The following is a 54802-nucleotide window of genomic DNA, read 5'->3' on the forward strand; positions in this document are numbered from 1 at the left end:
TTTGATAGCATTTATTGCAACAAAGGAGACTGACTATGGGACTGAAACGGACGGACGAATTCCGCGCTGATGCGGTGCGGATCGCGCTGACGAGCGGGCTGACGCGCAGGCAGGTTGCATCCGATTTAGGTGTTGGCCTGCCCGGCAGTCGCCGCTTGCGGCGATGAGAGGGGGGCGATCCGGGCACTGAAGATGGCTATCGCCTTACGACAGCCACCAACAGGCTGCATCCACCATACGGATCGCGGCAGCCAATACTGTTCGCACGACTATCAAAAACTCCTGCGCCAGCATGAGTTCCAGGTGTCGATGAGCGGCAAAGGCAACTGCTATGACAACTCCGCTGTCGAGACGTTCTGCAAGACGATCAAGGCTGAGCTGATCTGGCGCAGGTCGTGGCAGACGCGCAGAGATGCGGAACTGGCCATCTTCCAATACATCAACGGTTTCTACAATCCGCGAAGGCGGCACTCAGCCCTCGGCTGGAAAAGCCCGGTCGCATTCGAAAGGAAAGTGGCTTAAACGAGCACCTGGGGCGGCACGAAAACGGGACAGGTCCACGACCCCAAGTCATCATCACAGCAGTCGCTAGAAAGCTCGTTACAATCGCGAACGCACTCCTAAAATCTCGGCAAAACTGGTCGGCTCAGACCGCCTGAGAAATACAGTTGCTAGGTCGGGTTCATCGGACGCTTACGGGAAAGGCGTTGCAATCGCCTTTCCAGCGCCAGTTGAAAGCGGGTCACGATAAGAACGGCTTTGCCTTCATGGTATCGGCAATGGGCGCCCCCAGCCGGTCCAGAACAGTCGGTGCCAGTTGCAACTGGTCGATCACCGCAACCGGTTCCGGCCCGTCGGCATCCCCGAAGTAATAGAGCGCCGTTTCCTGTTGCAACTCGCTGCGCCCGCCATGATGGCCACGCTCGTCCTGGCCGTGATCTGCGGTGACGATCACGTCATACCCCAACTGGCGCCACCGCGGGATGAACGGGGCCAGCATCTCGTCCATGACAAAACAGGCATGATCCATTTCCTCGCATTCGTGGAAAAAGCGGTGCCCCATACTGTCGAGCGTGCAGGTGTGCAAAATACCGTAATCCAGACCGAAGCGCAGACACAGATTGGTCAGTGTCGCGAACAGGTCGACATCCGACGGCGTCATCTGGTTGGCATGGCCATACCCGGTCATCGAATGGAACCGGCCATGATTGATGGTCGTGCTCTCGGGTTCGTCATATTCGATGTCGCGGACATAATCGAACGGATGACGGTTGAAGAATTGCGACCAAAAGCTGTGCGTGACCGCGCCGGTGACACCGCCTGCCTGGCGCACCTGGCTAAAGATGTCCTTGTGGTTCAGACGAAACACGTTGCCGTTGCCGGTACAGCCGTGTTCCTGCGGGGTGACGCCGGTATGGATCGAGGCATAGCAGCTTGCCGAAGTCGAGGGCAGCACCGCGCGCAGCTTCCACACCCGCGCCTCGCCGCTGTCCACCCAGCCTTCGAGATTGCCGAACAGACGGCGGAAATTCCGGTACGGTACGCCGTCCAGAATGATCAACAGCAATTTGCGGTCCATCGCGTGCTCCGTTGCGAGGGTCAGTTTTGGCCGAGACTAGCGAAGAGCGGCGCACAGGCCTGCCAGTTCACGCCCCGAATGGTAAAATCCCGACCTCTGCCGTCAGGCAAAAGCCGGGATTAACGTTTTTCGAAACGGGATCAGTTCCCCGCGCTCTCCATCTTGCGATGCGCAACCACTTCTTCCAACCAACCCAGATGCATCTCGGGCACCGAGCTGAGCAGCAGATCGGTATAGTCGTCAAAGGGCGGGTTCAGCACCTGCGATTTCGAGCCATAGCGGACAACGCGCCCCTGATACATCACCGCGATACTGTCACTGATGGCGCGCACCGTCGCCAGATCGTGGGTGATGAACAGATAGGCCACATCCTCGATCTTCTGCAGATCCAGCAGCAGTTTCAGAATGCCGTCCGCCACCAGCGGATCAAGCGCCGAGGTGACCTCGTCACAGATGATCATCTTGGGCTTGGCCGCCAGCGAGCGGGCGATGCAGACCCGCTGTTTCTGGCCGCCCGACAGCTCCGCCGGATAGCGGTCGATGAATTTTTCGCCCAGTTCGATCTCGTCCAGCAATTCGATGACCCGCTTGCGCTTTTCCGATCCGCGCATACCGAAATAGAACTCCAGCGGCCGTCCGATGATCGTACCCACAGTCTGGCGGGGGTTCATCGCGACATCGGCCATCTGATAGATCATCTGCAACTCACGCAGATCCTCGCGGGATCGCCCGGCCAGATCACGCGACAGCTTGCGTCCGGCAAAAGTGATCGAGCCATCGCGCGGCGGCAACAGCCCGGTGATCACCCGCGCCAGCGTGGATTTGCCCGAGCCGGATTCGCCCACGATCGCCAGCGTCTGCCCGGGATGAAGCTCGACATTGACGTTGTGCAGCACGTCGAAATTCAGCCCCTTGTACCGCGCGGTGATCCCGTCGACGGTCAGCACCGCTTCGGGCGTGGGCTGTTTTTCCTCGTGCTCGATGGAGCGGACCGAGACCAGCGCCTGGGTATACTCCTCCTGCGGGTTGTTGATGATCTGGTCGGTCGAGCCATATTCGACCGTATTGCCCATCCTCAGCACCATGATCTCGTCGCTCACCTGCGCCACGACGGCAAGGTCGTGGGTGATGTAAAGCGCCGCCACGCCGGTATCTGCGATGGCTTCCTTGATCGCCATCAGAACGTCGATCTGGGTGGTCACATCCAGCGCCGTGGTGGGTTCGTCGAAGACCACCAGATCGGGTTCCGGACACAGCGCCAGCGCGGTCATGCAGCGCTGCAACTGGCCGCCCGAGACCTGGTGCGGGTAACGATCACCGATATTGTCGGGATCGGGCAGGCCCAGCTTGGCAAACAGTTCCCGCGCGCGTGCTTCAGCCTGCTTGCGCGAGAATTTCTTGTGCTCGACCGCCGCTTCGACAACCTGATCCATGATCTTCTTGGCCGGGTTGAACGATGCCGCCGCGGATTGCGAGACATATGTCACCTCGCCGCCGCGCAGGTTGCGGATGTCACCCAGGGACGACTTCATGATATCGCGCCCGTTCACCCAGACTTCGCCGCCGGTGATTTTGACCCCGCCCCGGCCATAGGCCATCGAGGCAAGGCCGATGGTGGACTTGCCGGCCCCGGATTCCCCGATCAGCCCCAGCACCTTGCCGCGTTCCAGGTCGAAATCGACCCCGTGCACGATTTCGATGTCATGGGGCTTTTCGCCCGGCGGATAGACAGTCGCGCCGATTTTCAGGCCACGGACCTTGAGAAGTGGTTCGCTCATCCCCGGCCTCCTTTCAGCGATGTGGTGCGGTTCAGCACCCAGTCGGCCACAAGGTTGACCGAAATGGCCAGCGTCGCGATGGCGACTGCGGGCCACAGGGCCGCTCCGATGCCATAGACGATGCCGTCCTTGTTTTCCTTCACGATGCCGCCCCAGTCGGCCAGCGGCGGCTGCACGCCCAGTCCCAGGAAGGACAGGGTCGAAATGAACAGCACCATGAAGATGAACCGCAGGCCGAATTCAGCCACCAGGGGCGACAGGGCATTCGGCAGGATTTCCCGGAAGATGATCCAGACCCGGCCCTCACCACGCAGCTTTGCGGCTTCGACATAGTCCATCACGTTGATGTCCACGGCAACGGATCGCGACAGGCGATAGGGGCGCGTCGCATCCAGAAGGCCCATTACCAAAATCAGGATCGGGACGGTCACGGGTACGATTGCCAGCACCACCAGCGCCAGAATCAGTGTCGGGATCGACATCACCAGATCGACTGCCCGGCTAAGAACCTGATCGGCCCATCCCCCCAGAACCGCTGCCAGCAACCCCAGAGAGGTTCCGGTCGCGAAACTCAGGATCGTCGCCGCCGCGGCGATGAAAATCGTCGTGCGCCCGCCATAGATCATGCGGGTCAGCAGGTCGCGGCCGATATTGTCGGTGCCCAGCAGGTGCTCGGCGCTGGCGGGTTCCCACACGTCGCCCACAACCTCGGCCATTCCATAAGGGGCGATCAGCGGCGCCGTGAACGCCACAAAGAAATAGAGGCCGGTGAAGAACAGGCCGATCAGCGCCGAAAGAGGAATATTCTTGATCATTTCGGGTGCCTCAATCTTGGGTTGGCAAGGATCGACACGATGTCTGCCACCATGTTCAGGCCGATATAGACGGCAGCGAACACCACGCCGCAGGCCAGAACAACCGGCACGTCGCGCTTGGTCACCGCATCCACAAGGTATTGCCCCATGCCGGGATAGACGAACACCACCTCGACGACGACAACACCGACCACCAGATAGGCCAGGTTCAGCATGACGACGTTCACGATGGGCGAAATGGCGTTCGGAAACGCATGCCGGGCGATGACCTGAAAGGTGGACAACCCTTTCAGCTCGGCCGTTTCGATATAGGCCGACTGCATCAGGTTCAGGATCGCCGCCCGCGTCATCCGCATCATCTGCGCCAATACCACCAGCGTCAGAACCAAGGCGGGCAGCGCAATGGCGTAAAGCCTTTCACCGAAAGACATGGAGTCGTTGACCATCGCCAGCGACGAGAACCATCCCAGTTTCACCGAGATGAAATAGACCAGCACATAGCCGATGAGGAATTCGGGGATCGAAACCGTCGTCAGGGTGACGGCAGAAATCAGTTTGTCAGGCCAGCGGTTGCGATACCGGACGGCCAGCAGGCCCAGAAAGATCGCCAGCGGAACCGATACGATCGCCGCTACGCAGGCCAGAAACAGTGTATTCCCAAGCCGCTTGCCGATGCTTTCGGCGATGTCCAGCTTGTTGGTCAGCGACTGGCCAAGGTCGCCTTGCACGATGCCGCCCAACCAATCGAAGTACCGGGTCAGGGCAGGACGGTCGAGGCCCATTTCCTCGCGCAGGTTGGCGAGGGATTCCGGGGTTGCGGACTGGCCCAGGACGGCTTGCGCGGCGTCTCCGGGCAGGGCTTCGGTCAGGCCAAAGATCAGGGCCGAAGCGCCAATGAGCAAAAGGAGTCCCAGCGCAAGGCGCTGGGAAACCAGTTTGATGATCGGGTGCATTCTGAGGAACCCGAGTCAGGCGAACCACATCTTGCGAGTCGCCTGACCGCCCATCAGTTCATCATATGGGTCAGCTTCCCAACCGGCCAGCTTGTCGCTGACACCGTCAATGAACTGGTTGAACATCGGACAGATCAGGCCACCCTCTTCGTTCAACAGACGACCCATTTGGGAATAGAGCTCCTTGCGTTTGGCGGTGTCGAGCTCGCCCTTCGCCTGGTTCAGCATGTCGTCGAATTCCGGCCGCTTCCAGCGCGTGTCGTTCCAATCGGCTGTCGAAAGGTACGCGGTGGAATACATCTGGTCCTGTACCGGGCGCCCGGTCCAGTAAGAAGCGCAGAAGGGCTGCACGTTCCAGACCTCGGACCAGTAGCCATCGCCCGGTTCGCGCTTAATTTCCAGTGGGATACCGGCCTGCGCAGCGGATTGCTGGAACAGTGCTGCGGCATCCACTGCGCCCGGGAAGGCGACTTCGGAGGTGCGCAGAATGATCGGTGATCCATCATGGCCGGATGCCTTGTAGTGTTCGGCTGCCTTGTCGAGGTCGAACGCACGCTGCGGGATCGTATCGTCAAATAGCGGATAAGCCGCGTTGATCGGGATATCATTGCCGACGCTGCCATAGCCCTGAAGGATCTTCTCGACCAGCTCTTCGCGGTTGATGGCGTATTTCAGAGCCAAACGAAGTTCGTTGTTGTCGAATGGTGCCGTGTCACCGTGCATGATAAAGACATAGTGCCCGCGCCCTGTCGTAGGTTGCACCGTCAGGCCCGGTGCGCGGCTCAGAAGTCCTGCAACCTTGGGTTCAACCCGGTTGATCAGGTGGACCTGTCCGGATTGCAGCGCTGCCGTGCGTGCGGTGGAGTCATTGATGGCGATAATCTCGACGCTGTCAAAATGGCCGTTATCAGCCCAGTAGTTCTCGAACTTTGTGAAGGCGTGACGCACACCCGGCTCGTCTACTTCAAGCTTGTACGGGCCGGTTCCGATGCCTGCGCCCGGGTTGTCCATGCCGCCATCCGGCTGAATGATCAGGTGATAGTCGGCCATGAGATACGGCAAGTCGGCGTTCGGGTTGTTCAGGGTGACAGAGAACGTGTCTCCATCGGCCTTCATCGACTCGATTTCCTTCATGATGCCCAAGGCGCCCGACTTCGAATTTTCGTCCGAATGGCGCTGCATGGTCTTCAGCACGTCTTCGCTGGTCAGGGTCTTGCCGTTGTGAAATTCGACTCCCTGACGGATCTTGAAATTCCAGACCTTGGCATCTGCGCTGGCCTCAACACTTTCGGCCAGACGCGATTCAATCGAACCGTCCGGTGAAACCACCACAAGGGTGTCGCCGAACTGGCGGCCGTTAAGAGCGGGCACCTGGCTCGCATAGGATGCAGGGTCGAGGGAGTTCGTCGATTCGCCACCAATGGAGCCGATTTTCAGATCGCCGCCCTTGTTCGGTCCCGCCGCCTTGGCCGCATTCGCAAACATCGTGCTGGCCATGGCCGCCGAGACGCCAAGCGCCGCCGCTTTCCCCATGAATTCGCGGCGGGTCAGCTTGCCCGCGGTCACCTGACCGGTCATGTGAGTGAGTTGTTCGTTCATAAGTATCTCCCAATTGAGCATTCTGTGCCATTCGCTGGCGTTTTTTATTGACGGACGAGTCAATGTAGGCGGAATATCGATCCTCCGGCAAGCACTAATCTTTCGTCCTGCCTGCTGTTAGATGTCATTTATTGTGGCGTTATCTCCGTGTTGTCTTCCTCTTTCATGGAACCTCTGTGCGGCTTCATAGGCTTTCTTCGTGATGCCAAGATGAAAACTGCCTGAATTCCAGCGTTTTTTCCTTGGTCCGGCATAGAAGGGGTGAATGCGCAATCCCACGTTTCGGAAAATGTGCCATCAATTTCCGGTGAGGCGAAACAGGGAAGGGATGATTTGCCCGTAGGTTCCTCGTGATGCCGCTGACGCAGCCACTATATTCATGAATGCAGTTCCCGGCCAGTTCGGAGTGTCCATGATTCACCTGTCGGAATCGTCTTGCAGACAGCCGTCGCCACTCAGGTCGCGCGATGCCCGATGCAGGAGTTTTCTCGATTTCACGCTGAAACGCGTTGCCGGTGGTCATCCCCGAACTCTGAGAGGCACGTCGCCGGCCTGAAAGGGGATTCGCGCCAATCTATGCCCTGATTGCGACCAGCAGGTCCATGACGTTGGTGCCGGTCGGCCCGGTCTTCAGCAGCGCCCCGCATTGTTCCAGATAGGTTCCGCTGTCGGCCCGCTCCAATGCCTCTGCCGCGCCATCACCCCAGATGTTGCCGTCGACGATGGCTCCGGCGGCGTCGGTCGGGCCGTCCGTGCCGTCCGTGCCGCCAACAACCACGGTGATCCCGACACACCCCGCGATCTCGCGGGCCAGCGCCAGGGCCAGCGCCTGATTCCGCCCGCCACGCCCCGGCTGCTCGGGCAGCATCACTGTCGGTTCGCCGCCAAAAATCATCACGCCACGGGCCATGTCTCGGATGCGCGGACCAAGGCTGGATGCCAGACGCCCAAGTTCATCATGCAGGGCCTCTTCATTCGCCGCCACCGCAAGGCCCAACCTTTCGGCGGCTTGCGCAGCCGCCTGCCGCGCATGCGCGTTCGATGCGATGACGCGGGTGCTGGCCTCGTATCCGCAGGATTCGGGCAGGGCGCCGATGCCCGAACCGATCACCATCAGATCATCCCCCGGAACATCCGAAATCGCCAGAACGTCGACCCGCGCGCCCTTGAACCCAGACAAAAGCCCGCCGCCCTTGACGCGGGACATCGTGCGGCGCTCGGCATTCATCGCCCCGATATCCAACCCGGTCGCCAGCAGACGCCTGTTCAATGCCGAGAGGTCATCCAACGTCTTCCCGGGCACCAGATCCTCGGCCAGGGACGAGGCGCCGCCCGAGACCAGCAGCAGCAACCGCTCTGTCGGCGCCATCTGCTCCACCGCCTCGCGCAATGCCCGGCCACCTGCCAGGCTGCGGACATCGGGCACCGGATGCGAGGCCTCGATCAGGTGCACATGCCTTGGCAACCTGTCGCCATGGCCATCCTTGGTAACGACCAGACAGGGCAGGTCTCCGAACCGGTCCAAAGCGGCCCGCGCCATCGCGCCCGCCGCCTTGCCGACCGCCAGAATCCGGTCGGGCCGTGCCATGTCCGCAAGGGCGGTTTCGGTCGCCTTGTAGCCTCCGACCGCATCCACACCGGCCTGCCAGATCGATCGCGCCGTTTCCCGTGCCTTGTTCATATGTCCATCCAGATCGTCACCGGGCCGTCATTGACCAGTTCCACCGCCATATCCGCCCCAAACTGCCCGGTCTCGACAGGAACGCCGTGCGAGGCGATTTTTGCGGCAAAATACTCATACAACCGCTCTCCCTCGTCGGGCGCGGCCGCCGCAGAGAATCCGGGCCGGTTCCCGCGCGATGTATCGGCCGCCAGCGTGAACTGGCTGACCACAAGGGCCGAGCCGCCGATATCCAGAACCGAGCGGTTCATCTTGCCTGCCTCGTCCTTGAATACGCGCAGCTTGGAAATCTTCGCGGCCAGCTGATCCGCCTGCGCCTCGCCGTCGCCCTGCATTGCGCAAACCAGTATCATCAGGCCCGGTCCGGTCTTGCCGATCACCGCGCCATCGACCGACACCGCCGCCCGCGTCACACGTTGGATCAAAGCACGCATTCCATCTCCTCCAATTCGGGTGCCTCCGCGCCCGGACGCGCGACGCTCAGGCTGGCGGCCCGGATACCGGCGCGCAGCGCCCCGCGCAACGCGTCACCGCTCAGACCGAGCGGCGTGCGCAATTGCCGCCGCCAGTACACATACGCCAGAAACCCCGCCGTGAATATGTCGCCGGCACCCACCGTGTCGCTCACCTTGACCTCGGGCGCGGCCTCGCTGAGCTCGTGCGGGCCCAGTCGCACGGTCGCCCCCCGCGCGCCATGGGTCCGTATCATCAGTTGTTCCGCGCGCAGCGGGGGCAGGGGGCCGAACCAGTCCAGATCCTCGTCCGACACCTTGACCACATGCGCGGCCCCGATCAGCCGCGCCAACCGCGCGCGATAGGCCTTGTCGTCGGTCACAAGGCCGGGCCGGATGTTCAGGTCCAGCCAGATCAGCGGCCCCCGGGCCGTCTGCGCCAGCCCGGCGAAAACCTCGGCAGACGGCGCGTGGATCAGGCTCACGCCCCCAAAGACCATGGCCCCGACATCATCGGGCAGATCGGGCACCTGCCTCAGCCCACGCCCGGCGCTGCCGTCATCGAACAGATCGAACCGCGTTCCATCCGGCAAAGGGTGCGCCAAGGCAACGGTGGATGGCGCATCCAGCCTGACCGCAAACCCTGCATCGACCCCCTCGCGCCGCAGATGCGCCCCAAGCCGCTCGCCCATCGGGTCGGTCGAAAGTGCTCCGAAAAACCCGGATGAAACCCCAAGTCGCGCCAGTGCCACCGCCGTATTGACCGCCGCCCCGCCGGGAACCGGGCGAAACCCGTCGTCCCCGCCTTCAAGCCGCACCGGAACAAGGTCCAGCACCGCCTCGCCGCAGCACAGGATCAAGGGGCCGCTCATCCGCGCCAATCGACAAAGTCCTCCACCCCCGCACGAGGCGTTCTGAACGCGTTGGCGGGGTGATCGGGGTCCGGATAGCCAAAGGAAATCGCGCACAGAACCAGCCGGTCGTCGCCGATGCCGAAATACCGGTGCAGGAACGGCCCGTACGAGGCGACCGCCGCCTGCGGAATGGTCGCAACCCCCAGGGCCCGGGCGGCCAGGGCAAAGGCCGTCACGAACCCGCCGCAATCCATCGCGCCATAGCCCCCAAGCTCCGCCGGGCTTGACACGATCGCACAATGCGGCGCCCCGAACAGGGCGAAATTCTCCATCATCTGCCGGGCCGATCCCGCGCGGTCGCCCTTTTCCACGCCGACCGCTTCATACAACGCCCAGCCGCAGGCGCGGCGACGGTCCAGATAGACACCGGAATAAGAACTGGGAAACGGCAGGTCAGGGGTGACGGGCGCGGTTTGCGCCTCCTGCTGCAGGGCGGTGCGAAAGGCTTCGGTCTCGTCGCCCGAGGTTATGATGACCTGCCAGGGCTGCGCATTGCACCAGCTGGGAACCTTGCGCGCACTGTTCAGTATCTGCTCGATATCCGTTCGCGGCACCGGGTCCGGGCGAAAGGCGCGGCAGGAATGCCGCTGGGCCAACAACTCATCCAGAACCGCCAATGTCATGCGCCGCACCCCCTTCATGTCGCGGCGCAGAATGGCCGCAGATTCGCTTCGGCGCAAGCGGACAGTCCTGCCGGATCTTGAGGCGCATCAAGGCGCAACCCGGCGCTTTGTGCGATAATCCGATAAACGCAAAATGGAGGACTGAACATGGTTGAAAAATCCGATCACGCGGGCCTCTGGCCCTCGCTTTATGACCCGTTCCGGCACTTCGGTGCAAAACTGGCCGACTGGCTCAGCCCGGCGACCGAGGCATCGGGCAACGACAATGCCTATGACATATCGATGGAGCTTCCGGGCGTGTCGGACGAGGATATCGAACTGACCGTCGAAGAAGGCGTCGTCACCGTCCGGGGCGAGAAAAAAACCCACGAGGAGAAAAAGGGTGACACCTGGTACTTCTCGGAACGTCAATACGGCGCTTTCCGCCGGTCCTTCCGGTTGCCTGATGACGCCGACGCCGCCAAGGCAAGCGCCAGGATGAAAGACGGTGTGCTGCATGTGACAGTGCCGAAAAGGCCCGCTGAAAAAGCCGAAACGGCGAAAAAGATCGAGATTTCGCGCAACTGACGGCTGGCGGCAAGGCCAAAGGTGAAACCCGGGCATTGGCGGTATTCCCTGCCAATGCCCTTTACATGGGAACACGCCGTTTCACTGTTGGCCGGTTGCCGTCAGATAGCCGATCCCGGCGGCGACAAGCAGGCCCAGAAGAACCGCGATGGTGATCTTGATCGCCGACCAGGGGCGTTCTCCCTGAACCTGCCCTGTTCTGCCGTTGATGACAAAGCGATAGGTCTGGCCGCGATATTTATAGGCCGCCATCCACACCGGCAGCAGAATATGTTTGAAGGTGACGTCGCGCACATCGGTTTCGATGCCGTGGATCCGCTGTCGGTCGCCGCCTATGTCGAATCTGACGTCGCGTTCGATCACGCGCGCCATATGGGCCCGCGCCTCGGCGTACCCGTCGGCCAGCCCGACGGTATAGGCTTCGGCCCGATAACCGGCCAGGTATTCGGGCTGATAGGGTTCCAACGCAGGCAGGTCCCACGGCTGCAGCGCGTCGGTATAGCTTTTGGGCAGGGATGTGGACGCCAGCACCAGCACGTCGTCAAAGAACCGCGCAACGCGCCCGGATCTGGATGACCAGCGTACTTTCTGAACCTGCTGCTGCACCCGCTTTCCATCCCGCATGACGGTACGGGTTTCGTAATAGACGTCTCCGCGTTCACCCCGATAAGCCGATTTCGTGTCGGCATCGAACGTCCAGTAGGGAACGTATATCCCCTCCATCCGGCGGCCTTTTCGCGCGTATTCCTTCAGGCCGCTGGGGGCGAACCACAACCGGCCCAGCCAATCCGACATGGCCTTGTGCGCCGTGCGCTCATCCAACGCAAACGGCAGCACGCCGCGCGGCTTGATATGCCGGTGAATACCGGTTCCCGTCACGACCGGCGTCGCGCAGAACGGGCATTCGGCGGCGTGGGTATCCGGATCGAACTCGACCTGGGCGGCACAGTTGGGACAGGCCAGCACCCGCGTTTCTTCCATCTCTGCATCGGGCAGGCGTTCGGCCAGGGCCACATCGAAATCCAGTTCGCGCAAGCTGGCCCCGCCCCAGGGACCGGCGCCGATGGCTTCGGAATGGCCGCAATGGTCGCACACCAACGCCCCTTGTTTCGGATTGAACCGATAATCCGCCCCGCATTGCGCGCAGGGAAAGCGATGCTCCTGCACGGCAGGACCAGAGGTGTCGGTTGGCGGGGGCGGTGGAGCAGCGGTCATGGGTCAGGCCTTTGCCTTTGTCATCCGGGTCATGGTGCAGTCCTTTCTGGCGGCCTGGTGCCAGATGGCGACGACGGCGTGAAGCAGCGCCATCAGCATCACGGAAATGCGAGCCACCTCAAACGAACTGCCCGCCAAGGGTCCCGATATGCGTTGTACAATTCGCACAACTACCCCCTCAAAATCAGTACAAAATGAACACTTCGCAGCTACGCATCTGGATGTTGCTTCCGTCACGCACCCGGCGGCGGGGGTGGCAGGACGGTGAAAAGCTGTGCCAGTTCCTGCACATCTTCCGCCCGTTTCCAGCCGTCCTGACCTGCAGTCCAGACATAAGTGTCGCGCGTGATCTCTCCATTCGCCGCCATCCGTCCCAGCCTGGCCTTCGAGAACGGCCCAGAGGTCTCTCCATTCACCGCGACATGCCAGACATGTTCGACCGGAGGTGGCGGCGGCGGAGCCGCTTGCGCAGCTGCGGCAGGCGCTCCCCATGGGCCGCGCGGCTGGCTGGTCGCCATCTGCTGCGCCATCGCCATACCCATTCCCATGCCAAGACCGGCGCCCATGCCGCCGCCCTGACCGGGATTGCTGGCCGCTGCGGTCATCGCTTCGGCTGCCGAATACTGGGTGAACTTGCCCAGATCACCCGCCAACCCCATCGACGTGCGCTTGTCCAAAGCGGCCTCGACAGCAGGTGGCAGCGAGATGTTTTCGATATAGAATTCAGGCATTTCCAGGCCATAGGCATCCAGAACCGGCGACACTTCGGCAGCGATCAGCTTGCCCAGATCGGCGGTGTTGGCCGCCATGTCCAGAACCGGAATTCCCGAGCCTGCGATCACTCGGGAAAATTCCTGAACGATGATGTTGCGGATCTGAAAACTGATCTCGTCCATGGTGAATTCGCCATCGGTACCGACAATTTCCACCAGGAACCGCGCCGGGTCCTTGACCCGAATTGTATAGGTGCCAAAGGCGCGAATGCGGGTGGGACCAAACTCCGGATCACGCAGCATGATCGGGTTCTTGGTGCCCCATTTCAGATCATTGAAACGCGTCGTGTTGACGAAATAGATCTCGGATTTGAAAGGGCTTTTGAAGCCGTGATCCCAGTGCTGCAAGGTGGTCAGGATCGGCATGTTGTTGGTTTCCAACATGTACAGGCCGGGCGTGAACACATCCGCCAGTTGCCCTTCATGTACAAACACCGCCGATTGCCCCTCGCGCACGGTCAACTTGGCACCGTACTTGATCTCATGCCCCTCACGCTCGAACCGCCAGACCATTGTGTCGCGAGTGTCGTCCACCCAATGAATGACATCGATGAACTCACCGGTCAGAAAATCGAAAATTCCCATGGGTTTTCTCCTGTCAAAGCTGTCAGAGCGGCTGCCCCATCAATTCTCTTGCAATATCCTCGGTCACTGGGCGTGCCTCAGCGGCGGTCATGCCCGGCTTCAGCCGAGGATCGTAAAGCATCATCAGTAACTTTTCGTCGTGACTGGTCAGCAGGGCGAACTCGTCATCATCATTGAAAATTGAGGGCCGCGCGGCAGGGCTGTCATTGGGCAGTCCGAGGCCCTGCGCAATCTCTTCGTGAATACAACTGAGCCGCACGAGGTCGGGATGCTCCGCCCGTATCAAAGCGACAGCACGCGTGTAAGTGTGGCTTGACCCGCCGCCGGCGGACGCGAAGACAAAGCAATAGAACGCGCGGGGCAGATCGTTGAACAAATCAAGCTGAGCCTGTCCAATATTCGGGATCAGTTGCCGCAGCCGGTCTTGAACATAGGCCGTGTCATCGTCACCTGCGATGAAGACATGGAAATTGGAGTTCTGGTCAGTGGTGGAGATCGGATGACCCGTGACGCGTGAAAGCCGCGCAGCATAGGATTTCACCCGCGCACTGTCCTTCTGTCTGCGCTCGGGCGGAACGCTTGGGCCATAGTCGACACTGATCCGGACCGAATCGACCCATCGGTTGAGACGCCCGCTGGTGCGGCGAGGAGTGCTCGAGACGCTCTGACCGGAATACTCGCTGTAGAACGCAATGGTTTCGAAATTCCGGACAAGATCTTGCGCATCATAAGGCGTATCCGGGCCGCCGCCATCCGTGCGCAGCAACCCCCGCGTCAGCAGATCGCCTTGCACCTTTTCATAGTACCGGGCCAGGTCCTGGCTTTGTGCCGAGGGTGGGACATAGGCGTTGGCAGGAGGGGCCGACGTTGCCGGGCGTTCCTGCGGTACTGGTAAAGGCGGCCCATCGACATCGCAGCCAACCAATGCCAACAGGGCGCAGATTGCTGCGCTCGAATTGCCAAATCTGAGCCTTTGCGCAATCAAGTGGTTCAGCCCGGAACTGCGGTTCCGGCGGCGTCACCCATGCCGTCCTGCCGGGCCTTGGCGGCGGCCAGTGTATCTCGCAACTCCGCCTCCATCTTTTTCAGTTCTTCCTCGGCTGCGGCGCGCTTTGCCTTGCCTTCATCGGCAATCTGCAGGCTTTCCTGAATCGTGCCGACCAGATCGGCGTTGGCCTGTTTGACTGCCTCGATATCAAAAACACCGCGTTCCATTTCCTGCCGGATCATCTTGTTGCTTTCGCGCAGGTTGGCGGCGTTGGCAGTCAAAAGTTCGTTGGTCAGATCATTGGCCTCGCTCACTGCCGCCGCCGCCTCGGCGCTTCGCTGTATGGTGACGGCTTGCGCCAGTTGCGTTTCCCAAAGCGGGACAGTGTTGACCAGCGTCGAGTTGATCTTGGTCACCAGCGACTTGTCGTTTTCCTGGACCAGCCTGATCGAGGGAAGCGACTGCATCGTCACCTGCCGCGTCAGCTTGAGGTCGTGCACACGGCGTTCAAGATCGTCACGTGCGGCTCGCAGGTCGCGCAATTCCTGCGCCTTCATCACCTGTTCACTTTCGGCTGCGGTCTCGACCCCGGCTGCAGTTGCGGGAATGTCTTGGCTGTCAAGTTCGGTCAGCTTTTCTTCGCCTGCTGCAATATAGAGCGCCAACTCGTCATAGAACCCAAGCGTCTTTTCATAGAGCAGGTCCAACGATTTAATGTCCTTGAGCAATGTATGTTCGTGTCCAAGAAGATCGTCGGTTATTCGGTCGATCTGGCTCTGGACCTCTTCGTACCGGGCGGTGAACTTGGCGAGAGGCGCGGCGCGGCCCAAAAGCTTTTCCCACCATGACCGTTCGCGACGCACGTCCAGTTCGCTAACCGAAAAGCCGCGAATTGTGGTCACGATATCACGCAGGCTGTCGCCTGCCGGACCTACGTCCTTGTTGCGGACATCTGCCAGCATCGATTGGCTGATTTCCTGCAACTCTGCCTGGGCGCGCGATCCGAACGAGACGATCGAATTGGTATCAGCCATGTCGATTTCGCCCATCCGCTTGCGAATCTCGGCACCAACCGGCGCGTCGGCAGTTTCCAGTGAAACGGCTTCGGTCTGGGGTTCAGGTAGGGCGACAGCCGTGACTTCCTGCACCAGTGCTTCGGCTTCTACAGCTTTGTTTCTTGTGGCATCGGACATGAATCGCCTCCTCAATCAATCAAACCGGTCACTCCGGCCGGACACCTTCGCGCTTCAAACGGTCGCGCAGAACTTCAATTTCGACTGTCAAATCGCTGTGGTCATCCAGCAGCATCTTGCGGGTGCGCGCGGCAAAATTCTGTTCCAGATCGTCCAGCAACGCCGCAAAATCGGCCAGGGCGCTGGCGTCCCGTGTTCTCGCGTAGACATCAGCAAACTTGGCGGTCGCATCGCGCGCGCCGCGCAAATAGACAGTCAGGTACTTGCGTGCGCCCGTGAGGTCGCGGGGGTCATCCTCGACCGTCCGGAACAATTCTCGAGCGGTGTCCTGAAAACGTTCGACACGCGCTTCGATCTTTCGGTCGCCTGCGCGTTTGATGGCGTCGGACATATCCTGCAGCAGTTTTTCCGCATCGCCAACAACTCGCGCAACCCGGTCCTGTTGAAAGGTATCGACGCCCTCCATGCCCTTGTCCGTCAAGGGATCGACGCCGAAGGACACAGAATGAAGCACTGTTCCGACAAGCCCGTAGAGCAACGGGGCCAGCACGCTGATTTGAGAGGCAGTACCGACATCAAGATAATCGTTGCGAAAAGCGGCGAGACCCACGCCAAGCCCGGTCAGAACACTGGCAAATATTTTTCGTGGAATGGCCGGGCGGCGGGCTGCACGGCGGTCGTGATACGCGGCTTCGGCCCGCAACCCTTCGCGCAAAAGGTACGCGGCAGCCGTCAGAATTCCAGCCGCAATTAGACCCATGGTCAGCCCGATTGCCCCGTCGTTAAGCGACAGAAAAACCAGCGGGATAGCCGGAACGAACATCACATTGGCCCGCGCCCCGGCAGGATCCACACGCGCGCCGTCGAACTGTCCGCGTTGCGGGGGATCGTCGCTGCCAGATGCATCCGGGCTGTATTTTCCGCCAAAGCGCTGGGCCATCGCCTTACAGCCCTCCAAGCCAGCCGGTGCACACGCCAAACAACAGCACAATCAGCGCTGCATAGGCTATTTTCTGCAATCCGGTCTGAGACATGGCGTTCCCCAAATTACCACCGACAAATGGGAATCTAGTGGATGCTCAGCCGGGACGCTAGGGGGAAGGTTGCGTCAGTCAACTCACCGGCGGGGTTTGCCGCCGGGGGCAGACCGATTTCTTTGAGGGCGAGCGGGCCGTTGCACCGGGTCGGCGGTCTTGTCGGTTTGATCTAGCCCCAACTGATCGCGCATGACCCTGCGTCGAACCTCCTCCACCTCGCCGGGCTTGAGGCTTCCGAGTTGAAATGGCCCGTAGGACACGCGGATCAGCCGGTTCACGGAAAGCCCGATATCCTCCATTGCGCGGCGGATTTCGCGGTTCTTGCCTTCGCGCAAACCAACCGTCAGCCAGGCATTTGCGCCCTGCTGGCGATCCAGTGTGACCGTCATGGGTTGGAATCTTTCGCCTTCGATCACAAGCCCTTGGCGCAGCGGTGCGAAATCTTCATCCTTCGGGCGTCCGTTGATCCGCACCCGGTACTTGCGCAACCAGCCGGTGGAGGGCAATTCCAGCTTGCGCTTGATGCCGCCATCGTTGGTCAACAGTAACAACCCTTCAGAGTTCAGGTCGAGCCGCCCCACGCTCATGACACGTGGCATGTTTTCGGGCAGTTTGTCGAAAATAGTCGCGCGCCCCTTTTCGTCGCGGGTCGTGGTCACCAGTCCGGTGGGCTTGTGATATAGCCACAGACGCGCCGGTTCAGCCTCGGCGACAGGATTACCGTCAACCGTGATCCTGTCCTTGCCGGACACGTTCAGTGCTGGACTGTCGATGGTCTTGCCATTGACCGTCACGCGGCCCGCTTCGATCATGCGTTCGGCCTCGCGGCGCGAGGCAACACCGGCGCGGGCAAGGACTTTGGCGATCCGGTCGCCGGGAGGAGGGGTTTTGCTCATGCCACCGGCCATAGCGCATCCCGACGACTTGCGAAAGCCGGGTTTGTGAGGCAGTCAGAGGCATGGAATTCAGATCGTATATGAGTCAGGCACTTTCGGAAGCGCGCGCCGCCGCCGAGCGCGGCGAAGTGCCTGTGGGCGCAGTGATCGTATCGCCTGAAGGCCGGGTTGTCGCCAAGTCCGGTAACCGGACGCGGGAGTTGAGCGATCCAACGGCACATGCGGAGATTCTTGCCTTGCGGGCGGCCTGTGTAGACGCGGGCTCTGAACGGCTGCCCGGTCACGATCTGTATGTGACACTGGAACCCTGTGCAATGTGCGCTGCGGCATTGTCGGCAGCGCGGATCAGGCGCGTCTACTATGGCGCTGCCGACCCCAAATCGGGAGGCGTGGCACACGGCGCAAGGGTGTTCTCTCATCCGCAGGCGCATCATAAGCCTCAAGTTTATGACGGAATATCCGCGGCAGAATGCGAAGCTTTGCTGAAATCATTTTTCGAGCAGCGAAGGGTGGATTGACGCGCGCTTCTTCGCGCCATTTGAGCCGTGCATTCGTTTTTTCATCTCCAATTCAGGCGATAAACCGTCTGCTGTCCTCCGAACCCTTTGAGATGCACCGATTTTGGAACACCAAATTGCAATTCCGCGTCAGTCCCCGCCAGCAGGCGCGTCACATCTGAGACATAAATTTCATTCGGGCCGCTCAAGTCGGTCACGCGTGCGGCCTTGTTCACAACCGTCCCGAAAAAATCCTCGTCTCTTTGTATGACGTCTCCTGAATGGATGCCGACCCGCAGGCCAAGCGCTGTGTCTGACGGAAAAGCCGTGTTTTGCCTTTGCAAGGCCACCGCCGCCCGCGCAGCATCGTGAACGGATCGAAAGATCGACATCGTTCCGTCGCCCAGGGATTTCACCAGCCGCCCGTCGTGCTTATCGATCACGTCCCGGGCCAACTGCAAATGGCGATGGATCATGTCTGCCCAGTTGTCATCTCCTATCTGCTGCGCGATCCGGGACGAGTCGGCAATGTCGGTAAACATCACCGACGCCGCGCCTTCGCTTTGATCCAGCGTGAAGCCTTTCCTCGCCGCCGCAACGAGTGCGTTGAGCGCCTCATGTTCGATGCCGATCTTTTCCAGATTGGATTTCGAGTTCGACACATGAAGCTGGATCATCTTCCAAACGCCATTCTCGAGGTGCAGCACGAAAGTAAAACGGTGCAGAGATGAATTGCCGTTACTGGCGAATGTCAACGTGGCATGGCAATGGGCCCAGCCGATATTCCCGCACTCGAAGGCTTCAAGGCTGTGTTCCTCCCAGTCATAGCGCGGAATCTCGTCGACATGTTCGGCGAATCCTTTGCGGAATAGTTGCCCCGACCAGGCTTCGTCGTCTGCCGTTCCCTGGTACCTCAAATGCTCGGAAGCAGACAGCATGTTCGCCAGCGTGGCGCCGTCACGGTTCTGAACGGCCTGGTGCCAGCGGCGCACTACCGCCATCAGTTCCGGAGAAGGGGAGAGCGAGCCAGACATGTCGTGACGGTGTCAGGTTTCTATCGCTCGCATGACCTCGGGTTCGATCACGGTCACGCTAGGCAATCCGTCAACCAAATCCTGCGCGGATTGCTCAAGGATCGGGAATGTTTTGTAGTGGCACGGAATCACGGTCTTGAAGCTGAAATACCGTTTGGCCGCATAGGCGGCCTGTTTCATGTCCATGGTGAAATGCCCGCCAGCGGACAAGATGCCGATATCGGGTTTGTAGTAGTCGCCCATCCATTCCATGTCCGCCATGAGCGCCGTATCGCCTGAATGATACAGCGTCTGACCTTCGGCCATGATCATGAAACCCACCTCGCTGCCGCCGGTGCGCAGGCCCTCGGGAGTAGAAAATGTCGATGAATGAGAGGCGGGCACCATCGCCACTTTGACCGAGCCAAGCTGCACGGTCCCTCCCTTGTTGAAACCGATGGTATCGATGCCTTCGGTCTCGCCCCAGAATCCCATCAGATCGTATTGCCCGACAACAGGTATGCCCAGCTTCCTTGCCAGAGGCAGGACATCCACGACGTGATCGAAATGCGCATGAGTCAGCAGGATATGCGTGGCCCCGGCGACGGCTGCTTCGTGATGTTCTTCGGGGAGCGAGGGGTTTCCGGTCAGCCACGGATCGATCAGAAGAACCTGCTCTCCCGTTTCGATGCGGAAACTGCCGTGGCCCAGCCAAATGATGTTCATGAAATCCTCCCTCGTTGAACTTGGCTCAAGCCTAGCATCGGAAATGCAAAAATCCATGGACTGGATGCGCGAATTTGGAGCCATTTATAAAAGGGTTTGTGATCGCTTCGAGCCTTCCGATTGCATCAATCATATTGCGAGGCTAGGCGTGCCGTCTGTAAAAGTCGATCCTTGGCTACCCACGTCTGTCGACTGTCGTGAATGCGAAAGTGGTAGGCTGGAAGAACGTGGTTACCAGATCAATCGGGACGAGGGGCAGAGGATTCTGGTTTCGATTCGAGGCGCTTCTCGCCGATAACACCCGGCACGGGATACCGCACCGTACATGAAACGCAAAGTGTGCGGGCAACCCGTGTTATACTTCGGACGAAAAGGAGGAGGGGAAGCACATGCCAATCTTCTTGGATCGTCACGACATGGTCGAAGAAACAGAGGAGGGGGTGGCGATGCACCACCTTCGGGATTTGGAGATACAGGACCAATTCGGTGTCAAGTTTCTCACCTATTGGTTCGATGCCGAACGGCGCACGACATTCTGCCTGGTGGATGCGCCGGACAAGGCAACCGCCGACCGGGTGCACGCCGAGGCACACGGGCACGTTGCCAATGAAATGATCGAGGTCGACCTGTCTGCCTTTGAAGCGTTTCTGGGCCGCATTCAGGATCCGCCTACCGCGCAGACGAAGGCCATTGATGACTCGGCGTTTCGCGCGATCATGTTCACCGACATGATTGGTTCCACTGAAATGACCGACAAGCTCGGTGACGACATGGCTGTGGAATTGTTGCGGGCTCATGACGCGATCATCCGCCGGTCTCTGGAGCGCTATGAAGGGCGAGAGATCAAACACCTTGGCGACGGAATCATGGCATCGTTCCATGATGTTCCGAATTCCGTGAACTGCGCCTTGTCCATTCATAGGGAGTTCACTTCCTACAACAAAAAGAACGAGATACCAATTCAGGTTCGGATTGGTGTCCATGCCGGTGAGCCCGTGGAGGACAGCAACGACTTATTCGGTTCAGCCGTGCAGATGGCGGCGCGAATTTGTCAGGTAGCTCAGGCGAGCCAGCCCCTTGTTTCGTTACAAGCAAAAAACGCATGCGTGGATGCAGGTCTGGAATTCCAGCCAGTGGGCGCAAAACAGTTGAAGGGTATTTCCGCGCCGGTCTCGCTTTTTGCGCCTGTCTGAAATGATCGTTTTGAGGAAATGGCGCCAGTTGAGCGCGCGCATCGTCGGAAAACGGCTTTCTCGGGGTTGCGGCTTGCAGCCAACAAGACTCTTGCGCACTTGCGACCCGCCCGTCTGAGGGGTAAATGCCCCCTGACGCATATGAGGGTTAGCCATGTCGATTGACCAAAGCACCGCCGCCAAGGTGGCCAAACTGGCCCGGATCAAGGTCGAGGATGACGCGCTGCCGGCGCTGGCCTCGGAGTTCAATACGATCCTTGGGTTCATCGAGCAACTGAACGAGGTGGATGTCGAGGGTGTCGAGCCGATGGTCTCGGTCGAGCCAATGCGCCTGAAGCGTCGCCAGGATGTGGTCACCGATGGCAACCAGCAGGACAGGGTTCTGTCCAACGCCCCCGATGCGCGCGAGGGCTTTTTTGCGGTCCCGAAGGTGGTGGAGTAAGACATGAGCGATCTCAACAAACTGGGCTTGGCAGAGGCCCGCGACGCGCTTCGCAAGGGCGAAACCACTTCTGTCGAGCTGACCCAGGCCTGTCTGGCCGCCATTGACGCGGCGGACGCGCTGAACGCATTTGTCCACAAGACGCCTGAAATCGCCATGGACCGTGCAAAGGCTGCGGACGCACGGATCAAAGCTGGTAACGCGCCGTCGATGTGCGGCCTTCCCATTGGCATCAAGGACTTGTTCTGCACCAAGGGCGTGCCGTCGCAGGCGGCCAGCCGCATTCTCGAAGGGTTCAAGCCCGAGTACGAATCGACTGTGTCGCAGCAACTTGCCGATGCGGGCGCGGTGATGCTGGGCAAGCTGAACATGGACGAGTTCGCGATGGGATCGTCGAACGAAACTTCGGTCTATGGCAATGCCGTCAGCCCGTGGAGACGCGGGAATGATGATGCACAGCTGACCCCCGGTGGGTCGTCTGGCGGCTCGGCTGCTGCCGTGTCAGCTGACCTGTGTTTGGCTGCAACCGGCACCGATACCGGCGGTTCGATCCGACAGCCTGCGGCATTCACCGGGATCACCGGTATCAAACCCACCTATGGCCGTTGCTCGCGCTGGGGTATCGTCGCGTTTGCCTCTTCGCTGGATCAGGCCGGTCCGATGACCAAGAATGTGCGTGACGCAGCGATCATGCTGGAAACAATGTGCGGCCACGACCCCAGGGATTCCACCAGCGCCGAACTGGCCGTCCCGAATTTCGAGGCCATGTTGACCGGCGACATCAAGGGCAAAAAGATCGGTATTCCGAAAGAATACCGCATGGACGGAATGCCGGCCGAAATCGAAAAACTCTGGGCCGATGGCGCCGCTATGTTGAAAGATGCAGGCGCTGAGATTGTCGATATCTCGCTGCCGCACACCAAATACGCACTGCCCGCCTATTATGTGATTGCTCCGGCCGAGGCATCCTCGAACCTCGCCCGCTATGACGGTGTTCGCTATGGCCGCCGCGCCCGGTTGGCGCAGGGCGATGGCATCACCGAGATGTACGAAAAAACCCGCGCCGAAGGCTTTGGCCATGAGGTTCAGCGCCGCGTGATGGTCGGAACATATGTTTTGTCAGCGGGCTTCTATGACGCTTACTACAATCGTGCGCGCCGTGTCCGTACCCTGATCAAGAAGGATTTCGAAGATGTGTTCGCCGCAGGCGTGGACGCGATTCTGACCCCAGCCACCCCATCTGCCGCCTTCGGGCTGGGCGAGATGACCGAGACCGATCCGGTGCAGATGTACCTCAACGATGTGTTCACCGTGACCGTGAACCTCGCGGGGCTTCCTGGTATTTCTGTCCCAGCGGGACTGGACAAGCAGGGTTTGCCGCTGGGTCTGCAGCTGATCGGACGCCCGTGGGAAGAGGGCGATCTGCTCAATACTGCCTATGCGCTCGAAAATGCGGCCGGTTTTGTGGCCAAACCGGGCAAATGGTGGTAACTCTAAAGTAGAGCAGGAAAGAGCAACAAAAGGCAGCTTGAAATGCGTGCAGTTCTTCTGATCCCGGCGATCGGCCTTTTGGCCGCATGTGACACCACCAGCACGGTTCCTGGAACCGAATTCAACACACCTTCGTATCAGGCGCAACGCGAGGCGGTTCTGAGCGGGCAAACCGTAAACGGGGACCCTTTGATCCCGCCTTCGGTTATCTCGTCTGAGGCGCTGTCGCCATCATCTGTCGAGGCGTCTGCACTGGTGGCCCAAGGCGATCCGTTGACAGCTGTGCAAACAGGCGGGGATTCGGCCGAAGATATCGCCAATCAGACCGCGGCGGCACTGGCGGGTACGTCACCGTCTGCCACTGCTCAGCCCGATGTACCGGTTGCGGCGGTCGCAGCTCCATTGACAGCTACAGCTCCATTGAGCGCTACTGCGCCGGTGGTCGCCAATAACGTCAGCATCTCCGACGAGCAGAATTTTGACGCGGTGTCCAACCGGCGCTCGATTGAAAGTGACGCGGCGCGGATCGAAAAGAACAAGGCGACTTACGAAGTGGTCACGCCAACTACGCTGCCGCAACGCAGCAGCGATGGTCAGCCCAATATCGTGCAATACGCGCTTTCCTCTTCGAACCCGGTTGGGGCACAAGTCTACAGCAGGGCGGGGTTCAACTTGCAGGCCAAGGCTCAGCGAAACTGCGCCAAATTCCCCTCGCCGGATCAGGCCCAGATCGAGTTTCTGGCCAGTGGCGGACCGCAAAGGGATCGCAAGGGTCTGGACCCCGATGGTGATGGCTATGCCTGTGGCTGGGACCCGAGCCCGTTCCGACGGGCGATCAATAACTGACACCTGTGGAGCCGATCTGGCAACCATCACCGAATTTCGGCCCGCGCCGCGATGGGCTGACGCCGTCGCTGATCGTTCTTCACTACACCGCGATGGAGGGAACCGGGGCGGCGCTTGAACGGTTATGTGATTCTGATGCCGAAGTATCAGCGCATTACCTGATCGGACGCGATGGCATGCTTTGGCAGATGGTAAACGAAGAGGACCGGGCCTGGCATGCCGGCGCCGGAAGCTGGTGCGGGCACACCGATATCAACTCGCGGTCTATCGGGATCGAGTTGGATAACGGCGGGGATCATCCTTATTCGGAGCCGCAGATGGCGGCATTGGAGCGACTGCTGACGAGGATCATGGCGCGCTGGAGCATTCCTCCCAAAGGCGTCATCGGTCATTCAGATATGGCTCCGGGTCGAAAGTTCGATCCCGGATCCCGCTTTGACTGGCCGCGGCTTGAGCATCAGGGATTAGCGGGAAAACGCGGATTCTGCGAAGGTCCAAAAGACGCTCCGGCGACATTGTTCCGGGCGTTAGCGCGGGACAAGGGCTATACGGCCGATGTGGATGACGAGACGCTGCTTGCCGCAGTTCGTCTGCGTTATCGCCCGCGGGCCTGCGGCGCGTTGGAGCCTGCGGATTTCACACCGCTTGGCCATACTGCGCTCTGGACCTGAGGGAACAAAACTCCTATGTCCCCAACTGCGCGGAGGGCCGGATGGCCGCTGGGGCAGACGCCCGAGAGGAAAGTCCGGACTCCACAAGGCAACGGTGCCGGGTAACGCCCGGGCGGGGAAACCCGACGGAAAGCGCCACAGAAAACAGACCGCCGCGCATGCGCGGTAAGGGTGAAACGGTGGGGTAAGAGCCCACCGCGCCGCTGGCAACAGGGGCGGCACGGCAAGCCCCACCGGGAGCAATGCCGAATAGGGTCCCCGCGCGGGCCGGTCGGCGTCAGCCGATACCGCCGCTAGGCTCGCCTTGGCCGAGAGGGACCGGGTTGGCAGCTTGAGCCGCGCAGCAATGCGCGGCCTAGAGGAATGGTCATCGAAGGGGGCAACCCCGGAACAGGATCCGGCTTACAGGCCCCCCGCGCGTTTTTCTTTACGAGCCCGGCGCTTTGTATGCGCCGGTCAACCCGGCCGCTTTTTCGGCAATCGCCGCAAATTCGGCACCGGTCCATGCCCTGACGGTTTCAATGCTGGACGTAACACCGGAAGCGCCCACCGCCATTCCGACCGAGACGGCATCCGCGCCATCCGGTGCTTCGCTGACAAGCACGATGTCGTTGGTTCCGGTGGTCATGTATAGCGCGACGATCTTGCCGCCGACCTTGTCCAAAAGCGCCTGAATGGCAGCGGTCCTGTCCTCCGGTTTTTTCATCAGTCCCTGAATCCCGGATTGTGAATAAGATGCGTAGGTAATGAATAGGGGCATGTTGCCCTCCATGATTGAGGTGTGCGGGACGAACATATTGGCCAGTCCCCAGGCCTGGTAACCCAAAGTCAGACCAACGCGGAGAACGCCGGATAGACCAGAAAAATGCCGAAAAGGCACAGTGCGGCGCCTGTCATAGCGACTAGCCATCTGGAGTGAGGCAGCAGTTTTTCTGCCGCCACATACAGGGCGATACCTGCAATCCAATACAGGTTCATGATGCCACCCACGAACAAAAGCACCATCAGAGCCCAGCAGCATCCCAGGCAATAGAGTCCGTGATCCATACCAGTCAGAAGTGCTCCCAACCGGCCAGGTCGATTGTGCGCGGCCAGGAAATGGGCAGGCGACCGGCAGTGACGCAGGCAGGCCGATTTCAGTGGGGAGAACTGATAAAGGCCTGCTGCGATCATCACAAAACCGGCAAAGGTCTTGGAGCGGATGGTCATCATGGGACCGTCTGAAAGCCCCCAGGCTTCCAGAGCATATTGCAGCACTGTGGCCAAAAGGCTGAACCCCGCCCAAGCAATCAGATAGCCTGCCAGAAACAGGGTGCCGAGGAGGGCTACAGAGGCTTTGTCGGCCCCATGTCTTTTTAGGGCGGTATATAGCAAGAGCATAGGAGCTGCGCTGGGTGTCATCATGGCGATCATCATGATCCACCACATCAGAAAGATCAGAACGGCGTATTGCAACGTCCATTGAACGGCCATGCCCATCATCATGGGTTCCCCGATAGGGCGGGCCATTCGAGTCATCTCCAAGGCCGACATGTTCATGCCAACACCGGCAATCGTATACCAGACCGCGCCCATCACAACCAATGACACGCTGGCCAGGACGATCCGAGTGTCGTGACGGGCCAGCTTTTCCGCCGGCCCATACGCGTTTAGATCAGTTTTGCCGCTCATGAGGCATACCCTGTTCAGGCCCCGACGACGCCGTGTCCGGAAATGTTCAGATGAGCCAGATGAGCATGCGTGGCATCAAATGTCAGGCTGATGGCGCCGCCGGTTGTCGTTGCGGTGCCGGAGGCAGCTTCGGCATGGCGATATTCAAATCCGTTAGGTAAATTGATTCCGGCGCGGTGCGGGAGGCCGGATACGATATGGGGAATCGGCCCTACCTCGACGTTGAAAATCCCCTTGACCTCGGCCTTGCCGGTGCGTTCCTCGCGGCTCCAGTCAAGTTCGACAGGAAGATAAAGCGTTTCGTGTTTCGTTGGACTCATTGCTGCATAAACGTACCACATCGTAGCCATTTCATCGGTATCTTCGCCCAACATGATCGACTCCAACGCCTTGCGCTGATCGGCGTCCGCGCGCTCATCCACGATCAATTGCATCTGGCCATTGCCTTCGTGAATTGGACCAGGCCAGTAGTAGACGCCTGCTGCCCTAAGGCCACCCAGCTTGGTGTCGCCGTAGTGCCCCGACTTGATGTCATAAACGACGATAGCCTCGCAGTTCCCATGTGTCGGCAGAACGCTAAATTGGCAGGGACAGCCGAAGTTGCAATTGCAATTGGCAAGCTCTTCCGCATCAATGTGCCACTCTGTCATAGTTTACCCCCTCGGTAGACTTGTTTGAACCAGCATGCTCGAACGTGGGTCTTGCCGTGGAAGGCCTCGCAATGCGATTTCCGGTTATTGTTTCCCGGATTTACATTGTCCGACGACATTATCACGGAACCGTGATGTGTTCAAAAATTTGCCAAACGGATGAATCTTTTCCATGTCTGCAACTTGAGAGAGCGTTCGAAAAACCTGCCGTTCTGCATCGAATCCGGTTGACTTGGCCGTTAAGCAGGGTAAAAGCGCACGCTCATAGGAATTCAACCGAAAGGCTCCTGCCTTTTCGGACGCAGGAGATAACCATGGCGAAGCCGACGACCATCAAGATCCGTCTGAACTCGACCGCGGGCACGGGCCACTTCTATGTGACCAAGAAAAACGCTCGCACCATGACCGAGAAAATGACCGTTCGTAAATACGATCCGGTCGCTCGCAAACATGTCGAGTACAAAGAAGGCAAGATCAAGTAAGCCTTCTTATACAGGATGTTCGAGGAAGGGCCGCATCAGTATGCGGCTCTTTTTTTTGATTTTGTGGCGTTCGACACACTGGGTGCGATGCGTGGGCCGTTGCAGACGAGCATCAGGCTTACAGACAATCGAAAGTCACCCTGCTTGATATGAAGCCCTTACTGCCTTTACGGTTTCAGCAACCCGTCACAAATCTCTGAGCAGCCATGAAAAAAATCTTGTTTCCCGCATTCGCCTGTCTCTCGCTTGCAGCTTGCGACGATATCTGGAACCGTGAAGGGGTTGGATTTACCGGCCTTGATGGTGAACCAAAAACCTTTTCGGAAGAAAAAGGGGTTGTGGACTATATCACGCGCCGTGAAAGTGTTCCGGCGGAACTGGCGCGTCTGGCACCGGTCAAGGTGACGACGGATGAGACTGATATGAACAAAATTGCCGGTGTCGCTATTGACCACGGTGGACGAACCCCCGCGAATGCAGTCGAAGTCGGCGGGCAGGACAAAACGCTGATGCTGAGCAATGTCGAAGTTAACGGTATCCTGTTTGCCGTTCTGCGTACGCAGGAAGGAACAACAGCGAAGATGGATGCCTCAGCCGGGAGCGCGTTCTCCAGCGCCATACCCCGCCTGACCGGGTGCCTTGCAAGCGGAAGTGCCTATCAGAAAGGTTCAGCTGGCAAGCGGACCACTGGTTTCGCCGTGCCGCTGGATTGCAGCTGATCTGACGTCGATCTTCTTTTTAGGAAATGGCCGCCGTACGGTGGCCGTTTTTTTGTCTATGAGAAGCCGTTCAGAAAAAAAGGGCGGGTTCCAAAGAACCCGCCCCATCTTGTTTGATTTGGTTTACCCGCGGTTTATTCGCGGCTTCCAAACAACTGCAGCAGGAACATGAACATATTGATGAAGTCCAGATACAGGCTCAGAGCGCCCATAATCGCTGCTTTGCCCAGCCATTCCTGATCGCCGGAGTGGGCCATCTGAATATACGTGGTCTTGATCTTCTGTGTGTCATAGGCGGTGAGGCCTGCGAAAATCAGCACGCCGATCACCGAAATTGCGAACGCCATCGCCGAAGAGGCAATAAAGATGTTGACGATAGAAGCCACGATCAGGCCAATCAGGCCCATGATCAGGAACGTTCCCATCCCCGACAGGTCTTTCTTGGTGGCGTAACCATAGAGCGACAGGCCGGCAAAGGCGATCGCGGTGATCAGAAACACCTGAATGATGGACTGGCCGGTGAAGACCAGAAAGATTGAGCTGATGGAAAGACCCATCACGGCGGCAAAGGCATAGAACACAAGCTGTGCACCAGCCGCGCTCAATCTGTTAATGGCTGCGCCAAAGCCAAAGACAAAGGCCAGAGGCGCGAACATGACCACCCACTTCAGAGGCGATGCATAGATCGAATAGCCGAATTGGGTCAGGTACTTGTCTGCGCTTAGTTGTGCCGCGGCGGCCGACGGATCGGTGGTCACCGCCAGCCCGGAAATCGCCCATGCAGCCAGGAATGTGATCAGCATGCCTACGGACATCGTGCCGTAGACCTTGTTCATATGGGCGCGCAGGCCCTCGTCAATCTGGGCAACGCGCGCGCCAGCCGCCGTCCGGATTGTGTCGAATTCAGCCATTGAGGTCTCCCTAAAGTTGTCCGTTTGTGTGCAGGTGCAAACCTGCGGTACTCGGAGCAAATATCGGAAAGGAAGCCTCGCAATTCAAGCCTTTTCATGACAAATTCTTGAGTTTGCGCAGATGGTAGTCATCCGGAGTTAACTGCGTTTGGCGCCGCGATCAGCAGCGCCAGTTGTCCGGAGCGTCCCAGATCGGTTTGGAGGCCTCCTCGCGGGCTTCAGTTTTGGTCAACCCGACATCTTCAAGGGCACGACTGTCCAGACGTTCCAGAGCGCGACGTTGACGCCAGACAGAAAGCGAGGTCCGGATGCGGTATGTGCGCGATGTGCGGGCGGTGCGGCAAGTAGTGGATGCAGAGGTGAGTGTCATATCGGAACCTTTCTTGATTGCTGATGTGTTTTCTTTCTTTCATCAATTTTCTTGAATTATATGGTGCAGTATGATTGATTTTGAAAACGAATGTTTTTGATCTTTCACATCAAGGATTGTGATAATGAGAAACTTGGACATCACCACATTGCGTTCCTTTGTGGCGGTTGCGGATCATGGCGGTGTGACTCGCGCAGCGGGATTCCTGCATCTCACGCAATCTGCTGTCTCCATGCAGTTGAAACGACTGGAAGAGCTATTGGGTCAGGAATTGCTCGACCGCAGCGGACGCACCATCGCGTTGACGGCATCCGGTGAACAGCTGCTGGCCTATGCCCGCCGGATGGTGGCGCTCAATGACGAATTGATTGGGAAACTGACCGATCAGGCATTTGAGGGCGAAGTGGTTCTGGGGGTTCCGCATGACATAGTTTACCCGGCGATCCCAAGGGTATTGCAGCGGTTCAATGCCGATTTTCCGCGTGTGAAGGTGCAACTGGTGTCGTCTTATTCGCTGCAACTCAAGGACATGTTCGGCAAGGGCGAATGCGATTTGATCCTGACCACCGAAGCATCGAATGGGGAAGGGGCCGAGACGGTCGCTGAACTGCCGCTTCGCTGGATCGGCGCGCCTGGAGGATCCGCATGGCGCAAGCGGCCGCTTAGGTTGGCATTGGGGCGGCGGTGCATGTTCCGCCCGCAGGTAATCTCTGCCTTGGATGAGGCCGGGATTCCGTGGGAACTTGCTGTCGAAACTGAAAACGACCGCACAATTGAAGCAACCGTAAGCGCGGATCTCGCAGTGCATGCGATGCTGGATGGAACCGAAGCCGCGCATCTGGAGCAGATCGACTCGGGGAGGGCTTTGCCCGAACTGCCAGCCCACCGGATAAATCTCTACGGTGGCGAAAGTGGTCGGGGTGCGATTGTCGAAGCGCTGGCGGAGTTGGTGCGCCAGAATTTCCGGATGATCGGTGGGCCACAACTCAAGGCCGTCGCCGGTTGATTATGGCGTAATCACCACCTTGCCGGTCGATTTGCGTTCTTTCAATAGCGTCATACCCTCGGCAACCCGTTCCAGCGGCAGTACGTGACTGATATGTGGTTTGATTTTTTCTTCGCCATGCCACCGGAACAGGGTTTCAAAGCTGTTTCGTACAACTTCGGGGCGGAATTTCAGATACCCGCCAATGTAAACGCCGATGACCGTAAGGTTTTTGACCAGCAAGTGATTGGCTGAAATCTGTGGCACGTTGCCACCGGCAAAACCGATGGGCAGCAAGCGCCCTTCAGGATTTGTGGCCCTGAAGGCGGCTTTGAATACATCTCCGCCGATGGCGTCATAAACGACATCGGCCCCACCCAGAGTCTTGACCCGCTCTCGCAGGTCTTCTGACGCGTCGATCAGGTGGTCCGCACCGGCGGCTTGGGCAACTGCCAGCTTGTCTGGACCTCGCGCCTGAGCGATTACCCTGGCCCCCATCAACTTGCCGATTTCGACCGCTGTTAGCCCTACGCCTCCGGCGGCACCGGTAACCAGCAAAGTTTCGCCGGGTTGCAACATGGCACGATGACTTAGCGCAATGTGGCTGGTGCCATACGCAATTTGTATTGCAGCAGCGTCCTCAAAGCTCATCGAGTCCGGGAGCCTAATCGCCCGTTCAGCATCGAAAGTTCCAAACTCTGCCAATCCCCCTTGACCCGAGTAGACAGCGATTCGGTCTCCTGGCTTCAAGTCGGTCACATTTGTTCCGACTTTGTCGACAATCCCGGATATTTCCATTCCAAGTGTAAAAGGCACGGCAGGCGTATCTTGATAGCTTCCCTGCTGCATCAGTAGGTCTGCAAAGTTTAGACCGCAGGCTCGAATGGCGACTCTGACCTGACCCTGCTCCGGCTCTGGCTTTGGGGTGTTCACAAGCTCGGCAGAGGCTCCCATAGTGGTCACGTTGTATGCGAGCATCAAGATGTGTCCTTTCTCGGAGCCTGTGGCAATGGCTCGGTTTTCGGTTCTTGAACGCATAGCGAAACGTGGAATGGGCAACAACTCCCCGGTGTTTTCTTTAGGGTAATCTCTACTCAGAAGTTGACATTTGTTTGCATCATACTCACAACCACAAACCTGTGTTGCGGGGTCTTGATTCAACCTTCTTGAAATGAGGCGCGAAATTCGCGATATATAGTGATAGTGCAGTTCGGGGTGCATATTCGGAATTAGGGAGTTCTTAAAAGGCCACCCGCTAGTTTGGGGGTCAAGGCCTAAGGCGCGAGTACCCGGACAGTTGTCAGTGTAACAGAGGAGAGAACCCATGACCCATCCCGTCGATGTCCATGTCGGCAAGCGTGTGCGGCACCGCCGTTGGCTGATCGGAATGACACAGCAGCAGTTGGCGGAGCAGGTTGGAATCAAGTTTCAACAAATCCAGAAATACGAGACCGGCGCAAACCGGATCAGTGCGTCACGCCTTTGGGACATCGCGGAGGCGCTGGAAGTGCCTGTGAGTTTCTTCTTCGAAGGCCTTGACGAGTCGCACAAGGACACGCCGCAAAAGCAAAAGGTTCCTGCGGACCTTATGGGTGACAAAGAAGCATTGGATCTGGTCCGCTCATATTACGCAATTCCAGAAAACCAGCGTCGCCGCCTGTTTGAACTAGCGCGTGTGCTGAGCGATGTAGCCTAATCCAAAGGTCTTGACTCTTCTGATTGCTAGCCGCACGGGTGTGTTATGGAACGTACCCAGTTCAGCGATCTAGAAGTTGCCGAAATGCTGGCGGATGCTGCCCGGGCGGCCATTCTGCCATATTTCCGGCAGCCTATATTGGAAACTCAAAACAAGCTGCATGCCGGTTACGATCCGGTTACCGTTGCGGATCATGCTGCGGAACAAGCCATGCGCGATGTGTTGGCCAGGCACCGTCCCGAAGATGGGGTTTGGGGGGAGGAATTCGGCAAGACGGCAAGTGCCAATGGTCGGATGTGGGTATTGGACCCGATAGACGGAACTCGGGGGTTTATCAGCGGAACACCAACCTGGGGCGTGCTGATTGCCCTGTCCAACAACGATGGCCCTTTTCTTGGCGTCATTGACCAGCCCTATATCGGCGAGCGATTCGTCGGAACGCATGATGCGGCGTATGTTCGTGGTCCGCACGGCGAAACCCGGCTGCAAACACGAACACCCGTCGCATTGAAGGATGCGGTGTTGTTCACCACGTTTCCAGAAGTTGGGACACCGGAAGAGGGTGCTGCATTTCGGGCCGTTGCCGAGCAGGTAAAACTGACGCGGTTCGGAATGGATTGTTATGCCTATGCGCTACTCGCTGCAGGTCAGGTGGATTTGGTGATCGAGGCTGGTCTGAACGCTTACGACATCCAGGCCCCCATTGCCGTTATCCGATCGGCTGGTGGTGTAGTGACTGATTGGCAGGGCGGCCCGGCTCATCAGGGTGGACGAGCCTTGGCGGCGGCAAATCCTGAGATTCATGCGGAAGCGCTGGATATCCTTCGCCGGTTCTGAACAAACTTGAAAAGCGGCGGTTGACAGTATAGTCAGACGCTGACCGGTTCTTGAGTCCGTTTTCCGCCGGTCCCAACACTCCTTGCACGAAACGGGCGGTTGCAGGAGTGTGAAACATGAACGAAATCCTGTTGAAGAATGCCGACACCATCCTGACAATGGATGACGAACGGCGCGAATTATCAAATTCCGACGTCATAATTCGGGACGGCCAGATCGCTGAAATTGGGCATGATCTGAAGTCTGATGGCGAAATTCACGATCTGGCAGGTTGTGTGGTGACGCCGGGATTAGTGAATACGCATCACCATCTTTATCAAACATTGACCCGCGCCGTGCCAAAAGGGCAGGACGCGCTGCTGTTTGGCTGGCTACAGACGCTCTATCCAATCTGGTCCCGGTTCGGCCCGGACGAGATGTTCGTGTCGGCTCAGATTGGTCTCGCTGAATTGGCGTTGTCGGGTTGTACACTCAGTTCCGACCACCTCTATCTCTACCCCAATGGCGCGCGCTTGGATGACACGATCGCGGCTGCGGCTGAAATCGGACTACGGTTTCACCCGACACGTGGAGCGATGAGTATTGGTGAAAGCGATGGCGGACTACCGCCGGATCAGTTGGTGGAAAACGAAGCAGACATTCTTGACGACATGATACGTGTGGTCGATGCATTTCACGATCCCTCCGAGGGTTCCATGTGTCATGTCGGGCTGGCCCCGTGTTCTCCGTTTTCGGTCAGTCGTGATCTGATGCGTCATACCGCTGATTTGGCGCGGGACAAGGGCGTCATGCTGCATACCCATCTGGCAGAAAACGACGAAGATATTGCGTATTCTCTGTCACAGTTCGGGTGTCGCCCCGGACAATATGCCGAAGACCTAGGCTGGACAGGTTCGGATGTATGGCATGCCCATTGCGTCAAGCTGGACGGACAGGAAATTGATCTCTTCGCTGGCAGTCGAACCGGTGTCGCTCATTGTCCTTGCTCAAACTGTCGTCTTGGCTCGGGGATCGCCCCGGTGCGCGAGATGCGGGACAGAGGGGTCACTATCGGGTTGGGCGTTGACGGGGCGGCATCCAATGACTGCGGCAATCTGATGGCCGAAGCGCGCCAGGCGATGCTGTTGCAGCGGGTGGCGCGCGGGGCCGATGCGATGTCGGCGCGCGAAGCGCTGGAAATCGCGACGCGGGGCGGAGCGGATGTGTTGAATCGCCCGGATTGCGGGCGTATCGCACCTGGCAAACGTGCCGACATCGCAGTCTGGGACGTGCGCTGTGTCGAAAGTGCGGGTAGCTGGGACCCAGCGGCACTGCTTCTGGCCGGGCCGACCACAGTAAAACACCTGTTTGTCGAAGGGCGTCAGATTGTGAGTGATGGGCAGGTCACTACGGTCGATTTGCCGGTGGTGATCGAGCGTCAGAACCAGCTGGCACTTGCGCTGCAAGACTGAACCCTGATGCTGCCTTCATGAATAACAGTTGCACGCCCAATGGCGCGCGCCAACATCATTTGGCCACGCGCTGACCGCTGATCCAGACTTCGGCGATGGCGCGGTCGTCGCCCATCATGATGGTTGGGAAGATTGCCTCCCACAAGTCGTCCGCGACGGCGACGCGTTGCGCAATGGCCGGGGTCGATGCCAGGTCGAGAACCACCAAATCTGCGTCCATCCCATGTGCGATATTGCCGATACTATCGTCCATGCGCAGGGTTCCGGCGGATCCGACTGTCCCCAACCACAACAGTTGTGCCGGGTGCAGAGGCGTGCCGCGCAGTTGCCCGATTTCATAGGCCGCGGCCATCGTGCGCAGCATCGAAAAGCTAGACCCTCCACCGGTATCCGTAGCAAGGCCAATTCTGTGCCCGTCCTGCATCAAACCGGCCATATCGAACAGGCCGGACCCGATGAAGGTGTTTGAGGTCGGACAGTGAATCAGGGCCGCGTCCACCTCGCGCAGCCGGTCGCGTTCCCGCGGTTCGAGATGGATCACGTGACCATAAAGCCCCCTTTTGCCCAGAAGGCCGAAGCGCTCATAAGTGTCCAGATAGTCGCGCGCGTCCGGAAACAGCGACATGACCCATTCGATCTCGTCTGTTTGCTCGCTCAGGTGCGTTTGCATCAGGCATTCGGGGTTCTCCGCCCAAAGCGCACCCATCGCTTCCAGCTGTTCCGGTGTCGAGGTCGGAGAGAACCGCGGTGTGATGGCATAAGAAATGCGATCGACCCCATGCCACTTCTGCAACAGCGACTTGGATTGGTCATAGGCGGTTTGGGGGGTGTCCCGCAGACCTTCGGGGGCGTTGCGATCCATACAGGTCTTTCCCGCAACTACTTTTTGCTTGCGCTTCTGCGCCTCGGCGAAAAATGCATCGACGCTTTCAGGGTGGATTGTGCAGAAACTGCACATGGTCGTGGTTCCGTGCGCCGCAGTAAGATCCAGATACCGCGCCGCGATTTCGGCGGCGTATTCGGTAGAGGCGAATTTCATTTCTTCGGGAAAGGTGTAGGTGTTCAGCCAGTCGATCAGCCGCTTTCCCCAGCTGGCGATCATCGCGGTCTGGGGATAGTGAACATGAGGATCGATAAAACCCGCCATAATGATCCGGTCCCCATGGTCTATGCACTTGGCATCGGGGTTGGCCTCTTGCAAGGATCGCGCGGACCCAACGGTTTCGATTATGCCGTTTGATATCAGTACGGCTTCGCTGACGCGCACGGCGTCAGTTGGCTCACCCTCGAAAGGTGAGGCAGTAAAGCTTAACACGCGACCTTGCAGCAGTGTTTTCTGCGTCATGTCCAGTCGATCTCCACTTTGTTGGAACCGACGCACAGCATAGAAGCGGCAAAGATGTGGGTAAATTGCGCTATTGTCATTGTTTTCCGGTAGCAGCTTCTTCTAATTAGGGGTCAATCGCGAAAGTGAAGGGGCAGTTCATGACCACTGGCAACGATCAGGTCGATACCGACCAGCCCCGGGACGACGACGCCTATGCATTGGACCGCAAGGTTGTCGCGGATATTCTTGATGCAGTAGAGGCTGGCGACCGCGATGCTCTCGTCGCGTTGATGGAGCCGCTTTATGCGGCGGATATCGCTGACCTTTTGGAGCAGATCGATTCCGACGATCGCGCACAGTTAATCCGCCTCTACGACCGTGAATTCGATGGCGAGATTCTCTCGGAACTCGAAGAGGGCGTTCGCGAAGAAGTCATAGGCATCCTGCATCCTGACGTTCTGGCCGATGCCGTGCGCGATCTGGACAGTGACGATGTTGTCGACCTGCTCGAAGATCTTGAGGAACCGCAACAGGAAGTCATCCTTGGTGTTCTTGAGGATGCCGAAAGGGTCGCCGCGCAACAGGCGCTGTCATATCCGGAGAACTCCGCCGGTCGCCTCATGCAACGCGAAGTGGTCATGGCGCCTGAACATTGGACAGTGGGTCAGGCCATCGATCACATGCGTGCTGCCGAGGAATTGCCCGAGGACTTTTATCACGTCATTTTGGTCGACCCCCGCCTCAAGCCGGTGGCCTATGTGACCTTGGGCAAGCTGATGGGAACCCGGCGCGAAGTTCACCTCAGTGACATCGCCGAAGAGGATTTTCACGTCTTCCCCATCGATCTGGACGAAGAAGATGTGGCCTATGCCTTCAATCAGTATCATCTGATCTCGGCGCCGGTGGTCGATCAGGACGGGCGGCTCGTTGGTGTGATCACAATAGACGATGCGATGGTTGTTCTGGACGAGGAGTACGAAGAAGACATGATGCGCCTTGCTGGTGTGGGTGAAGGCAGTCTATCCGACACGGTTGTCGAAACGACAAAGCAGCGTCTGCCTTGGCTGGGGGTCAATCTGATTACTGCGATTGTCGCCTCTATCGTGATTTCGATCTTTGATGACACCATCGCAAAGTTTGTGGCTTTGGCGGTGTTGATGCCTATCGTGGCCTCGATGGGCGGCAACGCCGGGACGCAAAGTCTGACAGTGGCGGTTCGGGCCCTTGCCACACGCGACCTGACCGGATCAAACCTTTGGCGGGTGGTCAGGCGCGAGGCGCTGGTTGGTTTGACCAACGGGATCGTGTTTGCAGGGGTCATGGGAATCGTTTGTTACGCGTGGTTTGGCTCGCCCATGCTCGGCTTTGTGATTTGCGCCGCAATGGTGGTCAATCTGGTCGTGGCCGGGCTAGCGGGAACCGGGATTCCCGTGCTTCTCGAAAAAGCCGGGGTCGACCCGGCGCTGGCTTCGGGGACATTCGTGACAACGGTGACGGATGTTGTGGGTTTCTTCGCTTTCCTGGGGCTGGCAGCATGGCTTTTGACCTGAGGACTATTCCTTGACCGACCTGGCCGAAGTGAAAGCAGCTGCACGCAAGGCGGCCTTTGCCCGTCGCAAGCAGGCCTTTGAAGCCGCACCACCCGGCGCTGCCGGTCATCTATCAGAGGTTTTGGCCGGATATCGCGGCGTTCCCTTGTCGGGTTACATGCCGATCCGGACCGAGATCGACCCGCTTCCCGCTATGGCGGAAGCTGCGGCTTACGGCCCAGTGGGCGTTCCGGTGATTCAAGCCGCTGGTCAACCTTTGCGCTTTTCGCGATGGGTGCCTGAAGGTGTGCTCCGTGACGGTCCATTCGGTGCCAAGGTGCCTGAAATTGATGATTATTTCGACCCAGAGATTCTGATCGTCCCGCTTGTGGCGTTCGATGCTCACGGTGGGCGTCTGGGGTATGGCGGCGGGTTCTATGACCGCACGTTGGAAGGGCTGCGGGCCAAGAGACCGACACTGGCCATCGGGTTTGCATTTGATGGACAGGAGGCTGAAAACCTGCCGCTTGAACCCACGGATCAACCGTTGGACATGATCGTCACGGAAAGCCGCATCCTGGCATTTTGAACATCAGTTCTCGAAATGGCTGCGCAGATAATCCCAGGCATCGACTTCTTGTCCGTTGGGTAGGATGCAAACGCCATGTTCGCTGCCATCAGCGTTCTTGCGTATTTCGAATGTGCCTTCGTTTTCAACGCAGAACGTAGCTGCTGGGTTTGTCATCGTAGTCTTGGTTTGCGCTATAGCGTAGCTGGCGGCCAGGGTCATCGCGATTGCCAAAGTAAACAGTTTCACGAAACGCCCAATCTGTCGGTCGAGACCCGCGCGTGGCAGAGCACGTGTTGTTTGTTGAAATAAACTATGTTCGATCGGGCGGATGAACAACATTTCCCAAAGGTTGGCCGCTTGCGTCTTGTTCTCACCAACGGCTGGCCGTAGGAGAGTGACCCATGAGAATTCTGTTCCTTGGTGATGTCATGGGCCGTTCCGGGCGGACGGCCGTGCAAGAGCATCTGCCACGCTTGCGAGACGAGTGGCGGCTGGATTTCGTCGTGGTCAATGGCGAGAATGCCTCGAGCGGCATGGGGTTGAGCGGGGATCACGCCAAGCTGTTGCTGGCGGCGGGTGCCGATTGTGTAACGCTGGGCGATCATGCATTCGATCAAAAGGACATGTTGCAGTTCATTGAAAGTGAGCCGCGCATCATCCGGCCCATTAACTACGCCAAGGGCGCGCCGGGGCGGGGGTATCGGCTCTTCAATGCTCCGGGGGGGCGCAAGGTTCTGGTGGCGCAGGTGCTGGGACAGGTGTTCATGAAACGGGCCTTTGATGATCCATTTTCGGCCATTGAACCGGTGCTCAAATCACACCCGCGCGGCGGGCTTGCACAGGCCGTAATCGTAGACATGCATTGCGAGGCGACTTCGGAGAAGATGGCGATGGGGCACTTTTGCGACGGGCGCGCGAGTTTTGTTGTTGGCACGCATACCCACGTACCCACAGCTGACGCCCAGATCCTTCAGGGCGGCACGGGATACCTAAGCGATGCGGGTATGTGCGGCGACTATGACTCGGTCATTGGAATGGACAAGGCCGAACCCATGCGCCGATTCATCACAGGTATGTCAAAGACCCGGTTTTCACCTGCTGGTGGAGAGGCGAGCCTGTCCGGCTTTTTCGTGGAAACAGACGACCGCACTGGTTCGGCGATTTCGGTCAGCATGGTGCGGGTTGGCGGGCGATTGCAGCAAGCCGGTCCATAGTGCACCAAAACGAACGCACGTGAGAAGAACGACAGGCTTGCCAAGCACGGGAATTGCGTGAAACTGTTGGTTAGGCAAGGGATCGGGCAATAAACCGAGAATGGATCTCCTACAGCTTTCAGATACAGCCAGCGCAGTTCTGGCACTGACCATCGTCGCGGGCATGTTTGCGTTGTTTTTGCGTGAAACTTTGCCAGCTGAGGTTGTTGCGATCATTGGTGTCGCGTTGATGCTGGTAACCGGCATCTTGCCGTATGAAAAGGCCTTGCCGGTACTGGCAAACCCGGCACCGTGGACGATTGCAGCCATGTTTCTGATCATGGGGGCTTTGGTGCGGACCGGGGCTCTCGATTCTTTTACCTCGCTGGCGCAAAAACAGGCGCAGGTGAATCCAAGAATTGCAATTGGTCTGCTGATAGCTTTTGTGGTTGTCGCGTCCGCCTTTGTGTCGAACACGCCGGTTGTTGTGGTGATGATCCCGGTTTTTGTTCAGATTGCCCGAACTTTGAACATTTCTGCCTCGAAACTCCTGATCCCGCTCAGCTATGCCGCCATTCTCGGCGGAACGTTGACCCTGATTGGCACGTCGACAAACCTGTTGGTCGATGGTGTGGCAAGGGCGCAGGGATTACCCCCATTTACGATTTTCGAAGTCACGCCGCTGGGTGTGGTGCTGGTTGCGTACGGGATGGTATATCTTCGCTTCATCGGCCCAAGATTGCTGCCCGAGCGTACGAGCATGGCGATGATGCTGAGCGACCGCTCCAAGATGAAGTTCTTCACCGAGGCGGTGATCCCCCCCGAGAGCAATCTGATCGGTCGCGAAGTGATCGGAGTTCAGTTGTTCAAACGCCCCGGTGTGCGGCTTATCGACGTGATCCGGGGGGATGAATCGCTGCGCCGCGACCTAAAGGGTGTTACTTTGCAACTTGGTGACCGGGTTGTTTTGCGCACGCAGATGACCGAGTTGCTGAGCTTGCAAAGCAACAAGGAACTCAAGCGTGTCGATCAGGTATCCGCGGTCGAGACCAAGACGGTCGAAGTGCTGATCACGCCAGGATGCAGAATGGTCGGGCGCGCCCTGGGTGCGATGCGCCTGCGCCGTCGTTATGGCGTTTACGTATTGGCTGTGCATCGCCGAAACCAGAACATCAGTGGCCAACTGGACGATCTGATCGTCAGGGTTGGCGACACGCTACTGTTGGAAGGCGCTCCAGCGGATATCCAGCGACTGGCCGCCGACATGGACATGGTCGACGTCTCGCAGCCTTCTGCGCGTGCCTATCGCCGCAGTCACGCGCCCATTGCAGTTTCGGCGTTGCTAGGAATCGTGTTGCTCGCCGCGCTCGGTGTAGCCCCCATTCTCCTGTTGTCGGTCCTCGCTGTCGCGGTGGTGCTGGCCACCCGTTGCATCGATGCTGATGAGGCGTTCTCTTTCGTGGAGGGGCGCCTGCTCGCCCTCATCTTCGCCATGCTGGCGATTGGCGCTGCTTTGGAAAGTTCAGGTGCGGTCGAGATGATCGTGAATGCCGTCGCCCCGGTGTTGAGCATGTTGCCACCATTCATGATCGTCTGGGCGGTTTACCTGCTGACCTCTATCCTGACCGAACTGGTTTCCAACAACGCAGTTGCTGTGGTCGTTACACCCATCGCCATTGGGTTGGCGCAGGCTGTGGGCGTGGATCCGCGCCCTTTGGTGGTGGCGGTCATGGTTGCTGCATCGGCGTCTTTTGCAACACCTATCGGATATCAGACGAACATGATGGTCTATGGGCCGGGTGGGTATAAGTTCATGGACTTCATGAAGGTCGGTGTGCCGCTCAATCTCACAGTCGGGTTGCTGGCGTCGCTGCTCATTCCGCTGCTGTGGCCGCTTTGACGTGAATTTATAAGGCGCATTGCCGCCGATCGAAGCGGGACGAACTTGAATTTGACCGGCCCATCCCAATCTTGAAAGAGATTTGTACGAAAGGGGTTAAGGACAATGCACAGTCGAACCATTCGCTTGGTGGCATTTTCGGGGATTGCAGCTTTGTGGCTTGGGCACTCTATTGCGTTGGCCGGGACAGTAACGGGAACAGCAACCTACAAAGAACGTATCGCGGTCCCGCAAGACGCTGTTCTGGACGTTGTGCTACTGGATGTTTCGTTGGCGGATGTTCCTGCGGTAGTTCTTGCATCCCAACGTTACGCGCTGAACTCCGTGCCGGCGTCGTTTGAGCTGACCTACGACGATGCCTTGATTGATGAGGCAATGCGATATGTCGTGCGGGCTTCTGTGTATCAGGGGCGAAGGCTGGTGTTCACCACTGATACGGCCAACCCGGTTTTGACCCATGGAGCTGGCGATGCGGTTGATCTGATCATGATACAGGTTGCGGGGCAGGCGGGAGCGATGCTCGAAAACACCACCTGGCGGGCGGTCGAGATCAATGGGCAATCCATAGATAGCGACAAACGGCCCGAGATCGCATTTGGCGAAAGCGGACAGTTCGGTGGTAACGGAGGATGCAACAGGTTTTCCGGTCAGATGGATATTACGGCCAGCACTATGAGCTTTCCAGGCAATATGGCTGCCACTTTGATGGCCTGTCCGCCGCCGCTGGATGAAATGGAAAGGGAGTTCCTTGCGACCCTTCCGCGAGTGGAAGGGTATTCAGTGGAGCTTGACAAACTAATACTGGTAGACGGGCAAGGCGCTCCGGTTTTACGGTTTGAACGAATAAAATAGTTTGCTCCGAGAGTTGCACTTCAACTCGTCAGGGCAGTCAGAAAGACACGGAAACTCGTTCGCAAAAAAACACGTTGTGTGGTCACCGCATCCTTGAAAGTCACAGGGACTGATCCAGTGCTCTGGCGAATGTTCCGGGCCAGTGTCATGCGATTGACGTCGAACGGCCCGCGTTGCGGCCGGAAAAGATGCAGCCACCCAAGAATGTGCCTTCCAATGCGTTGTATCCGTGATAACCGCCGCCTCCGAACCCGGCGACCTCGCCCGCAGCGAATAGACCCGGGACCGGAGCGCCATCCGCACTGATCATCCGGCTGTCGAGATCGGTTTGCAGCCCGCCCAGCGTTTTGCGCGTGAGGATATGCAATTTGACCGCAATTAGCGGACCATTGGCTGGATCGAGAAATTTGTGCGGTTTGGCCGTTCTGACCAGGCGGTCGCCTCGATAGTTGCGGGCCGCGTGAATGGCCATGATTTGAACATCCTTGGTGAAGGGGTTGTCCATTTGGCTATCGCGCGCCTCGATCTGGGCACGCAGATGTGCCTCGTTGATCAAGTTGCCACCCAACTTGTTCATGCCTACCACAAGGTCGGAAAGCGAGTTGGCCACGATGAAGTCCTCGCCATGATCCTTGAACGCCTCTACTGGACCGGTCGCTTTTGCTCCCGACAGAATGCGCTGGCGGATCACTTCTTTCCAGCTAGCGGATGTGAAATCGGGGTTCTGCTCGGACCCGGACAAGGCGAATTCTTTCTTGATTACCTTCTGGGTCAGGACAAACCAGCTGTACTCAAATCCGGTTTTTAGGATTGTGCGCAAAGTGGTCAGCGTATCAAACCCTGGCAGGCAGGGTGGTTGCAGGCGGTCGCCTAGCGCGTCGAACCACATCGAACTTGGACCGGGCAGAATGCGAATGCCATGTGCGGGCCAGATCGGATCCCAGTTGCGGACGCCTTCGGTGTAGTGCCACATCCGATCACCATTGATCACATGTCCACCAGCCTGTTCGCTGATCCCGATCATGCGGCCATCAACATGGAAAGGAACTCCGGCAATCATGTTCTGCGGAGGTTCGCCCAGCCTGTCTCGCGGCCAGGCCTTGCGCACCATCTCGAAATTACCGCCAATGCCGCCAGAGGTCACGACAACTGAAGGGGCGTGAACCTCGAACGCCGTTACTTCGTCGCGATTGGTTTTTTTGCCGCGCTCGGCGGTATCATCTGCCAGCACTACACCGGCGACGCCTTTGGCGGCGCCATTTTCCATGATGACCTGGTTGACCCGATGGCGGAAGCGGAACGTTACGCGCCCGGCAGCAACGTGTTCGTTCACACGGCGAATGAATGGGGCCAATATACCGGGTCCGGTCCCCCACGTGATGTGAAAGCGGGGCACAGAATTGCCGTGACCATTGGCATATGATCCGCCACGCTCGGCCCAGCCAACCACGGGAAACCAGCGCAGCCCCATTTCATGCAACCAGGGGCGCATTTCACCAGAGGCAAATTCGACATAAGCTTCGGCCCATTTCTGCGGCCAGTGATCTTCGGGTCGGTCGAATTGCGCGCTACCCAGCCAGTCGCGCATCGCCAACTCGCCGCTGTCACGGATACCCATGCGGCGTTGTTCTGGCGTGTCCACCATGAATAGGCCTCCGAGGCTCCAGAAGGCCTGCCCACCCAGAAAATGCTCCGGCTCCTGATCCAGCAGGATCACCCGCTTGCCTCGATCTCCCAGCTCTGCGGCTGCGGCCAATCCCGCCAATCCAGCTCCGACGATGATTGCGTCCGCCGAGTCCGTTGCCATGGCGTATCCTCCCTCTCGGGTATAGCCTAGCTTTGCGTCGCTGGCTCAGGCAATGGGAGTTGCCGCGAGGTCAGCCGAAACGTTCAGCAAACCGTCGCAGGATCACGCCGGGCTGGGTCACATTGGCGGCGTGACACATCCCGATCAAGCGCTCTGCATCCTCGGGCGGGAAATAGCCGTAATCCTTGTAAATGTTGATTCGCTGCTCAAAGTCTTTTGCATCCGCTTCGGGATGGAACTGGGTGGCATAAACATTCTGCCCCCAGCGGATCATCTGAAAAGGACAGGGGTCCGAGGCAACCAGATGCACGCAACCCGGAGGTAGCGATTGCACCGCCTCCTTGTGGCCGACAAACGCTTCAAAGACAGCGGGGAGACTCGCAGTAAGGGGATCAGTGCTTGCATCATGGGTAAGGGTGCATGTCGAAGGACCGACCGGTTCGCTGTATTGCGCTTTGCTGACCTCACCGCCCAGATGGGCTGCAAGAATTCCCAGCCCATAGCAGCATCCCATGAACGGATGATCGGATTCGATGATCTGCGGCATCAGCCCCATGACCGTTGCCTCGATCCGGGCGTCCATCGCCGATTTCCTGGTAGGATCGTCGCTGACACAACCAGGCCCGCCACCAACGATCACACCGGCATAGTCATGTACGTTCAACCCGTCGGGCAGATCCTCACAATCTAGCCGAATGCGATGTGCGCGGTCAGGCGGCAGCCCGCATTTGTCGAGAATGGACGCGAACTCGGCATCCGCTGCATCGGTTTCGGGGCGAAGTTGCAGGATCAGAAAGCGTTTCATGCTGTGCCCTTAGCCGGGACAGGCGCTGTTTGGCAATACGCTGCCCCCTCACAACGGCCAGAACAGAAGGATTGCGGGGATAGAGACAACCACGATCAACAACTCCAGCGGCAGGCCCATGCGCCAGTAGTCGGCAAAGTGATAGCCGCCAGGACCAAGGATCAGAGTGTTGTTCTTGTGGCCGATCGGGGTCAGAAAAGCAGCCGAGGCGGCAACGGCAACAGCCATCAGAAACGGATCGGCCGATACTCCAAGCGTTTGCGCCATCTGGATGCCCACTGGGGCGGCGACGATTGTTGTCGCCGTGTTGTTCAGCACATCTGACAGCGTCATGGTGACAACCATCAATACCGTTAGGATCACCCAGGCAGGCATGCCGCTTGTGACCGACACCAGCGCATTGGCTATTAGCTCCGTGCCGCCTGATGTTTCCAGTGCTGCGCCAAGCGGGATCATTGAGCCCAGCAGAACGACGACTGGCCATTCGATGTGGTCATATATTTGTGCAATCGGCAGGATCTTGGTCAGGACATAGGCGATGACCACAAGTCCCAGAGCAATCGGCAAATAGATCAGACCGACGCTAGCGGCCAGAACCGCAGCCGCGAACAGCGCAATGGCGAGGCCTGCTTTTTCATTGGCCGTTACGTTCAGTCCGCGTTCCGCCAAGGGCAGGCAACCCAACCATTCGGTCACATCCGCGCCATGGTCGCGGGGGCAGAGCAACAGCAGGATATCACCTGGCTCGATTTCGGTTTTGCGCACGTGCTTGGTGATCTTCCGGCCCTGCCGGGAGATCCCCATCAACACCGTGCTTTGACGCCATGTCAGGCCAAGCCCTTGCGCCGTTCGTCCTGCGACACGAGCAGTTTCCGGCACAACGACCTCCAGAACTTCCAGCCCTTCGCCCGCGGCGGTCAGCGCCTTTTGTCTTTGCGCATCGGAAAAATCTAGGCTGACAGCGGAGCGAAACTCGTCCAAAGCCTCAGGCGTGGCCTCCAGAACCAAGGTATCGCAAGCCTCGAGCAGGGTATTCGCCGCCCGACCATAACGCCTTTTCTCGTCGCGGATCAAACCCAGAATGGCCACGTCTGTTTTCTCGGCAACCTCGTCCAGTTCAGCCAGACGCTTGCCGATATGTGATGAACCTTCGGGAATGGTAAGTTCGGCGATATATTCGGCCAGCGTTTCTGATGTGTCCCCCTTCATGCCGCGATCCGGGATCAGCCGCCAACCGATCAGCGCAACGAAGATCAACCCGGCGATTGCCGCCAACCCGCCGACAGGTGCAAAGTCGAACATGTGATATGGCTCGCCCAAGGCCTCTCCGCGGATCGATGCGATAATGATATTTGGGGGCGTGCCGATCAGTGTGGCCATGCCACCAAGAATGGTGGCAAAGCTCAGCGGCATCAGCGTCATCCCCGCTGAACGACCGGCCTTGCGCGAGGTCTGGATATCCACTGGCATCAGCAACGCCAGCGCCGCAACATTGTTCATGAAGGCCGACAGGATCGCCCCAAGCCCGCCCATCAAGGCAATATGCACTCCCAGACTGCGCGATGCATCCACCAGAGTTCGGGTGATCAGGAAAACTGCCCCCGATCGGACTAGCCCTGCCGAAACAACAAGCACCAATGCCACAACAATCGTGGCGGGGTGGCCAAACCCGGAAAAAGCATTGTCTAACGGAACGACCCCCAGAACAACGCCAACCATAAGCGCGGCAAAGGCGACAAGATCATATCTGAATCGCCCCCATAACAACAGGCCAAAGACTGAAATGAACAGTGAGAAAAGAATGATTTGATCAGCCGTCATGCGATCACATTAGCTTGCACGGACGTACCTGCAAGCGGCTCTCTTGATCCCTGGCCTCGCAAACGTCTATATGAGCGCCGAATACGCAATCATGACGAGGACGCAACATGGCCGGCCATTCCAAATGGGCCAACATTCAGCACCGTAAGGGGCGCCAGGACGCCGCTCGGTCCAAGCTGTTTTCCAAATTGTCGAAAGAGATCACTGTCGCTGCCAAAATGGGTGATCCCGATCCCGAGAAAAACCCACGCCTGCGTCTGGCGGTGAAAGAAGCCAAGGGCCAGTCGATGCCCAAGGACAACATTGAACGGGCCATCAAGAAAGCCTCTGGCGGCGATGCCGAGAGCTATGAAGAAATCCGCTACGAAGGCTATGGCCCAAACGGCGTCGCGGTGATCGTCGAGACGATGACCGACAACAAGAACCGCACAGCGTCCAATGTGCGCTCGACGTTTTCAAAGAATGGCGGCAATCTGGGTGAAACCGGCTCGGTGGGCTTCATGTTCGAACGCAAGGGCGAAGTGGTCTATCTTGCGGATGCCGGGGATGCAGATACCATCTTTGAAGCAGCCATCGAAGCCGGCGCCGAGGATGTCGAAAGCTCGGAAGAGGGCCATATCATCTGGTGCGCCGACTCTGATCTGAACGAGGTGTCGAGCGCGCTTGAAGAGACACTTGGTGAATCGGAATCAACCAAGCTGGTCTGGAAGCCCACCACAACCACGGAGTTGGGTTTGGATGACATGCAGCGTCTGATGAAGTTGGTGGATGCGCTGGAGGATGATGACGACGTGCAGCGCGTCACCACCAATTTCGAAGCCACGGATGAGGTGATGGCGCAACTGTGATCTTGTGTCATGGCCCATCACACAGCCCGGCGTGTTCCGCCGGGTTTTTTTTGTTGTCGCTCCTTAGGGTAACTGAGACGTGTCGCGGTCAAAAAAAGCTGCTGATGTCCTTTAGAGGCTTTTTCAGCTTGGCCACTGCGGGGACTGTCGCATTCCCAGCCGGGTGCCCCACGGCGATGATCATCGTCGGTTTCTCCGAGGCAGGACGTTCAAGTGCGTCGTTCAGGAACCGCATAGGATTCGGCGTGTGTGTCAGCGTGGACAGACCGGCGCGATGCAGCGCGGCCAGCAGGAAACCTGTGGCGATATTGACGCTTTCCGGCACGTAGTAGTTTTTGTATCGGGTTCCATCTTCGAACTGTCCCCAGCGCTGGGCAAAAACCACGATCAGCCACGGGGCAACGGTCAGGTGCTCCTTGATCGCGTTGGTCCCGATCGGTTCCAACGCCTTGATCCATTCATCCCCGGCAGTGCCTGCGTAGAATCGGCGCTCTTCTTCTTCGGCCTCCTCTCGGATGCGCTGTTTTAGGGCAGGATTGGACACAGCCGCGAAGTGCCAGGGTTGGTGGTTGGCGCCCGACGGGGCGGTCCCTGCGGTGCGAATGCAGGTTTCAATCACATTGCGGGGGACCGGGCGATCGCAGTAGTCTCGAACAGTATGGCGCTTGCGCATGACTTCGTGGAACGCCTGTGCAGCCGTGATCATTTCGACATCGGCCAAGTCGGCTCGGTCGGGCAGCGGGATAGGGTCATAGCTTAGCGCATTTCGCGAAAACATGGCATGCACTCCAACATTGTTGGTCCTGTTATCCAGCGAGTTCAGTCGGGTTGCAACCCACTCGCAGCGGCGGTTTTGATCGCGCCGGTCAGGTGCGTGATCGCAGGGGCCACGATGCGGCTGACCTGCCAGGTCAAAGGCACGTCGAGCGGCGTGTCGGGCAAAAGTGGGAGCAGGCGACCCGCACGAAGGTGGTCCCGAACAAGGGGTTCAGGATTCATACCCCAAGCAATTCCTGCGCACGCGGCTTCGACAAATGCATGCGTTGACGGAAGGAAGTGCGATGGTGGGTTGATCCGGGCGCCAGCATTGGCGGCCAGCCAAGCCTTTTGCAGACCATCCTTGCGATTGAAAGTCATGCAGGGAGCCTTGGCTAGTGCTGCTGGCGTGACGCCACCAGAAAACCAGTGCTGAACGAAACCCGGGCTGGCTGTCGCTATGTACCGCAAGGTTCCCAGCGGGTACGCATCGCAACCGGTCACAGGTTTGCCGCCGACCGTAATCGCTGCACCAACTTCTCCTCGTCGCAACCAGTCGGCGGAGTGATCCTGATCGTCGATCAGCAGATCAAAAAGCATGTCATCTACACCAGCCATTGCAGCGATGAACCAAGTCGCCAGACTGTCGGCGGGGACAGCGATCTTCAATAATGTCGGACCAAAACTTTGATCCAAAGACAGATCCCGGTTCAGTTTGGCTTCTAGCAGTCGGACGTCTTCGGCATGCTTGGCAAGCCTCAAGCCCGCGACGGTTCCCGTGCACGGGGGGCCTCGATGGACCAAGGGTATCCCGATCCTGTCTTCCAGCGCCTTGATCCGCTGGGAAATCGCCGAAGACGTTACCGCCAGTTCATCGGCCGCCGCTTCGAAGCTTCCCAATCGTAATATCGCTGCGAGAGCATTTAATTGACCGGCATCGAGAGTCATTAGCAATTCTTAATCTGCATTATCATCTTTAATTTGATATTTCGTTCAAGCGCGGCTAGTCAATTCCGGTCGTCCACAGGAGTGCCTATGCCCGCCTCTTTCATTTCCGGCTTTGCGCTTGGCTTCAGCCTCATCCTCGCGATTGGCGCACAAAACGCATTTATCCTTCGTCAGGGTTTGCGACGCGAGCACGTCTTTGCCTTGTGTCTGACATGTGCGTTGTCTGATGCCGTGCTTATTGTTGCGGGTGTTGCCGGGTTTGGGGCCTTGGCTGCAACTGTGCCAAGTTTCGAGACCGTCATGCGGTATGGCGGAGCAGCTTTTCTGTTCTGGTATGGCACACGCAGTCTGTGGTCGGCCTGGACAAGCGGCGCAACGCTGCAGGCGGATAGACATCAGCGAACCAGCCTGCGCGGGGCAATGTTCACGGTTCTTGCATTCACATGGCTCAATCCGCATGTCTATCTGGACACCGTGGTCCTGATCGGCTCGATATCGGCACAATACGATGATCGGTTCGGATTTGCCTTGGGCGCGGTGACATCCAGCTTTGCCTTCTTTTTCTCGCTTGGATACGGGGCGCGTTTGATAGCTCCGTTCTTTGCGCGCCCGGATTCCTGGCGATATCTGGACGCCATGATTGGGCTGACCATGCTTGGGATTGCATGGAAGTTGGTTGCGATGTGAAGTCTTGCACAAGTGCCCATTCCATGTTGAACCGTTAGCATGACAACGATCGCCGCCCAATCCCGCCCCCTTGCCGGTATCTTCTGGATGCTGTCGGCGGGGTTTTCCTTTGTGATAATGACGGCGATGGTTAAATCCATGGGAACCGCCATGCATCCCATTCAGGCAGCATTTTTACGCTATCTGTTGGGGCTGGTGTTCCTGCTTCCGGCAATGCGTGCGATCCTTTCGGCGCGATTGACCAAAAAACACTGGGTGTTGTTCGGTATCCGTGGCGGGATTCATGCGATTGCCGTCATGCTATGGTTCTTCGCGATGACCCAGATCCCTTTGGCAGAGGTGACGGCGATGAACTATCTCACGCCGATCTACGTTACCTTGGGCGCGGTCTTGTTTTTGCGGGAACGCCTTGCCGCCCGTCGTGTTGTTGCGATAGGAGCCGCATTGATCGGAGTTCTGATCATTCTGCGCCCGGGGTTTCGCGAAATATCACAGGGACATCTGGCCATGTTAGGTACGGCACTCGCTTTGGGCGGGTCCTATCTGATCGCGAAGGTTCTGGTTCAGGATCTTCGCCCGTCTGTTGTCGTTGCTCACTTGTCGATCTGGGTCACCGTGGCTTTGATTCCCTTTGCCGTTTCTGTCTGGACACCGCCAAGCTGGCAGGATCTGGGGGTGTTGTTTCTGATTGCCTGCTTTGCGACAGGTGGGCACTATTGCATGACGCTTGCGATGCAGGCGGCACCCATCACGGTGACGCAACCCGTGACCTTCGTGCAGTTGATCTGGGCGACTCTGCTTGGCGCACTGGCCTTTGGTGAACGTGTCGATCTATGGGTGGTCGCAGGTGGCACGCTGATATTGGGCGCAGTCAGCTTTATGACTTGGCGCGAAGCCGTTTTGTTGCGCCGCGCGGTTACTCCGCCAAATTTGGCAACGAAATTCTGATTGCCTGAAGCAGGGCATCCGGTGAAAAATCGGTTATTGATTGACGAGTCAATAAAATCCTTTTAGCGTTTCGGATATTACACTGGCTCGAAGGAGACCGACATGCCGAAACTCGGAATGGAACCGATCCGACGCGACGCGATCGTGAAGGCGACCATCGCCGAGCTTGGCGTGAAAAAGTCGCTCGACGTGACGGTTAGCCAGATTGCCAAACGTGCAGGAATGTCCAGCGCGTTGGCGCACCACTATTTCGGCGGCAAGGACCAGATATTTCTGGCCGCCATGCGTCGTATCCTGTCGGATTTTGGCGAAGAAGCGCGATCTGAATTGAAGAGCGCACCAAAGACCGAACGTGCCCAGGCAATTATCCGAGCCTGTTTCGCTCCTTCTTGTTTCACCCCGGATGTAATCGCCGCTTGGATGACCTTCTATGTTCTGGCGCAGACCAATAATGATGCCCTTCGCCTTTGGCAAATATACCAGGCGCGTATTAGGTCCAATCTGGTTGACGCACTGCGCCCCCTATTGGAGGACCCCGCAGAAGGCGCTGAGAACATGATTGCCATGATCGATGGATTGTATATCCGTGCGGCGCTGAGCGCACCAGAGCAACCCGAACTTGCCGTCAACCACGCTTTGCGCGTTCTCAACACCCTTATCGAGGCTGGTAAATGACAAAGCCCAATATTCTGATCCTGATGGTGGATCAGTTGAACGGAACCCTCTTCCCCGACGGTCCCGCCGACTGGCTGCATGCGCCAAACCTGAAGAAACTGGCCGAGCGTTCAACGCGCTTCGTCAATGCCTATACTGCGTCGCCGCTCTGCGCTCCGGGACGGGCGAGTTTCATGTCGGGGCAATTGCCTTCGCGCACCGGTGTCTATGACAACGCAGCCGAATTCAGCAGTGCTATCCCGACCTACGCCCATCATCTGCGCCGTGCGGGCTACTACACCTGCCTCAGCGGCAAGATGCATTTCGTTGGTCCCGATCAGTTGCATGGTTTCGAGGAGCGGTTGACCACCGACATCTATCCGGCCGATTTCGGCTGGACGCCGGATTATCGCAAGCCGGGTGAGAGGATCGACTGGTGGTATCACAACATGGGGTCTGTCACTGGGGCAGGGGTGGCCGAAATCACTAACCAGATGGAATATGATGACGAGGTCGCCTACTATGCAAAGACCAAGCTTTATGATCTGGCGCGGGGCCGCGACGACCGTCCATGGTGTGTGACCGTAAGTTTCACACATCCGCACGACCCCTATGTCGCGCGTCGCAAGTATTGGGACCTCTACGAGGAATGCGAGCATCTGCTGCCCGAGGTAAGCGATCTGGGCTATGACAATCAGGACCCGCACGCCAAGCGCATTTTCGATGCAAACGACTGGCGCAGCTTTGAAATCTCCGAAGAGGATATTCGTAAATCGCGTCGGGCCTATTTTGCCAATATCTCGTATTTGGACGACAAAATCGGTGAAATCCTCGAAGTGTTGGATACCACCCGGCAAGAGGCAATCATCCTTTTCGTGTCCGACCACGGCGACATGCTGGGTGAGCGCGGGTTGTGGTTCAAGATGAACTTCTATGAAGGGTCGGCGCGCGTTCCGCTGATGATTTCTGCTCCCGGAATGCCTGTCGAGTTGATTGATACACCTGTGTCGACCATCGACGTAACACCGACACTTGGTGTTCTGGCTGGCGTCAATATGGATGAACTGGCACCCTGGACCGACGGTCACAACCTCGTGCCGCTTGCCAATGGCACAGATCGAACCGAGCCGGTTTTGATGGAGTATGCGGCTGAGGCGTCTTATGCGCCTTTGGTGTCGATGCGTTACGGCAAATGGAAATACAATCGCTGTGCACTGGACCCCGACCAACTGTTCGATCTGGAAAACGATCCGCATGAGTTGAACAATCTGGCCGATGACCCGGCCCATGCCGGAACTTTGCAGACCCTCAAGGCCAAATCCGAAGCACGATGGGATCTTGAACGCTTCGACACCGAAGTCAGGGCAAGCCAGGCGCGCCGCTGGGTGGTGTATGAGGCGCTCAGGCAAGGCGGCTATTTCCCGTGGGACTATCAGCCGCTTCAGAAGGCATCCGAACGGTACATGCGGAATCACATGAATTTGGACAACCTTGAGGAAAGCCAGCGTTTCCCGCGCGGCGAATAACCTCTTCATCTTTTTGATAATACTCCCGACGGAGCCGATAGCGATCAATTGCCATTCCGGCGGGACGAAGGAGACGTGAACATGGAAGCAGATTTTGTCATCGTCGGTGCAGGATCGGCCGGTTGCGCGATGGCGTATCGACTGAGCGAGGCCGGGGCTTCGGTTTTGGTGATTGAATATGGCGGCACCGATGCGGGGCCGTTCATCCAGATGCCGGCGGCGCTCAGCTATCCTATGAACATGTCGCGCTATGATTGGGGGTATCAATCGGAACCCGAGCCGAAACTGAACAATCGGCGTCTGGCCTGTCCGCGCGGCAAGGTGATCGGTGGGTCGTCCTCTATCAATGGCATGGTCTATGTACGCGGTCATGCGATGGATTTCGACACCTGGTCCGAGATGGGCGCCGACGGCTGGGCCTATTCGGATGTACTGCCCTATTTCAAACGGATGGAGACGTGGCACGATGGCGGCCATGGCGGCGACCCGACCTGGCGCGGAACGGATGGCCCTTTGCACGTGACGCGCGGACCGAGGTCGAACCCGCTGTTCAAGGCGTTTGTCGAGGCTGGACAGCAGGCTGGCTATGAAGTGACCGGCGACTACAACGGTGAAAAGCAGGAAGGTTTTGGCCCGATGGAACAGACCGTCTGGAAAGGACGGCGTTGGTCGGCAGCCAATGCCTATCTCAAACCCGCGCTGAAGCGCCCGAACTGCGATATCGTACGGGGGCTGGCGGCGCGGATCGTCATCGAAGACGGTCGGGCGACAGGCGTCGAGATTTTGCGAGGCGGTAGAAAGGAAGTGATCCGCGCGCGGCGCGAGGTTGTTTTGGCTGCCTCCTCGATCAACTCGCCCAAGCTCCTGATGCTGTCAGGTATCGGCGCGGGTGCGCATCTTGTCGAACACGGTATCGATGTCGTTGCTGACCGCCCGGGTGTGGGTGCCAACCTGCAGGACCATCTGGAGTTGTACATTCAACAACAAGCCATCCAGCCGGTCACCTTGTACAAATACTGGAACCTGATCGGCAAAGGCGCGATCGGCGCGCAGTGGCTGTTCACCAAGACCGGTCTGGGCGCGTCCAACCAATTCGAAAGCGCAGCCTTCATCCGCTCGAAACCCGGCGTCAAATACCCGGACATCCAGTACCATTTCCTGCCGATTGCCGTGCGCTATGATGGGCAGGCCGCCGCCGAAGGCCACGGCTTCCAGGCCCATGTTGGCCCGATGCGGTCGCCATCCCGTGGCAACGTCACCCTCCGCTCGGCGCGGGTCGAAGACGCACCGATCATTCGCTTCAACTATATGAGCCATGAAGAGGATTGGGAGGATTTTCGCACCTGTATCCGCTTGACCCGAGAAATCTTTTCACAAGAAGCGTTCCAGCCGTTTGCGGGCAAGGAAATCCAGCCGGGTGCAGCCGTCCAGTCAGACGAGGAACTTGATGGTTTTATCGCGGAACACGCGGAAAGCGCCTATCATCCTTGCGGAACCTGCCGAATGGGTCGGGCGGATGATCCCAATGCCGTTGTCGACCCACAGGGCCGGGTGATCGGGGTCGATGGTCTCTGGGTAGCGGACAGTTCGATTTTCCCACAGATCACCAATGGCAATCTCAACGCTCCTTCGATCATGGTTGGAGAAAAAGTATCCGACCATCTTTTGGGGCGCAGCCCGCTGCCGCGGGCCAATGACGAACCTTGGCTTCATCCGCAGTGGAACGTGGCGCAACGTTAAGAAAAAATGTGTATTGCCGGGTGATTTGATCGGCGTCAAAGAGAGCCTTCGCAGCGCGGTCTAGCTGTTGATGGAAACATCAAGACAAGGAGCGAACAGGATGTCTCATACGCCTCACGAACTGGCCGAAGAGTTTCCGGACAAGGTCGATCTGATGAGTCAGCTCAAGCAGTCGGATGCGCATTTCGCGAAGCTGACAGAAGAATATCACGAGATCAATCGTGCGGTTCATCGCGCTGAAACCAATATCGAACCGATGGAAGAACTGGCAGAGGTGGACCTGCGCAAGAAGCGCGCGGCTTTGAAGGACCAGATCTGGGGGATTCTGTCCAAAGCCTGAATTCCGCAAAGGCGTGACGGGGGCTGTGGCCCCCTCCGTCTGCACCTGAAATTGGCGGGGTAAAAGGTCAATTTACCTCATATGGCAACGTGCCCCGCATATCCGTATTGATGGTAAGACGACGCTCCAGCGGTGGAACCGAGCGTTGGTGGCAGGATTTTCTCTCGCAGATGCGGCAGGATATCCCAATAGGCTCGTAAGCGCTGGCATTGTTGATATCGAGGTTGTCCGCATAAACCAAAGCGTCAGCG

Annotated in this window: 58 protein-coding genes, 1 other RNA gene and 1 pseudogene (1 of these 60 cut by a window edge); 28 read left to right on the forward strand and 32 right to left on the reverse strand. The window is 58.4% G+C overall.

From position 1 onward, the window contains the following. The first annotated feature begins 35 nt into the window (after nt 1–35). Both AC2FLX_RS00005 and AC2FLX_RS00010 read left to right on the forward strand, forming a co-directional pair. Nucleotides 36–167 (forward strand): transposase, encoded by a 132-nt coding sequence (locus AC2FLX_RS00005; RefSeq protein WP_496744987.1) that lies wholly within the window; start codon nt 36–38, stop codon nt 165–167. A gap of 7 nt (nt 168–174) precedes the next feature. Continuing rightward, a pseudogene (locus AC2FLX_RS00010) lies at nt 175–522 on the forward strand (DDE-type integrase/transposase/recombinase); the annotation flags it as partial. A 220-nt stretch (nt 523–742) separates the two neighbouring features. Here the strand turns inward: AC2FLX_RS00010 and AC2FLX_RS00015 are convergent. From AC2FLX_RS00015 to AC2FLX_RS00060, 10 genes are all read right to left on the reverse strand, one after another. Beyond that, nucleotides 743–1579 (reverse strand): alkaline phosphatase family protein, encoded by an 837-nt coding sequence (locus AC2FLX_RS00015; protein ID WP_496744982.1) that lies wholly within the window; start codon nt 1577–1579, stop codon nt 743–745. Nucleotides 1580–1719: 140 nt separating this feature from the next. Further along, on the reverse strand, nt 1720–3357 hold the full coding sequence (locus AC2FLX_RS00020; protein WP_480751156.1) for an ABC transporter ATP-binding protein: 1638 nt from the start codon (nt 3355–3357) through the stop codon (nt 1720–1722). After that, complete coding sequence (locus tag AC2FLX_RS00025; protein ID WP_480751180.1) at nt 3354–4169, reverse strand: ABC transporter permease; 816 nt, start codon at nt 4167–4169, stop codon at nt 3354–3356. The genes AC2FLX_RS00020 and AC2FLX_RS00025 overlap by 4 nt, the downstream gene beginning before the upstream one ends. Then, nucleotides 4169–5125: an ABC transporter permease gene (locus AC2FLX_RS00030; protein WP_480751154.1), complete on the reverse strand. Its 957-nt coding sequence runs from the start codon at nt 5123–5125 to the stop codon at nt 4169–4171. Before AC2FLX_RS00030 ends, AC2FLX_RS00025 begins: the two co-directional genes overlap by 1 nt. Before the next feature lie 15 nt (nt 5126–5140). Further along, on the reverse strand, nt 5141–6724 hold the full coding sequence (locus tag AC2FLX_RS00035) for an ABC transporter substrate-binding protein (protein ID WP_480751152.1): 1584 nt from the start codon (nt 6722–6724) through the stop codon (nt 5141–5143). A 184-nt stretch (nt 6725–6908) separates the two neighbouring features. Then, nucleotides 6909–7247, reverse strand: a complete 339-nt coding sequence (locus AC2FLX_RS00040; RefSeq protein ID WP_480751150.1) for a hypothetical protein — start codon at nt 7245–7247, stop codon at nt 6909–6911. A 51-nt stretch (nt 7248–7298) separates the two neighbouring features. Further along, the gene (locus tag AC2FLX_RS00045) at nt 7299–8405 is read right to left on the reverse strand and encodes a glycerate kinase type-2 family protein (protein ID WP_496809605.1); all 1107 of its coding nucleotides are present in this window, start codon (nt 8403–8405) and stop codon (nt 7299–7301) included. Beyond that, entirely contained in the window at nt 8402–8839 is a 438-nt protein-coding gene (gene dtd, locus AC2FLX_RS00050; RefSeq protein WP_480751146.1) for a D-aminoacyl-tRNA deacylase, read from the reverse strand. The genes AC2FLX_RS00045 and dtd overlap by 4 nt, the downstream gene beginning before the upstream one ends. Further along, on the reverse strand, nt 8827–9729 hold the full coding sequence (locus tag AC2FLX_RS00055) for a carbohydrate kinase family protein (RefSeq protein ID WP_496809604.1): 903 nt from the start codon (nt 9727–9729) through the stop codon (nt 8827–8829). The genes dtd and AC2FLX_RS00055 overlap by 13 nt, the downstream gene beginning before the upstream one ends. After that, complete coding sequence (locus AC2FLX_RS00060) at nt 9726–10394, reverse strand: nitroreductase (protein WP_480751178.1); 669 nt, start codon at nt 10392–10394, stop codon at nt 9726–9728. The genes AC2FLX_RS00055 and AC2FLX_RS00060 overlap by 4 nt, the downstream gene beginning before the upstream one ends. Before the next feature lie 147 nt (nt 10395–10541). Between AC2FLX_RS00060 and AC2FLX_RS00065 the strand changes: the two genes are divergently transcribed. Continuing rightward, entirely contained in the window at nt 10542–10961 is a 420-nt protein-coding gene (locus AC2FLX_RS00065; RefSeq protein WP_496809603.1) for an Hsp20/alpha crystallin family protein, read from the forward strand. A gap of 81 nt (nt 10962–11042) precedes the next feature. Here the strand turns inward: AC2FLX_RS00065 and AC2FLX_RS00070 are convergent, their stop codons facing one another. The 6 genes from AC2FLX_RS00070 to AC2FLX_RS00095 all read right to left on the reverse strand — a co-directional run bounded on the left by AC2FLX_RS00070 (nt 11043) and on the right by AC2FLX_RS00095 (nt 17648). Further along, entirely contained in the window at nt 11043–12176 is a 1134-nt protein-coding gene (locus tag AC2FLX_RS00070; RefSeq protein WP_496809602.1) for a TFIIB-type zinc ribbon-containing protein, read from the reverse strand. A gap of 233 nt (nt 12177–12409) precedes the next feature. After that, complete coding sequence (locus AC2FLX_RS00075) at nt 12410–13534, reverse strand: SPFH domain-containing protein (RefSeq protein WP_496807650.1); 1125 nt, start codon at nt 13532–13534, stop codon at nt 12410–12412. A 22-nt stretch (nt 13535–13556) separates the two neighbouring features. Further along, nucleotides 13557–14519 carry a DUF2927 domain-containing protein gene (locus AC2FLX_RS00080; RefSeq protein ID WP_496875360.1) on the reverse strand — a complete coding sequence of 321 codons (963 nt, stop codon included), beginning with the start codon at nt 14517–14519 and terminating at the stop codon, nt 13557–13559. A gap of 5 nt (nt 14520–14524) precedes the next feature. Then, on the reverse strand, nt 14525–15715 hold the full coding sequence (locus tag AC2FLX_RS00085; protein WP_496744967.1) for a toxic anion resistance protein: 1191 nt from the start codon (nt 15713–15715) through the stop codon (nt 14525–14527). A 28-nt stretch (nt 15716–15743) separates the two neighbouring features. Beyond that, entirely contained in the window at nt 15744–16655 is a 912-nt protein-coding gene (locus AC2FLX_RS00090) for a 5-bromo-4-chloroindolyl phosphate hydrolysis family protein (RefSeq protein ID WP_480751135.1), read from the reverse strand. 177 nt (nt 16656–16832) lie between these two features. After that, nucleotides 16833–17648, reverse strand: a complete 816-nt coding sequence (locus AC2FLX_RS00095) for a pseudouridine synthase (RefSeq protein WP_496744965.1) — start codon at nt 17646–17648, stop codon at nt 16833–16835. Between the two features lie 62 nt (nt 17649–17710). On the opposite strand from AC2FLX_RS00095, the gene AC2FLX_RS00100 reads away from it, so the two are divergent. Further along, the gene (locus AC2FLX_RS00100; RefSeq protein WP_496809599.1) at nt 17711–18166 is read left to right on the forward strand and encodes a nucleoside deaminase; all 456 of its coding nucleotides are present in this window, start codon (nt 17711–17713) and stop codon (nt 18164–18166) included. A 41-nt stretch (nt 18167–18207) separates the two neighbouring features. Here AC2FLX_RS00100 and AC2FLX_RS00105 read toward each other — a convergent pair whose 3' ends face one another. Continuing rightward, nucleotides 18208–19179, reverse strand: coding sequence for a nuclear transport factor 2 family protein (locus AC2FLX_RS00105; protein WP_480751130.1), 972 nt, complete (start codon nt 19177–19179; stop codon nt 18208–18210). Between the two features lie 12 nt (nt 19180–19191). Beyond that, nucleotides 19192–19884, reverse strand: coding sequence for a metal-dependent hydrolase (locus AC2FLX_RS00110; RefSeq protein WP_480751128.1), 693 nt, complete (start codon nt 19882–19884; stop codon nt 19192–19194). A 389-nt stretch (nt 19885–20273) separates the two neighbouring features. Here AC2FLX_RS00110 and AC2FLX_RS00115 point away from each other — a divergent pair, with 389 nt between their 5' ends. The 6 genes from AC2FLX_RS00115 to rnpB all read left to right on the forward strand — a co-directional run bounded on the left by AC2FLX_RS00115 (nt 20274) and on the right by rnpB (nt 24948). Then, nucleotides 20274–21077 (forward strand): nickel-binding protein, encoded by an 804-nt coding sequence (locus AC2FLX_RS00115; RefSeq protein WP_480751127.1) that lies wholly within the window; start codon nt 20274–20276, stop codon nt 21075–21077. 154 nt (nt 21078–21231) lie between these two features. Beyond that, nucleotides 21232–21519 carry an Asp-tRNA(Asn)/Glu-tRNA(Gln) amidotransferase subunit GatC gene (gene gatC / locus AC2FLX_RS00120; protein WP_480751125.1) on the forward strand — a complete coding sequence of 96 codons (288 nt, stop codon included), beginning with the start codon at nt 21232–21234 and terminating at the stop codon, nt 21517–21519. A gap of 3 nt (nt 21520–21522) precedes the next feature. Continuing rightward, a complete protein-coding gene (gatA, locus tag AC2FLX_RS00125) occupies nt 21523–23010 on the forward strand; it encodes an Asp-tRNA(Asn)/Glu-tRNA(Gln) amidotransferase subunit GatA (RefSeq protein ID WP_496809598.1) in 1488 nt (495 codons plus the stop codon). 42 nt (nt 23011–23052) lie between these two features. Next, nucleotides 23053–23856: a hypothetical protein gene (locus AC2FLX_RS00130; RefSeq protein ID WP_480751122.1), complete on the forward strand. Its 804-nt coding sequence runs from the start codon at nt 23053–23055 to the stop codon at nt 23854–23856. Beyond that, a complete protein-coding gene (locus tag AC2FLX_RS00135) occupies nt 23853–24527 on the forward strand; it encodes an N-acetylmuramoyl-L-alanine amidase (protein WP_496809606.1) in 675 nt (224 codons plus the stop codon). Before AC2FLX_RS00130 ends, AC2FLX_RS00135 begins: the two co-directional genes overlap by 4 nt. 29 nt (nt 24528–24556) lie before the next feature. Next, an RNA gene (gene rnpB, locus AC2FLX_RS00140) (RNase P RNA component class A) lies at nt 24557–24948 on the forward strand. Between the two features lie 6 nt (nt 24949–24954). Here rnpB and AC2FLX_RS00145 read toward each other — a convergent pair. The 3 genes from AC2FLX_RS00145 to AC2FLX_RS00155 all read right to left on the reverse strand — a co-directional run bounded on the left by AC2FLX_RS00145 (nt 24955) and on the right by AC2FLX_RS00155 (nt 26848). After that, nucleotides 24955–25287 (reverse strand): GYD domain-containing protein, encoded by a 333-nt coding sequence (locus tag AC2FLX_RS00145; protein WP_496744953.1) that lies wholly within the window; start codon nt 25285–25287, stop codon nt 24955–24957. 68 nt (nt 25288–25355) lie between these two features. After that, on the reverse strand, nt 25356–26198 hold the full coding sequence (locus AC2FLX_RS00150; protein ID WP_496809597.1) for a DUF2182 domain-containing protein: 843 nt from the start codon (nt 26196–26198) through the stop codon (nt 25356–25358). 14 nt (nt 26199–26212) lie between these two features. After that, on the reverse strand, nt 26213–26848 hold the full coding sequence (locus tag AC2FLX_RS00155; RefSeq protein WP_496807654.1) for a DUF1326 domain-containing protein: 636 nt from the start codon (nt 26846–26848) through the stop codon (nt 26213–26215). Nucleotides 26849–27162: 314 nt separating this feature from the next. Here AC2FLX_RS00155 and rpmG point away from each other — a divergent pair, with 314 nt between their 5' ends. Both rpmG and AC2FLX_RS00165 read left to right on the forward strand, forming a co-directional pair. Further along, nucleotides 27163–27330: a 50S ribosomal protein L33 gene (gene rpmG, locus AC2FLX_RS00160; protein WP_005630270.1), complete on the forward strand. Its 168-nt coding sequence runs from the start codon at nt 27163–27165 to the stop codon at nt 27328–27330. Between the two features lie 206 nt (nt 27331–27536). After that, a complete protein-coding gene (locus AC2FLX_RS00165) occupies nt 27537–28049 on the forward strand; it encodes a hypothetical protein (RefSeq protein WP_496809596.1) in 513 nt (170 codons plus the stop codon). 134 nt (nt 28050–28183) lie between these two features. On the opposite strand, the gene AC2FLX_RS00170 is transcribed toward AC2FLX_RS00165, so the two are convergent. Beyond that, entirely contained in the window at nt 28184–28960 is a 777-nt protein-coding gene (locus tag AC2FLX_RS00170) for a Bax inhibitor-1/YccA family protein (protein ID WP_480751114.1), read from the reverse strand. A gap of 160 nt (nt 28961–29120) precedes the next feature. Further along, nucleotides 29121–29330, reverse strand: a complete 210-nt coding sequence (locus AC2FLX_RS00175) for a DUF1127 domain-containing protein (protein WP_496807655.1) — start codon at nt 29328–29330, stop codon at nt 29121–29123. Between the two features lie 124 nt (nt 29331–29454). On the opposite strand from AC2FLX_RS00175, the gene AC2FLX_RS00180 reads away from it, so the two are divergent. Beyond that, on the forward strand, nt 29455–30336 hold the full coding sequence (locus AC2FLX_RS00180) for a LysR family transcriptional regulator (protein ID WP_480751111.1): 882 nt from the start codon (nt 29455–29457) through the stop codon (nt 30334–30336). On the opposite strand, the gene AC2FLX_RS00185 is transcribed toward AC2FLX_RS00180, so the two are convergent. Beyond that, nucleotides 30337–31293, reverse strand: coding sequence for an NADPH:quinone oxidoreductase family protein (locus AC2FLX_RS00185; protein WP_480751109.1), 957 nt, complete (start codon nt 31291–31293; stop codon nt 30337–30339). It lies immediately after the preceding gene. A 346-nt stretch (nt 31294–31639) separates the two neighbouring features. Between AC2FLX_RS00185 and AC2FLX_RS00190 the strand changes: the two genes are divergently transcribed. The 3 genes from AC2FLX_RS00190 to AC2FLX_RS00200 all read left to right on the forward strand — a co-directional run bounded on the left by AC2FLX_RS00190 (nt 31640) and on the right by AC2FLX_RS00200 (nt 34299). Then, complete coding sequence (locus tag AC2FLX_RS00190) at nt 31640–32011, forward strand: helix-turn-helix domain-containing protein (protein ID WP_480751108.1); 372 nt, start codon at nt 31640–31642, stop codon at nt 32009–32011. Nucleotides 32012–32056: 45 nt separating this feature from the next. Next, nucleotides 32057–32848, forward strand: a complete 792-nt coding sequence (gene hisN, locus AC2FLX_RS00195) for a histidinol-phosphatase (protein WP_480751106.1) — start codon at nt 32057–32059, stop codon at nt 32846–32848. 116 nt (nt 32849–32964) lie between these two features. Beyond that, on the forward strand, nt 32965–34299 hold the full coding sequence (locus AC2FLX_RS00200; protein ID WP_480751105.1) for an 8-oxoguanine deaminase: 1335 nt from the start codon (nt 32965–32967) through the stop codon (nt 34297–34299). A 55-nt stretch (nt 34300–34354) separates the two neighbouring features. Here the strand turns inward: AC2FLX_RS00200 and guaD are convergent, their stop codons facing one another. Further along, a complete protein-coding gene (gene guaD / locus AC2FLX_RS00205; RefSeq protein WP_496809595.1) occupies nt 34355–35644 on the reverse strand; it encodes a guanine deaminase in 1290 nt (429 codons plus the stop codon). Nucleotides 35645–35784: 140 nt separating this feature from the next. Here guaD and mgtE point away from each other — a divergent pair, with 140 nt between their 5' ends. Both mgtE and AC2FLX_RS00215 read left to right on the forward strand, forming a co-directional pair. Next, nucleotides 35785–37176: a magnesium transporter gene (gene mgtE / locus AC2FLX_RS00210; RefSeq protein WP_496744941.1), complete on the forward strand. Its 1392-nt coding sequence runs from the start codon at nt 35785–35787 to the stop codon at nt 37174–37176. A gap of 10 nt (nt 37177–37186) precedes the next feature. Further along, entirely contained in the window at nt 37187–37744 is a 558-nt protein-coding gene (locus AC2FLX_RS00215; RefSeq protein ID WP_496809594.1) for a 5-formyltetrahydrofolate cyclo-ligase, read from the forward strand. A gap of 3 nt (nt 37745–37747) precedes the next feature. Here AC2FLX_RS00215 and AC2FLX_RS00220 read toward each other — a convergent pair whose 3' ends face one another. Then, entirely contained in the window at nt 37748–38065 is a 318-nt protein-coding gene (locus tag AC2FLX_RS00220; protein WP_496875361.1) for a putative hemolysin, read from the reverse strand. 62 nt (nt 38066–38127) lie between these two features. Here AC2FLX_RS00220 and AC2FLX_RS00225 point away from each other — a divergent pair, with 62 nt between their 5' ends. The 3 genes from AC2FLX_RS00225 to AC2FLX_RS00235 all read left to right on the forward strand — a co-directional run bounded on the left by AC2FLX_RS00225 (nt 38128) and on the right by AC2FLX_RS00235 (nt 41671). Beyond that, nucleotides 38128–38940, forward strand: a complete 813-nt coding sequence (locus AC2FLX_RS00225) for a TIGR00282 family metallophosphoesterase (protein ID WP_480751099.1) — start codon at nt 38128–38130, stop codon at nt 38938–38940. A 100-nt stretch (nt 38941–39040) separates the two neighbouring features. Further along, complete coding sequence (locus AC2FLX_RS00230) at nt 39041–40819, forward strand: SLC13 family permease (protein ID WP_496809593.1); 1779 nt, start codon at nt 39041–39043, stop codon at nt 40817–40819. A 105-nt stretch (nt 40820–40924) separates the two neighbouring features. Next, a complete protein-coding gene (locus AC2FLX_RS00235; protein ID WP_496809592.1) occupies nt 40925–41671 on the forward strand; it encodes a YbaY family lipoprotein in 747 nt (248 codons plus the stop codon). A 145-nt stretch (nt 41672–41816) separates the two neighbouring features. Here the strand turns inward: AC2FLX_RS00235 and AC2FLX_RS00240 are convergent, their stop codons facing one another. From AC2FLX_RS00240 to AC2FLX_RS00250, 3 genes are all read right to left on the reverse strand, one after another. Then, on the reverse strand, nt 41817–43478 hold the full coding sequence (locus AC2FLX_RS00240) for an FAD-binding dehydrogenase (RefSeq protein WP_496809591.1): 1662 nt from the start codon (nt 43476–43478) through the stop codon (nt 41817–41819). 70 nt (nt 43479–43548) lie between these two features. Further along, entirely contained in the window at nt 43549–44283 is a 735-nt protein-coding gene (locus AC2FLX_RS00245; protein ID WP_496809590.1) for a glutamine amidotransferase, read from the reverse strand. 48 nt (nt 44284–44331) lie between these two features. Further along, the gene (locus AC2FLX_RS00250) at nt 44332–46104 is read right to left on the reverse strand and encodes an SLC13 family permease (protein WP_496809589.1); all 1773 of its coding nucleotides are present in this window, start codon (nt 46102–46104) and stop codon (nt 44332–44334) included. 107 nt (nt 46105–46211) lie between these two features. On the opposite strand from AC2FLX_RS00250, the gene AC2FLX_RS00255 reads away from it, so the two are divergent. Beyond that, nucleotides 46212–46952: a YebC/PmpR family DNA-binding transcriptional regulator gene (locus tag AC2FLX_RS00255; RefSeq protein WP_496809588.1), complete on the forward strand. Its 741-nt coding sequence runs from the start codon at nt 46212–46214 to the stop codon at nt 46950–46952. A gap of 88 nt (nt 46953–47040) precedes the next feature. On the opposite strand, the gene AC2FLX_RS00260 is transcribed toward AC2FLX_RS00255, so the two are convergent. Then, nucleotides 47041–47730, reverse strand: a complete 690-nt coding sequence (locus AC2FLX_RS00260) for a nitroreductase family protein (protein ID WP_496809587.1) — start codon at nt 47728–47730, stop codon at nt 47041–47043. 41 nt (nt 47731–47771) lie between these two features. After that, nucleotides 47772–48656, reverse strand: coding sequence for an ArgP/LysG family DNA-binding transcriptional regulator (locus AC2FLX_RS00265; protein ID WP_480751089.1), 885 nt, complete (start codon nt 48654–48656; stop codon nt 47772–47774). A gap of 87 nt (nt 48657–48743) precedes the next feature. Between AC2FLX_RS00265 and AC2FLX_RS00270 the strand changes: the two genes are divergently transcribed. The 6 genes from AC2FLX_RS00270 to AC2FLX_RS00295 all read left to right on the forward strand — a co-directional run bounded on the left by AC2FLX_RS00270 (nt 48744) and on the right by AC2FLX_RS00295 (nt 54551). Further along, nucleotides 48744–49343, forward strand: coding sequence for a LysE/ArgO family amino acid transporter (locus AC2FLX_RS00270; protein ID WP_480751088.1), 600 nt, complete (start codon nt 48744–48746; stop codon nt 49341–49343). 39 nt (nt 49344–49382) lie between these two features. After that, nucleotides 49383–50291: a DMT family transporter gene (locus AC2FLX_RS00275; RefSeq protein WP_480751086.1), complete on the forward strand. Its 909-nt coding sequence runs from the start codon at nt 49383–49385 to the stop codon at nt 50289–50291. 102 nt (nt 50292–50393) lie between these two features. Further along, a complete protein-coding gene (gene betI, locus AC2FLX_RS00280) occupies nt 50394–50966 on the forward strand; it encodes a choline-binding transcriptional repressor BetI (protein WP_480751085.1) in 573 nt (190 codons plus the stop codon). Beyond that, the gene (gene betC, locus AC2FLX_RS00285; protein ID WP_496809586.1) at nt 50963–52471 is read left to right on the forward strand and encodes a choline-sulfatase; all 1509 of its coding nucleotides are present in this window, start codon (nt 50963–50965) and stop codon (nt 52469–52471) included. The genes betI and betC overlap by 4 nt, the downstream gene beginning before the upstream one ends. An 81-nt stretch (nt 52472–52552) precedes the next feature. Next, nucleotides 52553–54211: a choline dehydrogenase gene (gene betA, locus AC2FLX_RS00290; RefSeq protein ID WP_496875362.1), complete on the forward strand. Its 1659-nt coding sequence runs from the start codon at nt 52553–52555 to the stop codon at nt 54209–54211. 100 nt (nt 54212–54311) lie between these two features. Then, entirely contained in the window at nt 54312–54551 is a 240-nt protein-coding gene (locus AC2FLX_RS00295; RefSeq protein WP_480751080.1) for an HP1242/YdcH family protein, read from the forward strand. Nucleotides 54552–54618: 67 nt separating this feature from the next. On the opposite strand, the gene AC2FLX_RS00300 is transcribed toward AC2FLX_RS00295, so the two are convergent. Next, nucleotides 54619–54802, reverse strand: partial view of a helix-turn-helix domain-containing protein gene (locus AC2FLX_RS00300; RefSeq protein WP_496809580.1) — the 3' end only. Its footprint extends 1217 nt past the window's final position; the window shows 184 of its 1401 coding nt (coding positions 1218–1401); the start codon falls outside the window, past its right edge; its stop codon occupies nt 54619–54621.

This window comes from Ruegeria sp. YKSF57 (assembly GCF_059612585.1).

What these genes read in the sequence shown, in the direction of transcription:
- AC2FLX_RS00005 (WP_496744987.1), top strand. Translation starts at nt 36, where the DNA reads ATGGGACTGAAACGGACGGACGAATTCCGCGCTGATGCGGTGCGGATC.
- AC2FLX_RS00015 (WP_496744982.1), bottom strand. Translation starts at nt 1,579, where the DNA reads ATGGACCGCAAATTGCTGTTGATCATTCTGGACGGCGTACCGTACCGG.
- AC2FLX_RS00020 (WP_480751156.1), bottom strand. Translation starts at nt 3,357, where the DNA reads ATGAGCGAACCACTTCTCAAGGTCCGTGGCCTGAAAATCGGCGCGACT.
- AC2FLX_RS00030 (WP_480751154.1), bottom strand. Translation starts at nt 5,125, where the DNA reads ATGCACCCGATCATCAAACTGGTTTCCCAGCGCCTTGCGCTGGGACTC.
- AC2FLX_RS00035 (WP_480751152.1), bottom strand. Translation starts at nt 6,724, where the DNA reads ATGAACGAACAACTCACTCACATGACCGGTCAGGTGACCGCGGGCAAG.
- AC2FLX_RS00040 (WP_480751150.1), bottom strand. Translation starts at nt 7,247, where the DNA reads ATGACCACCGGCAACGCGTTTCAGCGTGAAATCGAGAAAACTCCTGCA.
- AC2FLX_RS00045 (WP_496809605.1), bottom strand. Translation starts at nt 8,405, where the DNA reads ATGAACAAGGCACGGGAAACGGCGCGATCGATCTGGCAGGCCGGTGTG.
- dtd (WP_480751146.1), bottom strand. Translation starts at nt 8,839, where the DNA reads ATGCGTGCTTTGATCCAACGTGTGACGCGGGCGGCGGTGTCGGTCGAT.
- AC2FLX_RS00055 (WP_496809604.1), bottom strand. Translation starts at nt 9,729, where the DNA reads ATGAGCGGCCCCTTGATCCTGTGCTGCGGCGAGGCGGTGCTGGACCTT.
- AC2FLX_RS00060 (WP_480751178.1), bottom strand. Translation starts at nt 10,394, where the DNA reads ATGACATTGGCGGTTCTGGATGAGTTGTTGGCCCAGCGGCATTCCTGC.
- AC2FLX_RS00065 (WP_496809603.1), top strand. Translation starts at nt 10,542, where the DNA reads ATGGTTGAAAAATCCGATCACGCGGGCCTCTGGCCCTCGCTTTATGAC.
- AC2FLX_RS00070 (WP_496809602.1), bottom strand. Translation starts at nt 12,176, where the DNA reads ATGACCGCTGCTCCACCGCCCCCGCCAACCGACACCTCTGGTCCTGCC.
- AC2FLX_RS00075 (WP_496807650.1), bottom strand. Translation starts at nt 13,534, where the DNA reads ATGGGAATTTTCGATTTTCTGACCGGTGAGTTCATCGATGTCATTCAT.
- AC2FLX_RS00085 (WP_496744967.1), bottom strand. Translation starts at nt 15,715, where the DNA reads ATGTCCGATGCCACAAGAAACAAAGCTGTAGAAGCCGAAGCACTGGTG.
- AC2FLX_RS00090 (WP_480751135.1), bottom strand. Translation starts at nt 16,655, where the DNA reads ATGGCCCAGCGCTTTGGCGGAAAATACAGCCCGGATGCATCTGGCAGC.
- AC2FLX_RS00095 (WP_496744965.1), bottom strand. Translation starts at nt 17,648, where the DNA reads ATGAGCAAAACCCCTCCTCCCGGCGACCGGATCGCCAAAGTCCTTGCC.
- AC2FLX_RS00100 (WP_496809599.1), top strand. Translation starts at nt 17,711, where the DNA reads ATGGAATTCAGATCGTATATGAGTCAGGCACTTTCGGAAGCGCGCGCC.
- AC2FLX_RS00105 (WP_480751130.1), bottom strand. Translation starts at nt 19,179, where the DNA reads ATGTCTGGCTCGCTCTCCCCTTCTCCGGAACTGATGGCGGTAGTGCGC.
- AC2FLX_RS00110 (WP_480751128.1), bottom strand. Translation starts at nt 19,884, where the DNA reads ATGAACATCATTTGGCTGGGCCACGGCAGTTTCCGCATCGAAACGGGA.
- AC2FLX_RS00115 (WP_480751127.1), top strand. Translation starts at nt 20,274, where the DNA reads ATGCCAATCTTCTTGGATCGTCACGACATGGTCGAAGAAACAGAGGAG.
- gatC (WP_480751125.1), top strand. Translation starts at nt 21,232, where the DNA reads ATGTCGATTGACCAAAGCACCGCCGCCAAGGTGGCCAAACTGGCCCGG.
- gatA (WP_496809598.1), top strand. Translation starts at nt 21,523, where the DNA reads ATGAGCGATCTCAACAAACTGGGCTTGGCAGAGGCCCGCGACGCGCTT.
- AC2FLX_RS00130 (WP_480751122.1), top strand. Translation starts at nt 23,053, where the DNA reads ATGCGTGCAGTTCTTCTGATCCCGGCGATCGGCCTTTTGGCCGCATGT.
- AC2FLX_RS00145 (WP_496744953.1), bottom strand. Translation starts at nt 25,287, where the DNA reads ATGCCCCTATTCATTACCTACGCATCTTATTCACAATCCGGGATTCAG.
- AC2FLX_RS00150 (WP_496809597.1), bottom strand. Translation starts at nt 26,198, where the DNA reads ATGAGCGGCAAAACTGATCTAAACGCGTATGGGCCGGCGGAAAAGCTG.
- AC2FLX_RS00155 (WP_496807654.1), bottom strand. Translation starts at nt 26,848, where the DNA reads ATGACAGAGTGGCACATTGATGCGGAAGAGCTTGCCAATTGCAATTGC.
- rpmG (WP_005630270.1), top strand. Translation starts at nt 27,163, where the DNA reads ATGGCGAAGCCGACGACCATCAAGATCCGTCTGAACTCGACCGCGGGC.
- AC2FLX_RS00165 (WP_496809596.1), top strand. Translation starts at nt 27,537, where the DNA reads ATGAAAAAAATCTTGTTTCCCGCATTCGCCTGTCTCTCGCTTGCAGCT.
- AC2FLX_RS00170 (WP_480751114.1), bottom strand. Translation starts at nt 28,960, where the DNA reads ATGGCTGAATTCGACACAATCCGGACGGCGGCTGGCGCGCGCGTTGCC.
- AC2FLX_RS00175 (WP_496807655.1), bottom strand. Translation starts at nt 29,330, where the DNA reads ATGACACTCACCTCTGCATCCACTACTTGCCGCACCGCCCGCACATCG.
- AC2FLX_RS00180 (WP_480751111.1), top strand. Translation starts at nt 29,455, where the DNA reads ATGAGAAACTTGGACATCACCACATTGCGTTCCTTTGTGGCGGTTGCG.
- AC2FLX_RS00185 (WP_480751109.1), bottom strand. Translation starts at nt 31,293, where the DNA reads ATGCTCGCATACAACGTGACCACTATGGGAGCCTCTGCCGAGCTTGTG.
- AC2FLX_RS00190 (WP_480751108.1), top strand. Translation starts at nt 31,640, where the DNA reads ATGACCCATCCCGTCGATGTCCATGTCGGCAAGCGTGTGCGGCACCGC.
- hisN (WP_480751106.1), top strand. Translation starts at nt 32,057, where the DNA reads ATGGAACGTACCCAGTTCAGCGATCTAGAAGTTGCCGAAATGCTGGCG.
- AC2FLX_RS00200 (WP_480751105.1), top strand. Translation starts at nt 32,965, where the DNA reads ATGAACGAAATCCTGTTGAAGAATGCCGACACCATCCTGACAATGGAT.
- guaD (WP_496809595.1), bottom strand. Translation starts at nt 35,644, where the DNA reads ATGACGCAGAAAACACTGCTGCAAGGTCGCGTGTTAAGCTTTACTGCC.
- mgtE (WP_496744941.1), top strand. Translation starts at nt 35,785, where the DNA reads ATGACCACTGGCAACGATCAGGTCGATACCGACCAGCCCCGGGACGAC.
- AC2FLX_RS00220 (WP_496875361.1), bottom strand. Translation starts at nt 38,065, where the DNA reads ATGTTGTTCATCCGCCCGATCGAACATAGTTTATTTCAACAAACAACA.
- AC2FLX_RS00225 (WP_480751099.1), top strand. Translation starts at nt 38,128, where the DNA reads ATGAGAATTCTGTTCCTTGGTGATGTCATGGGCCGTTCCGGGCGGACG.
- AC2FLX_RS00230 (WP_496809593.1), top strand. Translation starts at nt 39,041, where the DNA reads ATGGATCTCCTACAGCTTTCAGATACAGCCAGCGCAGTTCTGGCACTG.
- AC2FLX_RS00235 (WP_496809592.1), top strand. Translation starts at nt 40,925, where the DNA reads ATGCACAGTCGAACCATTCGCTTGGTGGCATTTTCGGGGATTGCAGCT.
- AC2FLX_RS00240 (WP_496809591.1), bottom strand. Translation starts at nt 43,478, where the DNA reads ATGGCAACGGACTCGGCGGACGCAATCATCGTCGGAGCTGGATTGGCG.
- AC2FLX_RS00245 (WP_496809590.1), bottom strand. Translation starts at nt 44,283, where the DNA reads ATGAAACGCTTTCTGATCCTGCAACTTCGCCCCGAAACCGATGCAGCG.
- AC2FLX_RS00250 (WP_496809589.1), bottom strand. Translation starts at nt 46,104, where the DNA reads ATGACGGCTGATCAAATCATTCTTTTCTCACTGTTCATTTCAGTCTTT.
- AC2FLX_RS00255 (WP_496809588.1), top strand. Translation starts at nt 46,212, where the DNA reads ATGGCCGGCCATTCCAAATGGGCCAACATTCAGCACCGTAAGGGGCGC.
- AC2FLX_RS00260 (WP_496809587.1), bottom strand. Translation starts at nt 47,730, where the DNA reads ATGTTTTCGCGAAATGCGCTAAGCTATGACCCTATCCCGCTGCCCGAC.
- AC2FLX_RS00265 (WP_480751089.1), bottom strand. Translation starts at nt 48,656, where the DNA reads ATGACTCTCGATGCCGGTCAATTAAATGCTCTCGCAGCGATATTACGA.
- AC2FLX_RS00270 (WP_480751088.1), top strand. Translation starts at nt 48,744, where the DNA reads ATGCCCGCCTCTTTCATTTCCGGCTTTGCGCTTGGCTTCAGCCTCATC.
- AC2FLX_RS00275 (WP_480751086.1), top strand. Translation starts at nt 49,383, where the DNA reads ATGACAACGATCGCCGCCCAATCCCGCCCCCTTGCCGGTATCTTCTGG.
- betI (WP_480751085.1), top strand. Translation starts at nt 50,394, where the DNA reads ATGCCGAAACTCGGAATGGAACCGATCCGACGCGACGCGATCGTGAAG.
- betC (WP_496809586.1), top strand. Translation starts at nt 50,963, where the DNA reads ATGACAAAGCCCAATATTCTGATCCTGATGGTGGATCAGTTGAACGGA.
- betA (WP_496875362.1), top strand. Translation starts at nt 52,553, where the DNA reads ATGGAAGCAGATTTTGTCATCGTCGGTGCAGGATCGGCCGGTTGCGCG.
- AC2FLX_RS00295 (WP_480751080.1), top strand. Translation starts at nt 54,312, where the DNA reads ATGTCTCATACGCCTCACGAACTGGCCGAAGAGTTTCCGGACAAGGTC.